We start from the raw sequence: 57,025 nt of genomic DNA, 5'->3' as shown, positions 1-57,025 counted from the left end.
CACACGGCTGCGACACACTGTCGTCGATGACTCCTGACCATCCCGTCCCGATCGAGGACTACGCCGTCGTCGGCGACGGCTCGACCGTCGCCCTGATCTCCCGCCACGGTTCCGTCGACTGGCTGTGCATGCCACGCTTCGACTCCCCTGCGTGCTTCGCAGCGCTGCTCGGCGACTCGCGGCACGGACGCTGGCTCCTGACCGTGCCCGACGCCACCCGGGTCGAGAGGCGCTACCGCGGCGACGACGTCGAGCTCGTCACGACCTACACGTCGCCGACGGGAGTCGCGCAGGTCACCGACGTCATGCCGGTGCGCGACGGTGCGGCAGATCTCGTCCGTACCGTCGAGGTCCTCGAGGGAGAGGTCACGGTCGAGCACGAGTGGATCGTCCGCTTCGGCTACGGCAAGATCCTGCCCTGGGTGAGGCGGATCAGGGACGAGACCGGAGCGACGGGTGACGAAGCCCTTCGCGCGATCGCCGGCAGCGAGGCGCTGCTTCTCCGCGGTGCACGGATCCCGCCGGCCGACGACCACCGCCACCGCGAGACGTTCACGATGTCCACCGGTGAGTCGCTGGAGCTCACGTCGACCTGGACAGCGTCCTGGGAACCTCCACCCCCGTGCCGTCCCGTGATGAAACGCATCGACGACACACGTCGGTACTGGGAGTCCTGGGTGCGGACGTGCACGTACGACGGGCCGTACCGGGACGCGCTCGTCCGGTCGCTGATCACGCTCCGCCTCCTGACTCACGTCCAGACCGGTGGGATCGTCGCAGCCGCCACGACCTCGTTGCCCGAGGACGTGGGTGGCGAGCGAAACTGGGACTACCGGTACTGCTGGCTGCGGGACGCCGCGCTCACCCTGGAGGCGCTCGTGGAGTCGGGCTATCAGGACGAGGTCGCGGCGTGGCGCGACTGGCTCCTGCGCGCCGTCGCGGGCGACCCCGAGGACATGCAGATCATGTACGCCGTGGACGGCTCCCGAGAGCTGCCCGAGCGCATCCTCGACCATCTGCCCGGGTATGCCGGCTCGCGTCCGGTGCGGGTCGGGAACGCAGCCGTCGGCCAGCGCCAGAACGACGTCCTCGGGGAGGTGATGAGCGCGCTCGCCATGGCGCGGGACTTCGGGCTCCACGAATCGCCCGACGCCTGGTCGCTGCAGCAGCACCTCGTCGATGCGCAGATCGAGCGGTGGCGGGAGAAGGACAGCGGCCTCTGGGAGATCCGTGGCCCGTCCCAGCACTTCGTGCACTCGAAGGTCATGTCGTGGGCCGCCGTGGACGCCGCCGTCCGCGGCGCAGAGGCGCACGGTCTGACCGGGCCGGTCGAGAGGTGGCGTCACGTCCGCGACGAGATCCACGCCGATGTGCTCGCCCACGGCTGGAACGAGGAGGTCGGGTCTTTCGTCCAGTACTACGGGGCAACACATACCGATGCGGCACTGCTCCAGATGCTCCAGGTCGGGTTCCTCCCACCCGACGACCCGCGCATGGTCGCGACCGTGCGAACGATCCGGGACGAGCTCGAGCGCGACGACGGATTCGTCCTGCGCTACGCCACCGAGACAGGAGTCGACGGCCTCGGGGGCGACGAGCACCCGTTCCTCGTCTGCTCGTTCTGGCTCGTCGACGCCCTTGCCCGGATCGGCGAGCCCGACGAGGCACGACGGCTCCTCGACGTCATCCTCGAGGCGAGCAACGACGTCGGACTGCTGGCCGAGGAGTACGACCCGGTCGACGACCGCTCGATCGGCAACTTCCCCCAGGCGTTCTCACACCTCGGCCTCGTCCGCGCCATCCACAGTCTGGCCCGAGCGGAGGAACACCGATGACCGACGCCACCGTCACCATCGAGCCCGTCCACGTCGGTCCGATGGACAACGTCGCCTACGTGGTGACGTGCGGACGAACGCAGCGTGTCCTCGTCGTCGACGCCGCGGACGAGCCCCGCAAGATCCTTGCCACGGTCGGGGACGACACGTCGCGCGTCGACGCCGTCGTGACCACCCATCAGCACCGGGACCACGTCCAGGCTCTCGGAGCCGTGGTCGAGGAGACCGGCGCGACGACCTACGCCGGTGAACCCGACGCATCTGCCGTCACGGCGGCCACGGGAGTGCCGATCGACGTCGGGCTCCGCCACGGGAGCGTCGTCGACGTCGGTGAACTCCGGTTCACCGTCGTGGCGCTGCGGGGTCACACGCCCGGTTCCGTCGCGCTCGCGCTGGCGACGACGGACGGAACCCACCTGTTCACCGGGGACTCGTTGTTCCCCGGTGGCGTCGGCGCGACGGGGGGCGACCCCGATCGCTTCGAGGCACTGATCTCGGACGTCGAGAACCGGATCTTCGCCCGCTACGGCGACGACGTGGTGGTCCACCCCGGGCACGGCGCGCCGACCACGCTGGGACGCGAACGACCCGCGCTCGCGTCCTGGCGCGAGCGCGGGTGGTGAGGCCTCAGGCCTCGGTGTCGTCCGACGAGCTCTGGGCAGCGGCGAACTTCTTCTTGTCCCGGCTGTCCTTCCAGAGGCTGAGCACGGTCGTGATCAGCAGCACGACCCCGATGTAGGTCAAGGAGAACGCGGTCGAGATCTCCGGGACGTCGAAGTGCTCACCACCGTTGATGAACGGGAGCTCGTTGGTGTGCAGGGCGTGCAGGATGAGCTTGAGCCCGATGAACGCCAGGATCGCGGCCAGACCGTAGGCAAGGTAGACCAGGCGGTCCAGCAGGCCGTCGATGAGGAAGAAGAGCTGACGAAGGCCGAGGAGCGAGAAGGCGTTTGCGGTGAAGACGAGGTAGGTCTCCTGCGTCAGACCGAAGATCGCCGGGATGGAGTCGACGGCGAAGAGGACGTCGGCGCTGCCGATCGCGAGCATCACGATCAGCATCGGCGTGATGTAGCGCTTGCCGTCGATCTTCGTCGTGAGCTTGTCGCCGACGTAGTCGTCGGTCGTCGGGAAGACGCGGCGAACCCACCTCAGGACGGCGTTCTCCTTGTACTCACCGTCGTGGTCGGCGCCCGACCGGATCTGGGCCCAGGCTGTGTAGAGGAGGAAGGCACCGAAGATGTAGAAGATCCAGCTGAAGTTCTCGATCAGCGCGGCACCGGCGAAGATGAAGATCGTCCGCAGGATCAGCGCGACGGTGATACCGACCAGCAGCACCTTCTGCTGGTACTTCCGTGGCACGTTGAACGACGCCATGATCAGGACGAACACGAAGAGGTTGTCGATCGACAGGCTCTTCTCGGTCACGTACCCGGCGAAGTACTCACCGCCGTAGGTCGGACCCCAGACGGCCCAGACGATGCCGCCGAAGACGAGGGCGACCGCCACGTAGCCGGCCGACCACCAGGCTGACTCGCGCAGGGTGGGGGCGTGCGGCGTCTTGACGTGGCCGATGTAGTCGACCGCGAGCATCGCGACGATGATGCCGACGGTGACGATCCAGACCCAGACGGGTACGTCCATGACTTCCTCCGGTACATAGGGGTGAGCACCGGAGGTCTCTTCCGCCCACACCGTCGACGCGCTGCGTCACCCGTGCGGACCGACGGTGCCGGGCCCCGAGAGGTCCGTGATGACGACACCGCCGCGTAGGAATACTCCCCTCCACGACGCGCCGATACTACCTGAATCTGCACGACAGAGGAACCGGCCCTCCACCTACCGGGTCGCCTCCTGCATCTGGCGCAGCTCCTTCTTCAGGCCCGAGATCTCGTCGCGAAGACGCGCCGCGAGCTCGAACTGCAGCTCTTCCGCGGCAGCGTGCATCTGCTGGCTCAGCTCCTGGACGAGCTCGGCAAGGTCGCTCGCCGCGGCTCCGGCGAGCCGGTTCCCGGACGTCGCGCCCTCCTTGGTCCCGCCAGGCACGGGCGCCGTCGACTTCCCGCCCTTGCTCGACTTGCGGTACCCACCCTGCAGGAGCTCGGCCGTGTCGATGTCCTCGCGCGCGAGCATGTCCGTGACGTCCGAGATGCGCTTGCGCAGCGGTGTCGGATCGACGCCGTGCTCGGTGTTGTACGCGACCTGCTTCTCGCGTCGGCGTCCGGTCTCGTCGATCGCCTGCGCCATCGCCGCGGTGATCTTGTCCGCGTACATGTGAACCTGGCCGGAGACGTTGCGTGCGGCACGACCGATCGTCTGGATCAGGGACGTCCCCGAACGCAGGAACCCCTCCTTGTCGGCGTCGAGGATCGCGACGAGCGAGACCTCGGGGAGGTCGAGCCCCTCCCGGAGCAGGTTGATGCCGACGAGAACGTCGTACTCGCCCATCCGCAGCTCGCGCAACAGCTCGACACGGCGCAGCGTGTCGACCTCGGAGTGCAGATACCGGACGCGGACGCCGCGATCGAGCAGGTAGTCCGTCAGGTCCTCGGACATCTTCTTGGTGAGCGTCGTCACGAGGACGCGCTCGTTGCGCTCGACGCGTTCGCGGATCTCCCCGAGAAGGTCGTCGATCTGGCCCGTCGTCGGCTTGACGACGATCTCCGGGTCCACGAGGCCCGTGGGCCGGATGATCTGCTCGACGACGCCGTCCGACATCGAGAGCTCGTACTTGCCGGGGGTCGCCGAGAGATACACCGTCTGTCCGATGCGCTCGACGAACTCCTCCCAGCGCAGAGGACGGTTGTCGGTCGCCGACGGGAGACGGAAGCCGTGCTCGACGAGGGAACGCTTGCGGGACATGTCCCCCTCGAACATCGCCCCGATCTGGGGGACCGTCACGTGCGACTCGTCCACGACCAGGAGGAAGTCCTCGGGAAAGTAGTCGAGGAGCGTGTTCGGCGCAGTCCCCCGCTCACGACCGTCGATGTGGCGGGAGTAGTTCTCGATACCGGCGCAGGAGCCGACCTGTCGCATCATCTCGATGTCGTAGGTCGTCCGCATGCGGAGGCGCTGTGCCTCGAGGAGCTTGTTCTGGGACTCGAGCTCTGCCAACCGTTCCGTGAGCTCGGCCTCGATCGAGGAGATCGCCCGCTCCATGCGCTCCGGCCCTGCGACGTAGTGCGTCGCGGGGAACACGTGGATGCTCTGCTCCGACCTGACGACGTCTCCCGTGAGCGGGTGGAGCGTCTGGATCGACTCGATCTCGTCCCCGAAGAACTCGATGCGGATCGCCAGCTCTTCGTACACGGGAATGATCTCGACCGTGTCCCCGCGGACGCGGAACGTGCCGCGCGTGAACGCCATGTCGTTGCGCGAGTACTGCATCGTCACGAACTGCCGCAACAGGTCGTCCCGCTCGACCTGGTCCCCGACGTCGAGCCGGACCATCCGGTCGACGTACTCCTGCGGGGTGCCCAGACCGTAGATGCACGAGACCGACGCCACGACGACGACGTCCCGCCGAGTCAGGAGCGACGAGGTCGCCGAGTGGCGGAGACGTTCGACCTCGTCGTTGATCGACGAGTCCTTCTCGATGAAGGTGTCCGTCTGCGCGATGTACGCCTCGGGCTGGTAGTAGTCGTAGTAGGAGACGAAGTACTCGACGGCGTTGTTCGGGAGCAGCTCCCGGAACTCGGTCGCCAGTTGCGCCGCGAGCGTCTTGTTCGGCGCCATCACGAGTGTGGGACGCTGCAGCTCCTCGATCATCCACGCGGTCGTCGCCGACTTCCCGGTACCCGTGGCACCCAGCAGGGTGACGTCCTTCTCCCCCGCGCGGATCCTGCGGGCAAGGTCGGCGATCGCGGTCGGCTGGTCCCCGGACGGCGAGTACTCAGAAACGACCTCGAACGGGGCGACGGTTCGCTGCAGATCGGTCACTGGACGCATGCCTCGACTCTACGTCTAGCCCCGGACATCCCACCCTCCGGACGAGATGTCACGGTTTCGCATCAGAACGTTGGTTCACCCTCTCCGCCCCTGTTTATCCGCACACCCATACTGCTAACTTTCAAGCACGTTCGGTCCGCTAACTTACTTCCACACGGAGCATCGATGCCTCGCCCTGTCTCACGTCGCCTCAGCAGCACAGCCGCGCTGACGGCCGCCGGAACCCTCGCCCTCGTCTCCCTCGCGGCGCCGATGGCACACGCGACGCCCACGGGCGCACCGGCCTGCACCAACGAACTCCTCCCGGGCATCACTCAGGACGACCCTCAGTTCACCGACAACGGCGTCGCCGTCTTCGTCGGGGGCGACTACGTCGCACTCAAGTCCGCCGCCGAGTCGGAGGGCCAGCTCTTCGTCGGAGGAACCACGACCGTCGACGCGGGCTTGTTCAACATCGGCCGTGCCGGTGGCGGATCCCAGATCACCCCCGCCGGCGGCAGCGACGTCCTCGTGTCAGCCGGCGCGGTCACGGTGATGGACGGCTCCACCGTCGACGTCAACCACGGCGTGACCGGCGGCGGGAACGTCGTCTCCCGCACGTCGATCACGGGGAACCTCCAGCTCAACGGTGGGATCAGCTCCGAGAAGGACAACACGGCCGCGGCGACCGTCGCCACCACCGAGGCGACCTTGACCGACGTCTCCGCACGGCTGAGTGCACTGTCGGCCAACGGGGAACTCGGAACGGCAGGCGGATTCCCCGCACTGATGGGGGATGGCACGGGCGACACGCAGGTCTTTGACCTGACCGCAGAGCAGGCAGCCGGTCTCGACGCTGTCACGTTCGTCGACGTCGGCCGGTCCGCCCCGATCGTCATCAACGTCTCGGGTACCGACGCGACCCTCGATTCCGTGCACACCGCCGCAGGATCGGTTGCAGACCGGATAGACACCTGGACCGAGCTTGGTGCGTGGGCGCCGCGGATCATCTGGAACTTCCCGGACGCCACGTCCCTCGAGCTCAGCGGCGGCAGTCAGCTCGTCGGCAGCATCCTCGCCCCACATGCGGACACGACGCAGACGACCAACACCAACGGGCGCCTCTGGATCGGTGGCGACCTCGAGTTCGGGGCGTCGGGGAGCGGGCTCGAGCACCACAACTACCCGTGGATCGGCGCCGGCGAGCTCGGGTGCGAGCCGGTGACGCCGCAGATCCCTGAGACGGACCCGGAGAAGCCCGGGCCGACCGTCCCGACCGACGCGCCGTCGAGCACGCCCACCGACGCGCCCAGCGAGGAGCCGGCGGCTCCGGCGACCGAGGAGCCCGCGACGGAGGAACCCGGGGACGAGCCGACCGACGGGACCGTCGTCCCGGAGGCCACCGAGACCCCGACGACCGAGGTGCTCGGCACGTCGATCCCCTCCCCGGCAGAGGCTGCGGTCGCCGAGACGGACGAGGACACCCTGGCGGTCACCGGCGCCACCGTCGGGTGGATGGCATCGGTCGCCGCACTGCTGACGGCGGCCGGCGTGACGCTCCTGATCCTCCGCCGTCGTCAGGCATAGCAGACGGCACACTCGCCACACGCATGAGGGCGGCACCCGCGACGGGTGCCGCCCTCGTGTGTTCTGGCATCGTCAGGCGCTCGGCTGCTCCTCGCGCGCCTCGTCCATCAGCCGGCCCCAGAGCCGGTCCACCTGACGGTCCAGATCGTTCGTCGTAGACGAGCCGTCGAGCACGACGTCAGCGATGCTCCGGCGTTCGACGTCGCTCGCCTGGGCGCGAAGTCGCGCCTCGGCACCCTCGACCGACAGGCCCCGCTCCTCGACGAGCCGCGCCAGGCGAACGTCCTCGGGCGCGTCGACCACCACGACGAGATGGTACTGATCGGTCCGCCCGGACTCCGCGAGAAGCGGGACGTCGTGGACGACGACCGCATTCTCCGCGGCGGCTCCGGCCTCCGCGTCACGCTCTGCGGCGAGCCTGTGGACCTCCGGATGGACGATGGAGTCAAGCGTCGCCCGGGCCGAGGGATCGTCGAAGACGAGATCGGCGAGCACAGGTCGGTCGAGCTCTCCGTCTGTGCCCAGCACACCCTCGCCGAAAGCCTCCACGATGGAACCGAGACCGACGGAACCAGGACGAACCGCCTCCCGCGCGAGCAGGTCGTAGTCGATCACGGTCGCACCGAGCGACGCGAGCCGGCGCGACGCCGTCGACTTCCCCGCCGCGATTCCCCCGGTCAGTCCTATACGAATCATCCACCCATGGTGCCACCCGAGCCCCGACCACACCGCGTGAGAGTAGACGGGGCTCGTCGATGCGGGCCTGTCGCGGACGACTGCGGCCCACGACTCCCGTAGGAGTCGTGGGCCGCAGTTCAGGCGGGAACTAGATCCTCAGATCAGTTGCCCGTGAGCTTCTCGCGCAGAGCAGCCAGAGCCTCGTCCGAGGCGAGCGTGCCGCCCGCGTCCTCGGCCGGGGCCGTCGAGGAGTACGACGAACCCGAAGCAGCCGGAGCGTTGGAACTACTGCTCGCGCTCGGCGTCTCGCTGGTCGAGGCCTCGATGTCCGCCTTGATGGCGTCGGCGACCTGCTTGCGGTGAGCCTCCCAGCGCTCGTGGGCCTTGGCGTACTCGCCCTCCCACGCCTCGCGCTGCGTCTCGTAGCCCTCGAGCCACTCGTTCGACTCGGGGTCGAAGCCCTCGGGGTACTTGTAGTTGCCCTGCTCGTCGTACTCGGCAGCCATGCCGTAGAGCGCGGGGTCGAAGTCGTCCGACTCCGGGTCCACGCCCTCGTTCGCCTGCTTCAGCGAGAGCGAGATACGACGACGCTCGAGGTCGATGTCGATGACCTTGACGAACACCTCTTCGCCGACCGTGACGACCTGCTCAGGCAGATCGACGTGACGCACGGCGAGCTCGGAGATGTGCACGAGACCCTCGATGCCGTCCTCGACGCGAACGAACGCACCGAACGGAACGAGCTTGGTGACCTTGCCGGGCACAACCTGTCCGATGGCGTGCGTACGGGCGAAGGTCTGCCACGGGTCCTCCTGCGTCGCCTTGAGCGACAGCGAGACGCGCTCGCGGTCGAAGTCGACGTCGAGCACCTCGACCGTGACCTCCTGGCCGACCTCGACGACCTCGGAGGGGTGGTCGATGTGCTTCCAGGAGAGCTCGGAGACGTGGACGAGTCCGTCGACGCCACCGAGGTCCACGAACGCACCGAAGTTGACGATCGAGGAGACGACGCCCGGGCGCACCTGGCCCTTCTGCAGGGTCTGCAGGAAGGTGGAACGAACCTCGGACTGCGTCTGCTCGAGCCAGGCACGGCGCGAGAGGACGACGTTGTTGCGGTTCTTGTCGAGCTCGATGATCTTCGCCTCGATCTCCTTGCCGACGTACGGCTGGAGGTCGCGGACACGACGCATCTCCACGAGCGACGCGGGGAGGAAGCCACGCAGACCGATGTCGAGGATGAGGCCGCCCTTGACGACCTCGATGACCGTGCCGGTGACGACACCGTCCTCTTCCTTGATCTTCTCGATCGTGCCCCAGGCGCGCTCGTACTGTGCGCGCTTCTTGGACAGGATCAGACGACCCTCCTTGTCCTCCTTCTGGAGAACGAGCGCCTCGACGGCGTCGCCGACCTCGACGACCTCACCGGGGTCGACGTCGTGCTTGATGGAGAGCTCGCGCGAGGGGATGACACCCTCGGTCTTGTAGCCGATGTCGAGAAGGACCTCGTCACGGTCAACCTTGACGATGGTGCCCTCGACGATGTCGCCATCGTTGAAGTACTTGATGGTGGCGTCGACGGCGGCGAGGAAGTCCTCTTCGGTACCGATGTCGTTGATGGCGACCTGGGGTACGGACTTCGCGGGGGTAGAGATGGTCATTGAGTTCGATGCTCCGATGCGGACAGGACGTAGTACGGACAGGTATGGAACGGGCCGGGACAGAAACTCGACGAAGGACTCCGGTGCTGCCGATCCGGCAGGTCAGGGTCCGACGCAAGGCGCACGGCACCGTTCTCTATCGTAACTGGGCGGGCGGATCTGTACAACGCTGCTGGACACCGCCGGACAAATCAGGTCATGCAAGCACCTGTGCGACACGGAGCAGCTCCGACGGCACGGTCTTGAGGCGGCCGGCGACCTCCGCGAGGGGCACGGTGACGACCTGCTCACCACGGAGCGCGGTCATGACCTGCGACTCCCCGCGCATCGCCGCGTCGACGGCCGCGACACCGAACCGGCTGCCGAGGATCCGGTCGGTCGGCGTCGGCGAACCACCGCGCTGGACGTGCCCGAGGACGGTCAGACGCGTGTCGAACCCCGTGCGCTCCGCGATCTCCTTCGAGACCCTCTCGCCGATCGACCCGGCGATGATCTCGCCGAACCTGCCGAGCTCCTGGGTGTAGTCCATCGAGGACCCCTCGGCAGGGATCGCACCCTCGGCGACGACCACGATCGAGAAGTTCGCGTGAGCGCGGTGCCGGTGCTTGAGGAACTTGACGAGCCGCTCGATCTCGAACGGCTCCTCGGGAGCGAGGACGACCTCGGCGCCGCCGGCGATGCCCGCGTTGACCGCGATCCACCCGGCGTGCCGCCCCATGACCTCCACGACCATGACACGGTTGTGGCTCTCGGCCGTCGTGTGGACGCGGTCGATCGCCTCCGTCGCGATGTTCACCGCCGTGTGGAACCCGATCGAGAGGTCGGTCCCCTCGACGTCGTTGTCGATCGTCTTCGGGATGGCGATGACGTTCACGCCTGCGTCGGCGACCTGCTGCGCGGCATGCAGCGTGCCGTCGCCGCCGATGCAGATCAGGCTGTCGATCCGCTCGGCCTCGAGGGTCGCGAGAACGCCGTCGAGACCGCCGTGCTCCGCGTGCGGGTGAAAGCGGGCAGTACCGAGGAGCGTGCCGCCGACCGGCAGGACGTTGCGGATGTCCGCGCGCCCCAGGGGCACGACGTCCCCGTCGACGACGCCGCGCCATCCGTTCCGAAAGCCGGTGACAGTCGCTCCGTACTCGCCCGTCGCCTGCTTCACGACAGCGCGAATCGCTGCGTTCAAACCGGGACAGTCGCCGCCACCTGTGAGCAGACCGATGCGCACTGATTCTCCTCGTCGTCCGGCGGCCACCCGCGAGCAGCCGCGACCTCGGTCGCATCATCCAGTGCGACCATGCTCACGCTATCGCGCGGCCACCTCCAGACGTCCCCATGTCCACCTTTTGACCCTCAGAATGGACAGATGGAGAATCTGGGTGTGGATCGGGTCGAATACCGCTCGGTGGACGACGAGCAAGGCGGCTCCGTTGCCCGTCGTTGGTGGGACGAAAACGCAACCGAGTACGCCGTCGAGCACGGTGAGTTCCTCGGGGACGCCGACTTCTGCTGGGGTCCGGAGGGGCTCCGCGAGGCCGACCTGGCGCTGCTGGGCGACGTCGCCGGCCAGGACGTCCTCGAGGTCGGTGCCGGAGCCGCGCAGTGCTCACGCTGGCTCGCCGCGCAGGGTGCGCGAGTCGTCGCCAGCGACGTGTCGCTCGAGATGCTGCGGCACGCCGCGGTGCTCGACGCGCGGGTCGGCGTCTCGGTGCCCACCGTCCAGGCCGACGCGCGGGCGCTGCCGTTCCCGCCCGCGACGTTCGACGCCGTGTTCACGTCGTTCGGTGCCATCCCCTTCGTCCCGGACCCGCTGCGGATCCACCGGGAGGCTCGACGGGTCCTGCGCCCGGGCGGACGCTGGGTCTTCTCCACGACCCACCCACTCCGGTGGGCCTTCCCGGACGACCCGACGGAGCACGGACTGACGGCGCACCGGTCGTACTTCGACCGTCGCCCCTACGTCGAGTCCGCCGCGACCGGGCAGGTCATCTACACCGAGTACCACAGGACCCTCGGCGACCATGTCCGGGACGTCGTGGCGGCGGGCCTCGAGGTCGTCGACGTCGTCGAACCGGAATGGCCGACGGACAACGACGCCGTCTGGGGCGGTTGGGGGCCCGTTCGCGGCAGGTTCTTGCCCGGAACGCTGATCGTCGTCACCCGACGACCAGCCGCTCCCGAATGATCAGTGCCCGGCGTCGTGCCAGCTCTGCCCCGACCCCACCGACACGTCCAACGGCACGGAGAGCGATGCCGCGGCGCCCATCTGGTCCCGCAGGATCTCCTCGGCCGTGCCCCGCTCCCCCGGCGCGACCTCGAGCACCAGCTCGTCGTGGACCTGCAGGAGCACGCGCGACGAGAGCTCCTGCTCCCGCAGTGCCGCGTCGACACCGAGCATCGCGACCTTGATGATGTCCGCTGCACTTCCCTGGATCGGTGCGTTGAGAGCCATCCGCTCAGCCATCTCGCGTCGCTGGCGGTTGTCGCTCGTGAGGTCCGGCAGGTAGCGGCGCCGTCCCATGATCGTCGCGGTGAATCCGGTCGCACGCGCCTCGGAGACGACGCTCGTCAGATAGTCCCGAACTCCCCCGAAGCGCTCGAAGTAGTCGTCCATCAGTCCGCTCGCCTCGCCCACCGAGATCCCGAGCTGCTTCGAGAGACCGAACGACGAGAGCCCGTACGCGAGACCGTATGACATCGCCTTGATCTTGGACCGCATCTGCGGCGTCACGTCGGCAGGGTCGACGTCGAACACTCGAGAACCGACGTAACGGTGCAGGTCTTCTCCGGTACGGAAGGCCTCGATCAGTCCTTCGTCGCCCGACAGGTGGGCCATGATGCGCATCTCGATCTGGCTGTAGTCGGCGGTCAGCAGCGTCTCGTAGCCCTCCCCCACGACGAACGCCCGACGGATCTGCCGCCCTGCCTCCGTCCTGATCGGGATGTTCTGGAGGTTCGGGTCGGTGGAGCTCAGTCGGCCCGTCGCCGCGATCGTCTGCTGGAACGAGGTGTGGATGCGTCCGTCGTCGGCGACGGACTTCAGCAGGCCGTCGGCCGTCTGGCGCAGGCGCGTCGCGTCGCGGTGCGCCAGGAGGTGCTCGAGGAACGGGTGGTTCGTCTTGACGTAGAGGTCCGCCAGGGCGGCCGCGTCGGTCGTGTAGCCAGTCTTGATCTTCTTGGTCTTGGGCATGCCGAGGTCCTCGAACAGCACCTCCTGAAGCTGCTTCGGGGAGCCGAGGTTGACCTCACGGTCGATGACGCCGTACGCGGCGTCGGCGGCGTCGGTCACCTGCGAGGCGAACTGGTCCGACAGACGCTGCAGACCGTCGACGTCGACGGCGATCCCCGTGCTCTCCATCTGTCCGAGGACCACCGCGAGCGGCATCTCCAGGTCGGTCAGGAGCGTCGTCGCGCTCCGGTCGTCGAGCTCACGCCCGAGGACGTCGACGAGGTCTCGCACGGCCGCAGCCCGCGCAGCGTGGATCGGGTCGGGGCCGCCGTCGTCGTCGAGCGACAGGTCGAGGGCTCCCTGAGCGCCTCCGCCCTCCTCCGCCCGCAGCTCGCGCTGCAGGTGGCGGAGGGTGAGGTCCGCGAGGTCGTAACCACGATGGTCGGGAAAGCACAGGTACGCGGCCAGCTCGGTGTCGAACACGACGCCTTCGAGCGGCAGACCTCGACCCGCCAGCGCGTGAGCCGCGCCCTTGGCGCCGTGCGCAGCCTTGGGTGCCTCGCGATCACCCAGCCATGCCTCGAGAGCCTGCTCGTCCTCCGCGGCGATGTCGGCCAGGTCGAGCACCACCGCGACGTCGGCAGCCAGCGCCAGCGTCCAGGCGTCTCCGCGCACGGCACCGCGGTTCCCGTCGACGTCGAGACCGACGACCTGCGTCGAGCGCGCCGTGAGCCACTGCTCCAGCTCGCCGGCCTCGAGCGAGGCGGTCTCGACCGTCAGCTCCGGAGCCGGCTCCTCGTCGCCGGGGTCCAGGGCCATCAGACGGTCCCGGAGCGCCGTGAACTCCAACGGTCCGAAGACGGCGTCAACCGCAGATCTGTCCCACCCCCGCATCTCCAGGTCGGAGATCTCGACGGGGAGATCAAGATCGCGCACCAGAGCGTTGAGCTCGCGGTTGGAGCGGACCTGATCGAGGTGCGCGCGCAGGTTCTCCCCGGCCTTGCCCTTGATCTCCTCCGCCGACCCAAGAACTCCGTCCAGATCGCCGTACGCGCCGATCCACTTGGCCGCGGTCTTCGCCCCGACCCCGGGGACCCCCGGCAGGTTGTCGGCCTTCTCGCCGACGAGAGCAGCCAGGTCCGGGTAGTGCTCGGGGTCGACGCCGTACTTCTCGCTGACGGCGTCCGGGGTCATCCGCGCGAGGTCCGAGACGCCCCGCTTGGGGTACAGAACCGTGACCTCGGAGCTCGCGAGCTGGAAGGCGTCCCTGTCCCCGGAGCAGACGAGGACCTCCATGCCCGCAGCGACGCCGCGGGTCGACAGCGTTGCGAAGATGTCGTCCGCCTCGAAGTTCTCCTTCTGCAGCTGGACGATCCCGATCGCGTCCAGCACCTCCTTGATGAGCGGCACCTGGCCCTTGAACGGCTCGGGCGTCGCGGCGCGTCCGGCCTTGTAGCTCGGGAGCCGTTCGGTCCGGAACGTCGAGCTCCCCGCGTCGAACGCCACGGCGACGTGCGTCGGCTGCTCGTCACGGATGAGGTTGATCAGCATCGACGTGAACCCGAAGACGGCGTTCGTGGACTGGCCCGTCGTCGTCGAGAAGTTCTCAACGGGCAGGGCGTAGTACGCCCGGTAGGCCATCGAGTGGCCGTCGATGAGAAGGAGCCTGGGTCGCGCGTCGGTGGTCACAGGTGCCAACCTATCCGCTATGACCGACACACAGTCACCCGAACACGTCCTCGCCGACCTCCGTGCCTCGACCCGCGGCACACTGATCGAGAGGATGGGCATCGAGCTCCTCGAGGTCAGCGCCGCGCGGGCCGTCGCGGTCATGCCGGTGGCCGGGAACACCCAGCCTGCCGGCCTCCTCCACGGTGGCGCCTCGGCCGCGCTGGCCGAGACGGTCGGGTCGTTCGCCGCGCAGGTCCACGCCGGGCCCGGCCGCGCGAGCGTCGGCACGGAGCTGAACGCGACTCATCATCGCGGGGCGCGCGAGGGATCAGTCCGTGCGGTCGCCGAGGCGGTGCACCTCGGCAGGACGACCGCAAGCTACGCGATCACGATCACCGACGAGTCCGGACGTCGCGTCTGCTCCGCGCGTCTGAGCTGCTTCCTCCTGGACCGCTGAGACTCAGCGGGCGACGCGGTCAGAGTCCTCGCGCCGAGCGCGCTGGAACTCCCGCAGGTCGACGGGACCGCTGGTCAGTTCAGCGCGGGCACGGCGCCGACGGGCGATGAGGTCCTCGATGCCCTGACGGGCGACGGCGCGCTTGTTGGGGCCGGCCTCGGCGGCGAGGCGGCGCTGGAGAGTGGCGGTCGTGACGACCCGGTGCGCGACCGCGGGGGCGAACCCCATCCGGGCGAAGAAGCGCTGGATGCCCCGTGCGCCCGGGATCGGGACCGCGTAGACGTCGACGCACCCGGTGCTGACGGCGATCTCGGCCGCCATCGCCAGGAGCGCGTGGCCGACACCTCGGCGTCGCGCAGCCGAGCTGACGTAGACGGCCTCGATGTAGAGGCTCGGCTCGTCGTTCAGTGCACCCGGGCTCACCACGCGGGCGAGGAGGAACCCGACCGGCTCGTCGCCGTCGTACGCCCCGAGAACGACCCCTCCGGGCACCGCGAGCAGGACCGAGAGGTGTCGGACGATCCGGTCGGTGTCGGGCGTGCACACCTGGACTCCCGCCGAGGACTCACCCCGCGCCTCGGCGCAGAGCACGGCCAGCGCAGCAAGCTCACGGTGAGCCGCACCGCGGACGTCAACAGCGATTCGCATCCGTGAGGCCTCCGGTCGGGGTCGCGGTCCGTGCGGACGGGGCGCGACGGGTTGGTACAGGATCTGGCAGAACCATAGTCCGCGCTACGAGGCGTCCGCCAGAGGGAGATCGACGCGACCGTCAGGCGCCGACCTGGTCGATCACGGCGTCGGCGACCTCGCGCATGGTGAGGCGACGATCCATCGAGGTCTTCTGGATCCAACGGAACGACTCGGGCTCGGAGAGACCCATCTTCGTCATCAGCAGGCCCTTGGCACGGTCGACGCGCTTGCGCGTCTCGAAGCGCTCAGCCAGGTCGGCGACCTCGGACTCGAGCGCCGCGATCTGCGAGTACCGCGAGATCGCGATCTCGACCGCCGGCAGCAGGTCCGCGGGCGTGAACGGCTTGACGACGTACGCCATCGCACCCGCGTCACGGGCGCGCTCGACGAGCTCGGTCTGCGAGAAGGCCGTCAGCAGCACGACGGGCGCGACATGCGCCTTCCCGATGCGCTCGGCGGCAGAGATACCGTCGAGCTCCGGCATCTTGACGTCCATCACGACGACGTCCGGCTTCAGCTCGATCGCGAGCTTCACGGCCGTCTCACCGTCACCGGCCTCGCCGACGACCTCGATCCCCGCCTCGCGGAGCGTCTCGACGACATCCATGCGGATCAACGCCTCGTCCTCGGCGACGACCGCCCGTCGCACCGGACGTGCGTTCGTCGGAGCCTCCGGCTCCGGCTCGTCGATCATCGGAGGGAGGTCAAGGGGCTCGTCTGCTTGCGTGTTGTCGTCACTCACGGTTCCATCCTAGTGCCCCGCCCACGGTGGTGCCTGCACGCACCGATTCGGCCTCCGCGCACCGATTCCGAAGTCGCGCGTTTCTGTGGTTCGATGGGCACACGCTGCCCGCCCCGGTAGCCCAACCGGCAGAGGCATCCGGCTCAAACCCGGTCCAGTGCGGGTTCGAATCCCGCCCGGGGCACCACACACGAACGGCCCGGCACTCCTCGGAGTGCCGGGCCGTTCGCCGTCCATACGTCAGCGCTGCTCGCGCACGTCCGACTGCGATCCGATCTTGTGCACCAGGATCGAGTTCGTCGTCCCCGCGACACCGACCGGTGCGCCCGAGACGACGACCACGAGGTCACCGATCTCGCCGAGTCCGTTCGCCTGGAACATCGTGTCGACCTGCTCGATCATGGCCTCGGTCGAGTCGACCTCGGGCACCTCGTACGCCTGCGTGCCCCAGGTCAGGGACAGCGTGTTGCGCACGTGCTGCTTCGGCGTGAAGGCGAGCAGCGGGATCGACGAGCGCAGGCGGGACATCCGGCGCGCGGAGTCGCCCGACTGCGTGAACGTCACCAGGTGCTTCACACCCAGCGTCTCGCCGATCTCGGCCGCGGCGCGGGTGATCGCACCGCCGCGCGTGTGCGGCGTCGACCCGAGGGGCGCGATCCGCTCGCGCCCGAGCTGCTCGGTGCTCTCGATGATGCGGGCCATCGTCTCCACGGCTCCGATGGGGTACTCCCCCACGGACGTCTCGCCGGAGAGCATGACGGCGTCCGCGCCGTCGAGAACGGCGTTGGCGCAGTCGGACGCCTCCGCGCGCGTCGGCCGCGGGGCCGAGATCATCGACTCGAGCACCTGGGTGGCCACGATCACCGGCTTGGCGGCACGTCGAGCGAGCTCGACGGCGCGCTTCTGGACGAGCGGGACCTGCTCGAGCGGGAGCTCGACGCCGAGGTCGCCACGCGCGACCATGATGCCGTCGAACGCATCCACGATCTCGACGAGGTTCTCGACCGCCTGAGGCTTCTCGACCTTGGCGACGACCGGGATCACGCGTCCCTCTTCGTCCATGATGCGGCGCACGTCGTCGTAGTCGGCGGCGTTCCGGACGAACGAGAGCGCGATGATGTCCGCGCCCAGGCGCAGAGCCCAGCGCAGGTCCGCCTCGTCCTTGTCGCTCATCGCGGGCACAGAGACCGCGACGCCGGGCAGGTTGAGCCCCTTGTTGTTGGAGACCGGACCGGCCACCTCGACACGGGTGACGACGCGGGGGCCCTCCACCGCCGTCACGCGGACGAGAACACGGCCGTCGTCGATCAGGATCGGGTCACCGACGCGGGCGTCACCCGGCAGTCCCTTGTGCGTCGTGGAGACGAGCTCCTTCGTCCCCACCACGTCCTCGGTCGTGATCGTGAAGACGTCGCCCTCGTTGAGCCACTGCTTCTCGTCGTTCGCGAAGCGCCCGAGGCGGATCTTCGGGCCCTGCAGGTCGACGAGGACGGCGACCGAGCGCCCCGACTTCTTGGAAGCCGCACGGACGTTGTTGTACACCGCCTCGTGGACCTCGGGGTCGCCGTGGCTACGGTTCAGCCGGGCGACGTCCATGCCTGCGTCGACCAGCGCCTGGATCTGCTCCGGGGACTCGGTCACCGGACCGATGGTGCATACGATCTTTGCTCTGCGCATTTCTCCAGCCTCGTAGTTCTCGCTGCCCGGAATCCGGGCTCCGGCTCCCGTCACGCGGGAGCCCGTGGATGCCCGGAGTCCCCGGGCACGATGTCAGGGCTTCAACGAGACCGTGCTCGCCCGCACGGGCGACGGCAGCTCGGTCTCTCCTTGAAGGTACGCGTCCGCCGCTGCTGCGGCAGCCCGACCCTCGGCGATGGCCCAGACGATGAGCGACTGACCGCGCCCGGCGTCGCCCGCGACAAACATGCCCGGTACCGAGCCCGCGAAGTCGTCGTCGCGTGCGACGAGACCCCGGGCGGTGAGCTCCGCGCCGCTCTGTGCGGTCAGCAGCTCCGTCTCCGGCCCGGTGAAGCCCATCGCGATGAGCACGAGGTCCGCAGGGATCTCGTGCTCCGACCCGGCGCGCGGGACGCGGCGTCCGTCCGGGAGGTACTCGGTCTCGGCGACGCGGAGAGCACGGACGTTCCCGTCCTCGTCCGCGACGAAGTCGACGGTCGAGGCCAGGTAACGACGCTCACCGCCCTCTTCGTGGGAGGACGAGACGTCGAAGACGATCGGGTCGGTCGGCCAGGGCTGGTCGACCGCACGATCGAGCGGTGGCTGCTTCCCGATGGCCAGGGTCGTGACGCTCGCCGCCCCTTGACGCAGGGACGTGCCGAGGCAGTCCGAGCCGGTGTCACCGCCACCGATGATCACCACGTGCTTGCCCGTCGCCACGATCTGGTCCTCGACCTCGTGGCCTGCGACCACGTCGTTGGCCTGGTGCAGGAACTCCATCGCGTAGTGGATGCCCGCACTCTCGCGCCCCGGGATCGTCAGGTCGCGCGGCACGGTCGCACCCGTCGAGACGATCACGGCGTCGAAACGCCGTCGCAGCTCGTCCCAGGCGATGTCCTTGCCGACCTCCACGCCGGTCCGGAAGCGCGTGCCCTCGGCACGCATCTGCTCCAGTCGGCGCTCGACGTGAACCTTCTCGAGCTTGAAGTCGGGGATCCCGTACTGCAGGAGCCCGCCCGCGGCGCGGTCCCGCTCGTAGACCACGACGGTGTGCCCGGCGCGGGTCATCTGCTGCGCCGCGGCGAGTCCGGCCGGACCGGACCCGACGACGGCGACGGTCTTGCCCGTCAGGCGATGAGGGATCTCCGGGACGACGAGGCCCCGGGCGAACGCCTCGTCGATGATCGAGACCTCGATGTTCTTGATCGTGACGGGCGGCTGGTTGATGCCGAGGACACAGCTCGACTCGCACGGCGCGGGGCAGACACGCCCCGTGAACTCCGGGAAGTTGTTCGTCTCGTGGAGTCGCTCGATGGCGTCGGCCCACTGGTCCTGGCGAACGAGGTCGTTCCACTCGGGGATGAGGTTCCCGAGCGGGCATCCCTGATGGCAGAACGGGACGCCGCAGTCCATGCAGCGGCTCGCCTGGGTCGCGAGGAAGGGCTGGCCGTCCACACGGTGCTCGTGGACGTCCTTCCAGTCCTGCAGCCGCACCTCGACGGGTCGGTTCCGCGGGAGCTCTCGCTCTCGGGTCTTCAGAAATCCGCGGGGGTCAGCCACGTGCCACCTCCAAAAGGTTCTCCCAGGCGCCGGGCGCCTCAAGGTCGGTACCGTCCTGCGACGCCTGCTCCAGGACCGCGCGGACACGGGCAAACTCCGCCGGCAGGACGCGCGTGATGCGACTCTTCGTGGTCTCGAAGTCCTCCAGGAGCTCGGCCGCGCGCGGCGATCCGGTCTCCTCGAGGTGGCGCTGCAGCAACGACTCGACGAGCACAGCGTCCGCGTCGTCGAGCGGTTCGATCCGCAGGTCGCCCGAGCTGACGGCGGTGGTGTTGACCGCCTCCTCACGCAGGTCGAGCACGTAGGCCGTACCGCCTGACATCCCGGCCCCGAAGTTGCGTCCGGTCCGCCCGAGGACGAGCACGGTCCCACCGGTCATGTACTCGCAGCCGTGGTCGCCCACGCCCTCGACGACCAGCGTCGCACCGGAGTTGCGTACGCCGAAGCGCTCGCCGACGAGACCGCGAAGGAAGATCTCCCCCGACGTCGCGCCGTACCCGATGACGTTCCCGGCGATGACGTCCTCGGCCCCGTGCAGGACCGAGGCCAGGTCGGGTCGGACGACGATGCGTCCGCCCGACAGGCCCTTGCCGACGTAGTCGTTCGCGTCGCCGAAGAGACGGAGCGAGATGCCCCGGGGCAGGAACGCCCCGAGGGACTGTCCGGCCGAACCGGTCAGCCGCACGTCGATCGTGTCGTCCGGGAGGCCCTCCCCGCGGTACCGCTTGGTCACCTCGTGCCCGAGCATCGTCCCGACCGTGCGGTTCACGTTGCGGACCGAGAGGTCGATCCGCACCGGTGTGCCGTGGGCCAGTGCATCGGCAGACTGCGCGATGAGCTGGTTGTCGAGAGCACGCTCCAGGCCGTGATCCTGCGTCGTCGTGTTCCGGAGCGAGGAGCCCTCGACCGGTACCGGACGCTCGAGCACGGGACCCAGGTCGAGCCCCGAGGCCTTCCAGTGGTCGACGGCCTTGCGTGCGTCGAGCGCCTGGACCTGGCCGATGGCCTCCTCGACGGTCCGGTAGCCGAGCTCCGCGAGGTACTCACGCACCTCCTCGGCGATGAACTCGAAGAAGTTGACGACGAACTCAGGCTTACCCGTGAACCGCGACCGCAACTCCGGGTCCTGCGTCGCGACGCCGACGGGGCACGTGTTCAGGTGGCAGACGCGCATCATGATGCAGCCCTCGACGACCATCGGTGCGGTGGCGAAGCCGAACTCCTCCGCGCCGAGCAGCGCCGCCACGACGACGTCGCGGCCCGTCTTCATCTGGCCGTCGACCTGGACGACGATCCGGTCACGCAGGTTGTTCAGCACGAGCGTCTGCTGCGTCTCGGCGAGCCCGATCTCCCACGGCGTCCCGGCATGCTTCAGGGAGGTCAGCGGGCTGGCTCCCGTCCCACCGTCGTGCCCAGAGATCAGGACGACGTCGGCGTGGGCCTTCGAGACGCCCGTCGCCACCGTCCCGACGCCGAACTCCGACACCAGCTTGACGTGGACGCGCGCCGACGGGTTGGCGTTCTTCGCGTCGTGGATCAGCTGGGCGAGATCCTCGATCGAGTAGATGTCGTGGTGCGGGGGCGGCGAGATCAGGCCGACGCCCGGCGTCGAGTGACGCGTCCGCGCGACCCACGGGTAGACCTTGTGCCCCGGCAGCTGACCACCCTCGCCGGGCTTGGCGCCCTGGGCGAGCTTGATCTGGATGTCGTCGGCGTTCGTCAGGTACTCGGAGGTGACTCCGAACCGGCCCGACGCAATCTGCTTGACCTTCGAACGACGCTCCGGGTCGTACAGCCGATCCGGGTCCTCGCCCCCCTCGCCGGTGTTCGAGCGCGCACCGAGCCTGTTCATCGCGATGGCGAGCGTCTCGTGCGCCTCCTTGGAGATCGACCCGTAGGACATCGCACCGGTGTTGAACCGCTTGACGATCTCGCTGACCGGCTCGACCTCGTCGAGCGGGACGGACGGTCGCTCCGGACGCAGCTCGAGCAGGCCGCGCAGCGTCATGAGCCGCTCCGACTGCTCGTTGATCCGGCCGGTGTACTCGCGGAAGATGTCGAAGCGACGTGTCCGCGTGGCGTGCTGGAGGCGGAAGACGGTGTCCGGGTTGAAGAGGTGCTCCTCCCCGTCCCGACGCCACTGGTACTCGCCACCCGTCGTCAGACGCTGGTGCGCCTGGTGGTTCCCCGACGCCGGGTATGCCTCCGCGTGCCGCGCGGCCGTCTCGGCGGCGAGGATGTCGAGGCCGACGCCACCCAGTCGGGTCGTCGTCTCCGTGAAGTAGTCGTCGACGAGCTCGTGGGACAGGCCCACGGCCTCGAACGCCTGCGCTCCGCGGTACGAGGAGATCGTCGAGATCCCCATCTTGCTCATCACCTTCAGGACACCCTTGCCGAGAGCCTTGATGAGGTTGCGCACGGCGTCGTCGGGCTTGACGTCCAGGTATCCACGCAGTGCCAGGTCCTCGACCGTCTCCATGGCGAGGTACGGGTTCACCGCGGCGGCGCCGTAGCCGATCAGCAGCGCGACGTGGTGCGTCTCGCGCACGTCGGCGGCCTCGACGACCAGGGACACCTGCGTGCGTGAGTGCTGGCGCAGCAGGTGGTGGTGGACGGCACTCAGGAGAAGGAGCGACGGGATCGGCGCCCGTGAGGCGTCCCCGTTGCGGTCCGACAGGACGATGAAGCTGGCCCCGGCGGCGACGTGCGCGTCGACCTCCTCGAAGATCTCCTCGAGGCGCATGTAGAGCGCCCTGCCACCGCCGTGGACCGGATAGAGCCCCTCGACCGTCACCGAGCGGAACGTCCCCGCGACGCCGGCGGCGTGGTGGACGTTGCTGATCTTGGCCAGCTGGTCGTTGTCGATCACGGGGAACGGCAGGACCAGCTTGCGCGCGTGCGCGGACGAGTCCTCGAGCAGGTTGGGCTCTGGGCCGATGACACCGCCGATGGACGTCACGAGCTCCTCGCGGATGGCATCCAGCGGGGGGTTCGTGACCTGGGCGAACATCTGCGTGAAGTAGTCGAAGAGCAGGCGCGGCCGGTTGGACAGCACGGCGATCGGCGTGTCGGTGCCCATCGCGCCGAGCGGCTCGGCCCCCGTGTTGGCCATCGGCGTGAGGATGACCTTGAGCTCTTCCTCGGTGTACCCGAACGCGCGCTGACGGCGCTGGACCGACGCGGGAGAGTGGGCCACGTGCTCACGCTCGACGAGCTGGTCGAGCGTGACCGTGTTCTGGGCGATCCAGTCGCCGTAGGGACGCTGCGACGCGAGCTGGGACTTGATCTCGTCGTCCGCGACGATCCGACCCTGACGGGTGTCGACGAGGAACATCTTCCCCGGCTCGAGGCGGCCCTTGCGCACGATCGACGCCGGGTCGAGGTCCAGCACCCCGGCCTCCGACGCGAGCACGACGAGGCCGTCCTCGGTCACCCAGTACCGTCCGGGCCGCAGTCCGTTGCGGTCCAGGACGGCGCCGATGAGGCTGCCGTCGGTGAACGTGAGGCAGGCAGGGCCGTCCCACGGCTCGATGAGGTTGGAGTTGTACTCGTAGAACGCGCGCCGCTGGGCGTCCATCGTCGTGTGGTTCTCCCACGCCTCGGGCACCATCATGAGGACGGCGTGCGGCAGCGGACGACCCGACAGGTGCAGCAGCTCGAGCACCTCGTCGAACGAGGCCGAGTCGCTCGAGCCCTCCGAGCACACCGGAAGCAGGGGCTCCAGATCGCCGAGGGTCTCGCTCTCGAGCATGCCCTCGCGCGCGGCCATCCAGTTGCGGTTGCCGCGAACCGTGTTGATCTCGCCGTTGTGCGCGATCAGCCGGAACGGCTGGGCCAGCGGCCACGAGGGGAACGTGTTGGTCGAGAACCGCGAGTGGACGAGCGCGATCTCCGAGGCGTACCGCGGGTCCGAGAGGTCGGGGAAGAACGGCTCGAGCTGCGACGTCGTCAGCATGCCCTTGTAGGTCAGGGTCCGCGCCGACAGGGACGCGAAGAAGAGGCGGAGCTCGTTCTCGGCGCGCTTGCGGGCACGGTAGGTGCGGCGGTCGAGCTCGAGGCCGGACCGCGCCCGGTCCGGGTCGGCGAGGACGACCTGCCTGAAGAGCGGCATCGTCGCCCGAGCGGCGGGGCCGACCAGGTCCGCGGTGACGGGCACGTCGCGCCAGGCGAGGACCTCGAGGCCCTCCTCGGCGGCGATCGCGTCGAACCGTGCGGCCGCGGCGTCCGCCTCGCCCGGGTCGCCGGGGAGGAAGGCCATGCCGATGGCGTAGAAGCCCGCCGGAGGGAGGTCCGCGTCGACGACGTCACGAACGAAGGCGTCCGGGATCTGGGTGAGGATGCCAGCACCGTCGCCGCTGTTCTCCTCCGCCCCGACCGCGCCTCGGTGGTCGAGATTCAGCAGCGCGGTCAGACCGGCGTCGACGATGTCGCGCCCCGGGGTCCCGCGAAGAGTCGCCACGAAGGCGACACCACATGCGTCATGCTCGGCCGCAGGGTCGTACAGACCCTGCGCCACTGGCGCGCCTGCCCTGTGCATCGGCGTGCTCATTAACACCGTCCTCCCATGCCTCCGACAGTGCCGGATGCACAGCTAGTACCAAGTTCTGGGGCATCCTCGACCCATCGGACACGTTGGTCCGTCGGAGGTTGACCGACGAGACCGACGAGAGACGAACGTGCCTAGCTGCCCTGGTCGGGCTGCTCCTCATCGTCCGCTTCACCTTCCGGCGCGTCAGGTGTGCGTGACACCGCCGGCTCGTCGCCCGCGGGATAGCGGCGCGCGACGATCACGAACGCTACCAAGGCGATCGCGAATACCACGATTGACGTCCATACGTTCAGACGGAGACCGAAGATCACCTCGGCCGTGTCAATACGCAGCATCTCGATCCACACCCTGCCCGAGGTGTAGATCATGGCATAGAGCCAGAATACCTGACCATGACCAAGCTTGAACCGCTTCGCGAGGTACATGAGAAGAAACGCCCCCGCGATGTTCCAGATCATCTCGTAGAGGAATGTCGGGTGGAACAGAGTTCCCGGGGCGCACTCGATCCCCCACTCGGCGCACGTCCGCGCCGCGACGTCCGCGTCGACCTCGAGCCCCCAGGGCAGTGTCGTCGGCGCACCGAAGAGCTCCTGGTTGAACCAGTTGCCCAGACGGCCGATGCCCTGCGCGATCAGGAGCCCAGGGGCAAGTGCGTCGGCGAACTCGACGAAGCTGACGTTGAGCCGACGGCATCCGATGTACGCCCCGACGGCGCCGAGCGCGACGGCACCCCAGATCCCGAGGCCCCCGTCCCAGATCCTCAGGGCCTTCCAGGGGTCACCGTCTGGCCCCCAGTAGGGCTCCGGGGTCGTGATGACGTGATAGATCCGCCCACCGACGATCCCGAACGGGACGGCCCAGAAGGCGATCTCCAGCACGTCGTCGGGGTTGTTGCCCCGAGCGGCCCAACGCTTGGTGGTCAGCCAGACCGCGACCGCGATCCCTGCGAGGATCGCCATCGCATACGCACGGATCGGGAACGGCCCGACGTACCAGGTGTCCTCGGCAGGGCTCGGGATAGAGGTGACGAGGGCTGCGAGGCTCATGCGCTCACCTCGCGCGCGCCGTGCACTCCGTCGGCGATGCCTCGCACAACCGCCTGCAGAGCCTCGAGCCGTTCGGCCCAGGGAGCGTCTCCCAGCAGCGGGCGGACGAAGGCCGAGCCGACGATGACGCCGTCGGCGTAGCGCGCGACGTCGGCGGCCTGCTGCGGCGTCGAGACGCCGAGACCGACACACACCAGGTCTGCCCCTGCCGCGCGCGTGTCCGCGACGAGCGCCTCCGCGCGCGAGCCGACGGTCGCCCGCTCCCCCGTCACGCCCATCGTCGAGGCTGCGTAGACGAAACCACGCGACGCCGCCACCGTCGAGGCAAGGCGCTCCGTGGTCGAGCTGGGGGCGACGAGGAATACCTTGTCGAGATCGTGCTCGTCGGCCGCGGCGATCCAGTCCGCGCCCTCGTCCGGGATCAGGTCCGGGGTGATCAGCCCGGCTCCACCGGCAGCCGCGAGGTCCCGGGCGAACGCGCCCACGCCGTAGCGGAGCACCGGGTTCCAGTACGTCATCACGAGCGTCGGGGCGCCCGCCGCACTCACGCGCTCGACGACGCCGAACACGTCCCGGACCCGGGTTCCCGCATTCAGCGAGACGTCCACCGCGGCCTGGATCGTCGGTCCGTCCATCACGGGATCGGTGTAGGGCAGACCGAGCTCGACGACGTCGACCCCCGCCTCGACCATCGCGAGAGCCGCCTCGGCGGAGCGCTCCACGTCCGGGAAGCCCAGCGGGAGGTAGCCGATCAGCGCCGCACGGCCTTCGTCACGCATCGCGCGAAGTCGCACGCCGGTCGTGCCCGCACCCGGGCTGCCGCCCGGTCCCGCCACGGCGCTCACAGGCTGCTCCCCTCGGTCGTCGCTGCGTTCTTGATGTCCTCGGCGTCGACCACGTCGAACCACCGCGCAGCCGTCGCGACGTCCTTGTCGCCACGCCCGGAGAGGTTCACGAGGACGACGGCGTCGTCCCGACCGTCCGCAGCGAGCTCCCGGCCCACGCGCAGCGCACCGGCGAGAGCATGCGCAGACTCGATCGCGGGAATGATCCCCTCGGTGAGGCAGAGGAGACGGAACGCGTCCATCGCCTCCGCGTCCGTGACCGGCCGGTACTCGGCACGTCCGGTGTCGTGCAACCACGAGTGGATGGGACTCACGCTCGGGTAGTCGAGCCCGGCAGAGACCGAGTGGCTCGGCAGGGTCTGGCCGTCCTCGTCCTGCAGCAGGTACGACCTGGCGCCGTGCAGCACGCCCGGCGCTCCTCCGCTGAACCGCGCGGAGTGCCGACCGGTGTCGACGCCGTCGCCCCCCGCCTCGAGCCCGAGGAGTCGGACGTCCGCGTCGTCGAGGAACGCGTTGAAGAGCCCGAGCGCGTTGGAACCACCGCCCACGCACGCGGCGACCACGTCCGGGAGAGTGCCCGTGCGCTCCAGGATCTGCTCCCGCGCCTCGTCGCCGATGACCTTGTGGAACTCGCGGACCATCTCGGGGAACGGGTGCGGCCCGGTCACGGTGCCGAGCAGGTAGTGGGTGTCGTCGACGTTCGCGACCCAGTCGCGCAGCGCCTCGTTGATCGCGTCCTTGAGGGTCCGCGACCCGATCGTCACGGGAACGACGGTCGCGCCGAGGAGGCGCATGCGGGCGACGTTGAGCGCCTGGCGCTGCGTGTCCTCCTCACCCATGTAGACCACGCACTCGAGGTCGAGGAGCGCAGCCGCCGTCGCCGTGGCGACCCCGTGCTGCCCCGCCCCGGTCTCGGCGATGACGCGAGACTTGCCCATGCGCTTGACCAGGAGCGCCTGGCCGAGCACGTTGTTGATCTTGTGCGACCCCGTGTGGTTGAGGTCCTCGCGCTTGAGGAACATCCGTACGCCACCGGCGTGCGCCGCGAACCGAGGCACCTCGGTCAACGGGCTCGGCCGCCCCGTGTACTCGCGCTGGAGGCGCTCGAGCTCCTCCATGAACGCAGGGTCCGCGATCGCGGAGCGGTACTCGCGCTCGAGCTCCTCGAGAGCCGCGATCAAGGCCTCGGGGACGTAGCGGCCGCCGAAGTCACCGTAATAGGGGCCCTGCGTGTTCTGCAGGGATGGGATGTCAGGCACGGGGCCAGGCCTCCTGTCGATGGTGCGGGTCGCCTCAGTGGCGGATGGCGCGGAGCGAGGGGTGGGAGCCGGCGGCGACGAGGTCGGCGACCGACGACCGCGGGGCGTCACCGGTGACGAGAGCCTCGCCCACGAGGACGGCGTGGGCACCCGACCGTGCGTAGTCGACGACGTCGTGCGGCCCACGGACGCCGGACTCCGCGATGCGGCAGATCTCGTCGGGGATCGCCGGCGCGAGCCGCGCGAACGTCGTCCGGTCGACCTCGAGGGTCTTCAGGTTCCGCGAGTTCACCCCGATGATCTGGGCCCCGGCGTCCAGCGCACGGGAGACCTCGTCCGCCGTGTGGACCTCGACGATGGCCGTCATCCCCAGGGACTGGACGCGCTCGACGAGGGAGGTCAGGACGGTCTGCTCGAGCGCTGCGACGATGAGCAGGATGATGTCGGCCCCGTGTGCCCGGGCCTCCCACACCTGGTACGGCGTGACGACGAAGTCCTTGCGGAGGACGGGGACGTCGACCTTGGCACGCACCGCGTCGAGGTCGTCCAGGCTGCCGCCGAACCGACGCTCCTCGGTGAGCACCGAGATCGCGGCCGCACCCCCGTGCGCGTACTCGACCGCCAGGGCGGCGGGGTCGGAGATCGGCGCCAGGGCACCCTTGCTGGGACTGGACCGCTTCACCTCGGCGATCACCGCGACCTGCCCGTCGACCTTCAGCCGGTCGGCGGCGTTCAGCGCCCCGGGGGTCCTCGCCGCGCGCTCCTTGAGCGCGTCCAGGGAGGTCGACGCCTGGCGGCGCGACAGGTCCTCGCGGACACCCGCGATGATGTCGTCTAGAACGGTCATAGTTTCGCTCCCGTGCTCGTGCTTGTCCCCCGGCTGGCCCCGCCCTCGCGGCCGACCGCCTCGCATGGCGACGTCTTCTGCAGGCCATCGTAGGTGCGCCAGGCCGTTCTCCGGACCACGCACCGAGGGGCGAGACGGTCAGGCAGGCCCGAGGAAGTCCCCTGCGCCGGGAATGTTGCGCACGACGCCGAAGATCACGGCGATCGCGCCGACGGTGATCCAGACGACGCGCGGCACGGTCGGCATCGTCCTCCGGGGCGACCACCGTGCCGCGAGCCAGAGGGACCACAGGCCGACCACGGCCGGGAGAAGGACGACCACGAGAGGGTTCGACGCCCAGGCTCCGACGAGGTCGAGGTGCGCCAGGTCGTGCGTGGCACGCAGGCCACCGCATCCCGGGCACGCCAGGCCGAAGATCATCAGGCTCGGGCAGACGCCGTAGCTCCCGGGGACGTGCGGGTCACGCAGGGCGACGAGGAGAGTCGCCGCGCCCACGAGGGCGGCGACCACGAGCGGTTCGAGCAGGGCAAGGCCCCGCCGCTCCGTCGTGGTCGCCACGACGGTCAGCTCTTGCGTGCCGGTGCCTGCCCGTAGCCCATCGCGCGCATGACGCCACCGACGACGACGGCGATCAGGACCACGGCGAGACCGACCCAGGACAGCCACGGCGTCGCGACGACGAGCCCCACGGCGGTGATGAGCGAACCGAGCATGATGCCGATCATCGACGTCCAGGAGGCCGTGGTGTGCCCGTGGTTGTCGGGCGGGACCGTCGGTGGGAGGTAGTCCGCGACGGGCTGCGTGGACGTGGAATCAACCATGAGTGTGTGCGCCTTTCGTGAAGATGTCGACCAATCCTATCGTTCGTCGGGTCGACCGGCGGGCGGGCCGTCCGACTCCGCCGAACGCGTCAGCTCGTCCCACAGTGCCGCGGGATCGTCGTCGGGAACGTCCTGACGAGGCGCTCCCCGTTCGTGGCGAGCTCCTGACGTCGTCCATCCTCGCGCCGACCAGGCGGCGGCCAGGACGACCACGAGGACGATCGCGCCGAGCACGACGACCACCCACGGGAACGGCGTCAGATCCACGGCCGTCGTGACCTCACCGACCCCCGTCGCACGCGCTGCCTCGGCGGTCATCGCGGGCAGCGGGTCGAGCGCCACGTTCAGAGCACCGACCAGGATCGTCAGCCCGCTTCCCGCGGCCACGACCAGGACGACCCACCGGCCGACCCGACCGACAAGTCCCAGTGCGAGCGCCGAGGCCACGAGGACGAGCGCGCCGGCGCTCACGGCCGGGGCGGCCGTCGTCCCGGCCACGCCGAGGTCGACGACGTCCTCCAGCGCACTGCTGCCCTGCGCCGTCATCCACACCGGCATCGAGAGCAGCAGCGCGGACGCGCCGAGAAGCAGGAGAGCGACCACGGCGTTGCGCCGGCTCAGGCTCGCACGCATCAGCGGAGGGGGCGCAGACGTGCCGCGAGCTGGATCGCCCGCACCGCGGCCGCCGCCTTGTTGCGGGACTCGGCGTACTCGAGCGCAGGGACGGAGTCCGCGACGACGCCGCCGCCGGCCTGCACGCTCGCCCGCCCCGCGCGCAGGAGCGCGGTGCGGATGGCGATGGCCATGTCCATGTTGCCGGCGAAGTCGAAGTACCCGACCGTTCCGCCGTAGATCCCTCGCGAGGCCGGCTCAAGCTCGTCGATCAGCGCGATCGCGCGAGGTTTCGGCGCCCCGGAGAGCGTGCCCGCCGGGAACGTCGCCCGGAGCGCGTCGAGCGCCGTCGCGCCGTCGCGCAGATGCCCGACCACCGTCGAGCTCAGGTGCATGATGTGGCTGTACCGCTTGGTGACCATGAACTCGACCACCTCGACGGACAGGGGCTCGCACACCTTGACCAGGTCGTTGCGGGACAGGTCGACGAGCATGAGGTGCTCGGCGAGCTCCTTCGGGTCCTCCCGCAGCTCGTCACCGAGCGCGACGTCCTCCGCCGGGGTCCCGCCCCGTGGTCGCGATCCGGCGATGGGGAACGTCACGGCCCGCCCGTCGGTGACCTTCACGAGCGTCTCGGGGCTGGACCCGACGACGGAGAACTCCTGCCCGTCGGAGTCGGCCAGGCTGAAGCAGTACATGTACGGGCTCGGGTTGATCGTGCGCAACGCCCGGTACACGTCGATCGGGGCCGCGGGGCAGTCGAGGTCGAGGCGCTGGGAGAGCACGACCTGGAAGACGTCGCCCTCACGGATGGCATCCTTGCCGGCCAGGACTGCCTGCTCGAACTCGTCCCGGGTCGAGCGGAACTCCAGCTCGGGCTCCGGCAGGTCGTGGTCCACGACCACGGCAGGTATTCGTCCGCCCGACCGCAGCGCGGCCTGCATCGCGTCGAGCCGCGCGACGGCGTCGGCGTACGCCTCGTCGACCCGCTCGTCCGTGCCGTCGAAGTTGATCGCGTTGGCGACGAGCCACACGGAGGACTCCCGGTGGTCGACCGCCGCCAGGTCCGTGGCCAGGCAGAGCGTCAGCTCCGGGACACCGAGCTCGTCGGGTGCGTTCGCGGGCAGGGTCGGTTCCCAGTGCCGGACGACGTCCCAGCCGAGTGCGCCGGCGAGGCCACCGGTGAACGGGGGAAGGCCGGGGATCTCCGGTGTGCGCAACGCGTCGAGCGTCTTCTCGAGGACCTCGACGACGTCGCCGGACGTCGGCACGCCGGCCGGCACGTCGCCGGACCAGACCGCCGACCCGTCGCGCGCGGTGAGGGTCGCCCGCGACGCGGCACCGACGAAGGACCAGCGCGACCATCCGCCGTCCGACTCCGCGGACTCCATGAGGAAGGTCCCCGGGCGTCCGCCCGCGAGCGTCTGGTAGAGGCCGACCGGCGTGATGTCGTCGGCCAGGAGACGCCGCACCACCGGGACGACGCGACGCGAGGCCGCGAGGTCGCGGAAGCCCTGCACGGACGGCCAGGTCGCACCCCAGGGGACGTCTGCCGCCGTGACGGTCGTCGGCCCGGTCATGCGCCCACCTTCCCGACGACGGCACCGAGATCGCCGCCCGCGTCGAAGCAGCTCCGCGCACCCGTGTGGCACGCCGCTCCGACCTGGTCGACCCGCACGAGGAGCGCGTCGCCGTCGCAGTCGAGCGCCACGGACCGCACGTGCTGGACATGGCCGGACGTGTCGCCCTTGCGCCAGTACTCCTGACGGGACCGGGACCAGAAGGTCACGCGGCCGCTCGTGAGGGTGCGGTGCAACGCCTCGTCGTCCATCCATCCCAGCATGAGCACCTCTCCGGTGTCGTGCTGCTGGACGATGGCGGCGACCAGGCCGTCGTCGCGCTTGAGCCGCGCGGCGAGGTCAGGGGTCAGTGGTGAGTCGGACACGCCTGAATCCTGCCACGCGCGGAGCGGCCGCGGGAACCGCGTCCGCTCAGTGGGTCTGGCTCCGCCAGGCCCCGTGCATGGCCGCGTAGGTCCCGTCCCGCTCCAGGAGTGCTGCATGGGTGCCGACCTCGACGACGTCGCCCTCGTCGACCACCACGACGAGATCCGCCGCTTCAGCCGTCGAGAGCCGGTGGGCGATCGTCACGGTCGTCCGGCCCGTCGTCAGTGCGGACAGTGCGCGGGCGATCCGGACCTCGGCGGCGGGGTCGACCGCCGACGTCGCCTCGTCGAGCACGAGCAGGTCGGCCTCGGCGACCGCCGCCCGCAGCAGGGCGACGAGCTGCCGCTCCCCCGCCGAGAGGTGCTCCCCGCGCTGTCCCACCTGTGTCGCGAGACCGTCGGCCAGACCGTCGACCCAGTCGTCCAGCCCGAGCATCGACACCGCGTCCTGCGCGACGGCGACCACGGCGTCCCGGTCCGCACGGACCGCGTCGTCCCGCACGCCCCACTCGATGTTCTCGAGCAGGGTCCCCGAGAAGAGAAAGCCCTCCTGCGGGACGAGCACCACGCGTTCGCGGAGCCGCGCCACGGGGATGTCACGGAGATCGGTGCCGTCGAGGCGGATCACCCCGGCGGTCGGGTCCATCAGACGCGTGACCAGCTTGGCGATCGTCGACTTCCCCGACCCGGTCTTGCCGACGACGGCGACGGAGCGCGCCGCCGGGAAGGCGACGGTGACACCGTGCAGCACCTCGGGTCCACCCGGGTAGGAGAAGCGCACGTCGTCCATCTCGACCGACGCGGGCCCGGACGGACTGTCGGCCGTCCCGTCGTCTCGCACGTCGATCGGGGTCTCGAGCACGGCGAGCACCCGACGCCATCCGGAGACGGCGTTCTGGAGCTCGTTGAGGATCTCCGTGGCCTGCTGGACAGGCCCGGTGAAGAGCTGGACGAGGAAGAGAAAGGCCAGGAGCTCGCCGGTGGTGACCTCTCCCGCGACACCGAGCCACGTCCCGGCGACGACGACGACCGCGAGGACGAGGTTCGCGACCAGCACGCCGGAGGAGAAGACGAGACCCACGAGCCGAGACGCACGCACCATCGCGACACGAGCTCGCTCGACCGCGGCCTCGACCCGTCGGCCCGTCCGCGCCTGGACACCGTAGGCACGCACCGTCTGCGCGCCGACCACGGCCTCCGACACGGCCCCGAGGAGCTCACCCGTGCGCTGCCGCACGAGACCGAACGCCGCGCTGACCCGCTTCTGCGCCGGGTTGAGGATCATCACGAGCGGGACGAAGCAGAGCCAGACGAGAACCGTGAGCTGCCACGAGTAGATCGCCATGAGCACGGTCGCGACCGCGATCTGCAGCACGGACACGAGGAGCTGGATGCCGCCGCGCTGCACGAACTGCGAGATCGTGTCGACGTCGGAGGTCACCCGTGAGACCAACGAGCCTCGTCGTTCGGTCCCCTGGGTCAGGACGGGCAGGTCGTGGACGTGCCGGAACGTCCGGATCCGCAGGTTCGCGAGCCCCTCCTCGCTCGACCTGAAGAGCCGGACGTTGACGAGCGCCGTGCAGACACCGGCGACGACGAGCACCACCGCGGCGACCGCGACCAACGTCGACACCCGGGCGACGTCGGGGCCGCCGTCGGCCATGATGCCGGTGTCGACCGTCTGCTGGACGGTCATCGGGACGACGACGCGCCCCGCCGCCGCGACCACGGCGAGCACGAGCGTCACGCCGATGCCGGTGACCATCTCCGGGGACGTCCGCAGGCCCTGCCGGACGGTCGCGAGGACCCCGAGCGAGCTGGTCGTCTCGATCCGTGAGTAGCTCATGCGAGTGCCTCCTCGTCGGCCCGACGGGCCGCCTCACGGGCGTACGCCGTGGCGATGTCGCGATAGCCCGCGTCCCGGCGCACGAGCTCCTCGTGCGTGCCGACGTCCACGACCCGCCCGCGGTCGAGATGGACGACGGTGTCCGCGAGCGCCACCGACGCCATGCGGTAGGCGACCATGACGACGGTGGGCCGCTCGCCGTCGTCGGTCCCGAGGCCGTGGAGGATCTCCTGCTCGACGCGCGGGTCGACGGCCGACGTGGCGTCGTCGAGGACGAGCACCCGTGGGCGGCGCACGAGGGCACGCGCGACGGCGAGTCGTTGACGCTGTCCGCCGGAGAGGTTGGCACCGCGCTCGCCGAGCGGCGCGTCGAGCCCGTCGGGCAGCGCCCGGACCACGTCGTCGACACGTGCCGCGCGGAGCGCGTCCCAGACGGCGTCGTCGTCAGGGGCCGCGGGGTCGTCCACGTCGGCGAGCGTGACGTTCGCGCGCACCGTGTCCTCGAAGACGAAGGTCTGCTGCTCGACGAGCGCGACGTGCGCGGGCGCGTCGGCGATCTCGCGCAGGTCCTGCCCGTCGAGCAGCACCCGCCCCGTGTCGGGGTCGGAGACCCGCGCCAGGAGAGTGACGAGCGTCGTCTTCCCTGCTCCCGTCGGTCCGACGAACGCGGTCGTCGACCCGGCCGCGAGCGTCAGCGTGACGTCCTCGAGGATGGGACGGTCGGCCTGCACGCCGACCCCGTCGAGCCGCACCTCGGCGGACGCCCCGCGCCCGTGCGCGGGCACCGTCCCGGGCACGTCGCGTCCGGAGGCGTCCAGCACCTGGGTGATGCGCTCGTAGCCCACGAGGGCGCGCGGGATCTCCCCGAGCACCCAGCCGAACGCACGGACGGGCACCGCCATGACGGTGAGCAGGTACGCGGCGGTCACCACGTCCCCGGTGCCGACGTCCCCGCTCGCGACGCGCGCGGCACCCACCGCGAGGACGACGAGGGTGCCGAGCGACGGCAGCAGCTCGATGACCGGGTCGAAGACGGCGCGGACGCGGCCGACCTCGACGTTGGCGTCGCGCAGGGCGTACGCGCGACCCGCGATCCTGGCCTCCTCCCGGTCGTGCGCCCCGAGGGACTTGACGACGAGCGCCCCGTCGAAGCTCTCGTGCGCGACGTCGGCCACCTCGGCGCGCAGCTGCTGCGCCCGGATCGCGATCGGGGTCATCTTGCGCTGGAACACGAGGTTCGCGGCGATGGCCAGCGGGATCACGACGAACGCGGCGGCGGCCAGCCACGGGTCGATCGCGACGAGCATCACGCCGGCGACCAGGATCATGACGACCACGCCGAGGGCGAAGGGCATGGGGTTGAAGACCCCGGTCGCGGCCTCGACGTCGGCGCTCGCGTTCGCGAGCAGCCGTCCGGTGGGGTGGGCCCGGTGCCAGGACATCGGCAGGCGCAGGTACTGGCGGGTGACCGCGTTGCGGTGCCCCGCCTGGAGGTCGGCCACGCCTGCCCCGGCGAAGATCCTCCGTCCGGCGACGCTCACCGCCAGCGTCAGCGCGACGGCGGCGAGCGCGAGTCCGGCGAGCCAGACCTGGCCGCGGGCCACGTCGTCGCCGTCCAGCGCCGGGACCACGACCTCGTCGGTGACGGTGCCGATCACCCGGCTGACGGCGACGGTGGCGGCTCCGAACAGTGCCGAGGTGCCGATGGCGAGGGTGTAGGTCCACGGCTCGGAGCGGATGCCCCGGCCCATGAGTGCCAGGGACCGACGCAAGCGCGAGCCGCGGAGCGTCGTCGTGCCGTCGGCGGCACGGAACGTGGACCGGTCCCGCGGACGCGGGCGGGCGGCTCGGGGCATGGGTTGTCCTCGCAGGATGTCGGGCAGCGGTGGACGCATCGTCTCACGCGCCCCGCCCCCGACGTCAGAATCGCGTGGTGACCCATCCCACGAGGTCGTCGAGCACCTCGTCCCGGTTGATCTCGTTGTACACCTCGTGGCGCGCCTCGGGGTACAGCATCACCGTCACGTCGGAGAGTCCCGTCCAGCGTTCGTAGGCACGTCCGAGCAGGCGGGGGCCGCGGCTCCCGCCGACCGCGTCGTGCTCGCCGCCCTGGATCAGGACCGGCAGGTCGTGCCCGGTGCTCCGAGGGACGAAGCCCGCGATCGCGGTGCTCTCCGCAAACGTCCACACCGGGTGCTCCGCGACGTCGAAGCACCAGGGGTCGTCCTCGAAGGCCTGCTGGACGGACTCGTCGCGGCTGAGCCACTCGAGCCCGCCGGCCCCGTCGGCGTCCCAGCGCTCGTTGAAGTTCCCCTGGCGCGTCAGGCCCGGCAGGGCGAGCGAGGTTCCGCTGAGGACGAGACCCGCGTAGTGGCGTCCCGACCGGGCGACGATCTTCTGCGCCATGAAGGAGCCCCAGCTGTGCCCGAGGAGGACGATCGGCAGCTCGGGGTAGGCGGCGTGGGCCGCCCGGCTCACGGTCTCGGCGGCGTCGATCGCGCCGCGGATCGACCGGGGGCCGAGCTCTCCGAGGCCGAGATGTCCGACACCGGTCGCGCCGTGCCCCCGGTGGTCGTCCGCGACGACCGTGAACCCGGCGTCCTGCAGTCGCCGGGCCAGCGGCGCGTAGCGCTGGGCGTGCTCACCGACACCGTGCAGGACGTGCACGAGCGCGCGAGGCTGCTCGGCCTCCCAGGTATAGGTGTGGATGCGCACGCCGTCCGCGTCGAGCACCGTCCGGTGCAGCGGGTTCTCGCTCATCGATTCCTCCCGGTCTGGGCGTTCCGATCGTCCGGCGAGGACGACGTCGTCATGAAAGCATGCACTATGCCCTGGCACCCCTGGCTCCGCGAACAGCTCGTCGACTCGCTCCGTTCCGTCCCGCCGAACGCCCCCACCCTGTGCGAGGGGTGGCAGGCGCGCCACCTGGCGGCACACCTCGTGCTGCGCGAGCACGCGCCGTGGCGACTTCTCGGCGGAGGGCTGGACACCCTCGCCGACGAGGCTCGCGACGACGCTGCATACCGAGACCTGATCGACCGGGTCTCGCAGCCACCACGGGCGTGGAGCCCGCACTCCTGGGCGGGCGACGCGATGAACGTCGCCGAGTTCTACGTGCATTCCGAGGACGTGCGCCGTGGTGGCGGTGTCGAACCGGCACCACGCGACCTGCCGCCCGACCTCATCGAGGCGCTGCGGGGAGCACTGACCACCTTCGCGCGCCTGCGCCTCGGCCGCTGCCCCGTCGGTGTCACGCTGGTCGACGACGAGGGCCGCCGTCTCGTGGTGCGCGACCGCGAACCTGTCGTCGAGATCCACGGGCCGGTGACGGAGCTCGTGCTGCACGTCTTCGGACGGGTCGAGGCCGCGGACACCGAGGTCCGCGGCCGCGAGGACGCCGTCTCACAGGTCGCGGAGGTTCTCGGCGGGCCTGACGCATGAGCACCGGGGAGGCCTCGGGCACGACGCCGGAGCAGCGCCCGCGACCGACGCCGTTCGGGCCGCGGTGGCTCTTCTGGCTCACGACCGGCGTCGTCGGGGTCGGGGCGGCTGCCGTCGCCGTCCTCGTGGCCGTCGAGGTGACCGACCAGCCTCCCGCCGAGCCTGCCCCCCTCGCGGCGATCGACGGGTCGGACGGCGACGTCTCCGTGTTCCCGGTCCCCGGGACCCAGGTCGTCAACCCGCAGACGCAGGTGACGCTCCGGGGGCCCGGGACCACCGGCCTGGCCGCGGAGGACGTGACCGTCACGGGCTCGGACACCGAGGAGCACTCCGGGACGCTTCTGCCGCACTCGGACGGAGACGGGGTCAGCTACGTCCCCGACGCCCCGTTCGAGCCGGGCGAGATCGTCTCCGTGACCGTCGAGGGCATCGAGGTCCGCGGCGCCGACGACGGTCGCTGGACCTGGCGGGTGGCCGACGCGCTGGACGAGGCGGCGACCGAGGTGCCGGAGAACGGCACGGCGACCGAGGACGACGAGGTCAGCCGCTACGTCTCGGCACCCGACGTCGAGCCACCGGTCGTCACGGTCGAGCCCGCGGAGCCCACCGACGCCGCGGGCTACGTCGCGCTGGGGATCAAGAACGGCGTCGTGCAGAAGGGACCGATGCTCGTCGACGAGGACGGCGAGCCCGTCTGGTTCTCCCCGATGGCCGAGAACGACGCGCGGGACGTGACGGGCGCGACCCTCGACGGCGAACCCGTCCTGACGTGGTGGGAGGGACAGATCGGCCCCGGCTACGGGTACGGCGAGGCGGTCGTCGTGGACGAGACCTATGCCGAGGTGGCACGGTTCAACGCGGGCAACGGCTACCGGGCGGACCCGCACGAGCTCCTCCTCACGGACGACGGCACCGCATGGCTCGTCGCCTACGCACCGATCGGCATGGACCTGAGCGAGGCGGGCGGGCCCCGGAACGGGGTGGCCGTGGACAACATCGTCCAGCAGGTCGACCTGGAGACGGGCGCGGTCCTCTTCGAGTGGCACGGCATCGGGGACGTCGCGCTGGACGAGAGCTATCTCCCGGTCGAGGGTGACCAGGACGGTACGTCCTCCGACACCGGGTACGACTACCTGCACGTGAACTCGATCGACGTCCGCGACGACGGGGACGTCCTGATCTCCGCACGGCACACGTGCGCGGTCTACCAGCTGGACGGCGACACGGGCAGCCTCGACTGGCGTCTGGGCGGGCGCGAGTCCGACTTCACGGTCGACGACGACGCCGTCTTCCTCAAGCAGCACGACGCCCGGTGGGCCGACGACGGGACGATGACGCTCTTCGACAACGGTGGCACCTGCGGATCGACGACTCGCGAGTCCTCTCGGGGCCTCGTCCTCGACGTCGACGAGAGTGCGTCCACGGCGTCCGTCGTGACGGACTACCCCCACCCCGATGGGGCATGGTCGCAGAGCCAGGGGTCGTTCCAGCAGCTCGACGGCGGTGACGTGCTCCTCGGGTGGGGAAGCCTGCCGCAGTGGACCCGGATGTCGGCCACGGGCGACGTCCTCGTGGACTCGTCGCTGCCCGAGGACCTGACCGTCGGCTCGTACCGTGCCCGGCAGGTCGAGTGGGAGGCGCGGCCGACGACGGACCCGGCAGCGGCCGTGCAGGTCGACTCGGGCACCACGTCGGTCTACATGAGCTGGAACGGGGCGACGGCCGTCCAGACGTGGCGGGTGTCGACGTCCGACGGCGAGACCGAGGTGGCCCGGTCGGGCTTCGAGACGTCCGTCGAGCTGGAGGAGGCTGCCACGGCCGACGAGATCACGGTCGAGGCCCTCGACGCCGACGGAAGGGTGCTCGGCTCCGTCCCGACCGTGATCGACGCGGAGTAGGCGCTATCGCACCTCGATACCGGCTTCCCGCATGACGTCCTTCACCTCGGCGACCGTCATGGCACCGAAGTGGAACACGCTGGCCGCGAGGACGGCGTCTGCCCCGGCGCGCGCGGCCGCGACGAAGTCCTCGGGCCGCCCGGCGCCACCGCTGGCGATCAGCGGGACCCTGACCTCCGACCGCACGGCCGCGAGCATCTCCAGGTCGAAGCCTGCGTTCGTCCCGTCCGCGTCCATCGAGTTGAGCAGGATCTCCCCCGCACCCAGCTGCTCCGCCTCGGCGGCCCACCGGACGGCGTCGATCCCGGTTCCCCGGCGGCCGCCGTGGGTCGTGACCTCGTAGCCGGACTCCGTCCGCACGTCCCCGGTGACACGGCGCGCGTCGACGGAGAGGACGAGCACCTGCGAACCGAACCGGTCGGCGACGTCGGCGATGAGCTCGGGCCGGGCGATCGCCGCGGTGTTCACGCCGACCTTGTCCGCGCCCGCGCGCAGCAGGCGGTCGACGTCGTCGGGCGTCCGCACTCCCCCACCCACCGTGAGGGGGACAAAGACCTGCTCGGCCGTCCGCCGCACGACGTCGTACGTCGTCTCCCGGTTGCCCGAGGACGCGCTGACGTCGAGGAAGGTCAGCTCGTCGGCGCCCTCCGCGTCGTAGCGGTGCGAGAGCTCAACCGGGTCGCCCGCGTCTCGCAGGTTCTCGAAGTTGACGCCCTTGACGACGCGCCCCGCGTCGACGTCGAGGCAGGGGATCACGCGCACGGAGACTGTCATGTCATCCTTCTTCGGTTTCTGAGAGATCCCCCGACGACGTGTCGTAGGCGACCTGGGAACGGGAGTCGAGAATGTCGATCACGAACACGAGCGTCTCCTCGGCCAGCGGAGAGTCGGTCCCGGCATAGGCGAGCGAGGGTGGCACGACGAGCAGGACCCGGCTCCCGACCGGCTGCTCGAGGAGCCCCTGCTCCCAGCCGTCGATCACCGTCCCCACGCCGAACATCGCCGTGAGCACGGTCCCGGTGGTCCAGTTGGAGTCGAACTCGTCCCCGTTCGACCACTGCACCCCGGAGTAGCGGACCGTCACCATGTCGCCGGGCTCGACCTGTCGCCCGTGCCCGCGGACGAGCGGTTGGACCTCGAGGTCGTCCGGCGCGGCGGAGTCGGCCGGGATCTCGATCGACGGAGCGCCGTCGTCGAGGCTCACCGACGGCAGCCCCTCGGCGGGCGCGATCTCTTCGCCGTCCGCCCGGGCGGGCAGGACGTCGACCGCGAGCGCGAGCGGCACCTCGCCGTCCTCCTCGGTCACCAGGACGCGCGCACCGACGCGCTCGCCCTTCAGTGCCTGGTACAGGGTCGGGCCGAGCGAGGCGGGGTCCATCCGCATCAGACGGGGGCTTGCGACGTAGGTGTCCTGAAGGATCTGACCGGTCGAGCCGTCCTCGGCGTACATGTTGAGCAGGACCTCGTCCCCGTCCTCCAGCAACCGACCCGCGCCAGGCCAGACGGTGCTGTTGGTGGTCTCGGTCACGACCAGGGGTGTCTCGTACTCGAGCACGGGCGGCTCGTCGGCGGCCCCGGTGACGGCGATCTCGGACGCGGCCTGCTCGGGCTCGACCGGATCCGTGAAGTCCATCCCGCAACCACCGAGCAGCAGCGCGGCGACGAGGGACGACACCAGTGCAGAAGGACGGCGCACGGAACTCCAAGCTCGGGACGGGTCGACGGTCGCGACGAAGGACGGCCCACCTTAGCGGGCGCCCCGGCCTCACATCGACTCGATCAGCCTCTCGACGCGCTCGTCGACGCTCTGGAACGGGTCCTTGCACAGCACGGTGCGCTGAGCCTGGTCGTTCAGCTTCAGGTGGACCCAGTCGACGGTGTAGTCGCGCCGGGCGTCCTGGGCCGCGGCGACGAACTCCCCGCGCAACCTCGCCCGGGTCGTCTGCGGCGGAACGGACATCGACTCGAACGACTCGAGGTCGGTGACGAGCCGGTCGACCATCCCGCGTGCGGCCAGGAGGTTGTAGAGACCGTCGGTCCGCGAGATGTCGTGGTAGGCGAGGTCCAGACGGGCGACCCTCGGGTCGTGCAGCTCGAGGCCGTGCTTGGCCCGGTACCGCTCGATGAGCCGCAGCTTGATGACCCAGTCGATCTCACGCTCGACGAGGGCGAGGTTGTCCGTCTCGAGGGCCTCGAGGCCGCGCGACCAGAGGTCGACGACCCGCTTGTCGGTCGGGCTCGCCTCCGTCTCCGCGAGATACGTCTCAACCCGGCCGAGGTACTCGCGCTGGAGCTCGACGGCGGTGACCGTACGACCGGTGGCCAGGCGCACGGGCGCACGACCGGTGCGGTCGTGGCTGATCTCACGGATCGCACGGATCGGGTTCTCGAGAGTGAGGTCGCGCATCGGAAGACCCGCCTCGATCATCCGCAGGATGAGATCCGTCGACCCGACCTTGAGCATGGTGGTCGGCTCTGCCATCGACGAGTCTCCCACGATGACGTGCAGCCGCCGGTAGTGCTCGGCGTCCGCGTGCGGCTCGTCGCGGGTGTTGATGATCGGCCGCGAGCGCGTGGTCGCGCTCGAGACGGCCTCCCACATGTGGTCGGCCCGCTGCGACAGGCAGTAGGTGGCACCGCCCGACGTCGAGAGCACCTTGCCCGCCCCCGTCACCACCTGGCGGGTGATGAGGAAGGGGACGAGGATCTCGGACAGCCGGGTGAAGTCTCCCTTGCGCCGGACCAGGTAGTTCTCGTGGCACCCGTAGGAGTTCCCGGCCGAGTCGGTGTTGTTCTTGAACAGGTGGATCTTGCCCGGGATCCCCTCCTCGACGAGCCGCTCCTGGGCGTCGGCGACGAGCCCCTCGCAGATTCGCTCGCCGCCACGGTCGTACGCGATGAGCTGCGTGATGTCGTCGCACTCGGCGGTCGCGTACTCGGGGTGCGACCCGACGTCGAGGTACAGCCGCGACCCGTTGCGCAGGAACACGTTCGAGGAACGGCCCCAGGCCACGACCTTGCGGAAGAGGTACCGCGCGACCTCGTCGGCCGAGAGCCCGCGCCCCTCGTCGGTCGCGCACGTCACGCCGTACTCGGTCTCCAGACCGAAGATCCTCCGGTTCATGCCCCGTCTCCTCGTCCGTCGTGGTGCTGCTCTGCGGTCCCGCCGTCGAGCGCACGTGCCAGCGCGGGCCCGGCGATCCGCCGGAACGCCCGGCGAGGTCGCGTACGGTCCAGGACGGCCACCTCGAGGTCCGCCGCCCCCAGCTCACGACCGGGTCCCTCGGCGCCGTCCGACCCGAGCGCCCGGACGGCGAGTCCCAGCACGTCGTGCAGACCCATGCCAGGAACCCAGCCCGACGCCACGATCTCCGAGAGCTCCTCCGCGCGGCCGCCCATGACGACGTACTGTCGCTCGTCGGTGACCGACCCGTCGTACGTGAGCCGGTAGATCTGGTCCTGGTCCTGCCCGGCACCGACCTGCGCGACGACCAGCTCGACCTCCAGGGGCTTGGACTCGGTGGTGAAGACCGTCCCGAGCGTCTGCGCGTAGGCGTTCGCCAGTCCCCGGGCGTCGACGTCGGACCGGTCGTAGGAGTACCCGCGCAGGTCGGCGTAGCGGATGCCGGCGACGCGGAGGTTCTCGAACTCGTTGTACTTGCCCACCGCGGCGAACCCGATGCGGTCGTAGATCTCCGAGATCTTGTGCAGGGCACGGGAGGGGTTGTGCGTCGCGAACGCGATCCCGCCGTCGTATCCGACGACCACCACCGACCGTCCACGGGCGATGCCCTTGCGCGCGAAGTCCGCCCGGTCCTTCATGAGCTGTTCGGGCGAGACGTAGAACGGCATGTTCATCGCCGTGCCTCCTCTGCTCGACGGTCGACGACGGCGGCGACCGTCGCCGCGAGCACGTCGTCGCCGACGCGCCGGTACCCGGTCTCCGTCACCGTGGCGACGACCGGCCAGATGCGCCGGACCGTGTCGGGGCCGGCCGTGGCGGAGTCGTCGTCCGCTGCGTCGAACAGCGCCTCGACGGCCACCCGGACGCCCTCGTCCGCCGTCAGCCCCGGCCGCCAGAGCTTCTTCAGCGCGCCGCGGGCGAAGACCGCCCCGGAGCCGACGCAGTGGTGCTCCCGCTCGTCGTACCGTCCTCCGGTGACGTCGTAGGAGCAGATCCGCCCCCGGTCCTCGTCCACGTCGTACCCCGCCAGGAGGGGCACCACCGCCAGGCCCTGCATCGCCAGTCCGAGCTGGCTGCGGACGAGGGTGGCGAGCCGGTTCGCCTTGCCGTCGAAGGACAGCAGCGTGCCCTCGATCTTCTCGTAGTGCTCGAGCTCGAGCTGAAAGAGCCGGACGAGCTCGATCGCCAGGCCGGCCGTGCCGGCGATCCCCACGGCGCTGAACTCGTCCGCGTCGAAGACCTTCTGCATCTCACGGTGCGCGATCGCCGCGCCGGCGGTGGCCCGCCGGTCCCCCGCCATGACCACGCCGCCGTCCACCTCGAGGGCGACGATCGTGGTGGCGTGGGCCAGCTGCGGCAAGGCGCCGGAGGTCGGCGCCCCCGGTAGCGCGTGCGGTGCGTGTGCGGCGAGGAAGTCCACGAACGACGACGACCCCGGTGTCCGGAACGCGTCGGGCAGACCACCCGTGCTGTCGAGGCTCATCGAGACCTACTGGCCGCCCTTCTGGACGAAGCCGCGGACGAACGACTCAGCGTTCGACTCCAGCACCGCGTCGATGTCGTCGAGCAACGAGTCGACCTCGGCGTCGTCCTTGCGGACGACGGGTGCGGCCACCTCGGCGGCGTCGTCGTCGGGACGTCCGCCCGGGTTCGAGATGCGTTCCTGACCAGCCATGGCGTCTCCTCGGTCGATGTGCTCCAGGCAGGTCCCACACTAGGCCCTTCTGCCTACGCCGTGCCGGAAAGGCCCGCCAGGAGAGACCGCGCGTCGGGGCTCGCGTCGAGCAGGGCGCCGAGGTCCTCACGCGTACCGCGGTGCGGGTCGAGCATCGGCACCCGCTGCAACGACTGCGCTCCCGGCACGTCGAAGATCACCGAGTCCCAGCTCGCGGCCGACACCTGCCCCCCGTAGCGCGCGACGACCTCGCCGCGGAAGTACGCACGCGTGTCCGTCGGCGCATGGTGGACGGCGCGGGCCACCTCACCCTCGTCGACGAGCCGGTCGACCGCGTCCGCGGCGACGAGCCGGTGGTACACACCCCGCTCGGGACGGACGTCCGACCACTGGAGATCCAGCGCGGCGAGGCGCGGGTGGTCCCACGCCAGCCCGTCACGGCGACGCATCCGGTCGAGCAGGCGCAGCTTGGCCACCCACTCCACGTCTCGGGTGCACTCGCCGAGGTCACGGCCGAGACGGTCGAGCACCGAGGTCCAGCGGTCGAGAACCTCGGCGGTGATCTCGTCCGGCCCGCCGAGAGCGTCCTGCGCCTCGCGGACGACCGCGAGGTAGCGCTTCTGGATCTCCAGGGCGGTCGCCGTCTCTCCCGACGCCAGCCGCAGCGGGGTGGAGAGGTCCAGGTCCCGGCTGACGAGCTGTGTGTCGGCCACGGGATCAGCCAGACGCAGCTCCCTGAGCCGCGCGGCGGTGTCCAGGCCGCGCTCCGCGAGCGCGCCCAGGTTCTCGAGGAGCCACAGGACGAGCGACGTCGTCCCGAGCTTGAGGTAGGTCGCGGTCTCGAAGAGGTTCGCGTCCCCGATGATCAGGTGGAGCCGCCGCCACCGCGAGCGCTCGGCGTGCGGCTCGTCCCGTGTGTTGACGATCGGCCGACGAAGCGTCGTCTCGAGCCCCACCTCGGCCTCGACGTAGTCGGCCCGCTGGGAGATCTGGAAGCCGGCGTGCTGACCGGTCTGACCGAGCCCGACACGTCCCGACCCGGCGAAGACCTGCCGCGTCACGAGGAACGGCGTCAGACCGTCGACGAGCGTGTCGAAGGGCAGGTCGCGGTCGACGAGGAAGTTCTCGTGCGTCCCGTAGCTCGCGCCCTTGCCGTCGACGTTGTTCTTGTACGGCACGACGTCGATCCCGACCTGGGCGAGCGAGCGCGACGCGGCGAGGACCACTCGCTCACCGGCGACGTCCCAGCGCACGGCGTCCAACGGGTTCGTCACCTCGGGCGACGAGTACTCGGGGTGTGCGTGGTCGACGTAGAGGCGCGCGCCGTTGGTCAGGATGGCGTTCGCGGCGCTCGGGTCGTCGTACGCCTCGACGCTCGGACGCTCGATCCGCTGGAACGCCTCCGTCTCGCCCGACGGTGCCGGTCTCGTCGGGTCGTCCGTCAGCAGCGACGGGTGCGCGGAGGCCCGGTCCAGCCGGAATCCCCGGGCGTCGGCGAGCGGGTCCTCGTCGTCGTAGTCCCAGCGTGCACGGGCCAGCTGGCCGGCAGGACTCTGCGCGAGCGCACGGTACGTGGTCACGATCTGGCTGGACATCAGCATCGGGTTGGCCAGGGGCCGCCCCGACTGCAGCACTCCGTACTCGGTCTCGATCCCCATCACTCTGCGCGCAGTCACAGGACCACTGTAGGGCTCGGTGCTAGAGGTACTGACCCGTGCTCGAGACCGTGTCGATCGTGCGCGGGACCGCGCCGTCGCCCTCCTTCTGCACGATCGTGCGGATGAAGACGATCCGTTCGCCCTTCTTCCCCGAGATCCGTGCCCAGTCGTCCGGGTTGGTCGTGTTGGGCAGGTCCTCGTTCTCCCGGAACTCGTCGACGCACGCCGAGAGCAGGTGGTCGACACGGATTCCCCGCTGGCCCGTCGACAGGAGGTCCTTGATCGCCGCCTTCTTGGCCCGGTCGACGATGTTCTGGATCATGGCGCCGGAGTTGAAGTCCTTGAAGTACAGGATCTCCTTGTCTCCGCTCGCGTAGGTGACCTCGAGGAACTTGTTCTCGTCCGCCTCGGAGTACATCCGCTCGACGACGGACCGGATCATCGCGTCCACCGCGGCAGCCCGGGAGCCGCCGTTCACCGCGAGGTCGTCCTCGTGGATGGGAAGGTCGTCCGTGAGGTACTTGCCGAAGATCTCGCGCGAGCCCTCGGCGTCCGGACGCTCCACCTTGATCTTGACGTCGAGGCGACCCGGTCGCAGGATCGCGGGGTCGATCATGTCCTCGCGGTTCGACGCACCGATCACGATGACGTTGTCGAGGCGCTCGACACCGTCGATCTCGCTGAGGAGCTGCGGGACGATCGTCGTCTCCACGTCGGACGACTTCCCGGTGCCGCGGGTGCGGAAGAGCGACTCCATCTCGTCGAAGAACACCACCACGGGCGTGCCCTGGGACGCCTTCTCGCGTGCACGGGCGAAGATCAGCCGGATGTGGCGCTCCGTCTCCCCGACGTACTTGTTCAGGAGCTCGGGGCCCTTGACGTTCAGGAAGAAGCTGCGCACGTTCTCGGCCCCGTCGACTCCTCGTGCCCGTGCGACCGTCTGCGCGAGCGAGTTGGCGACGGCCTTCGCGATCAGCGTCTTGCCGCACCCGGGAGGCCCGTAGAGCAGGATTCCCTTGGGCGGCCGGAGCCCGTGCTCGCGGAAGAGGTCCGGGTGCGTGAACGGCAGCTCGACGGCGTCGCGGATCTGCTCGATCTGCGGCCCCAGCCCACCGATCGCGGAGTAGTCGACGTCCGGCACCTCCTCGAGGATCAGCTCCTCGACCTCCGACTTCGGCACCACCTCGAAGACGAAGCCGCTGCGTGTGTCGATCGTCAGGCTGTCGCCCGTGCGCAGCGTGGTCGCGGCGAGGGAGCCGGCGAGACGCACGACGCGCTCGTCGTCGGTGCGTCCGACGACGACGGCCCGGCCGTCGCCCAGCATCTCCTTGACCGTCACGAGCTCGCCGGTGCTCTCGTACCCGCCGGCGGCGACGACCGTCATCGCCTCGTTGAGCTTGACCTCCTGGCCAGGCTGCAGCGTCGTGACGTCGAGCGCGGGACTCGAGCCGACGTGCATCTTGCGTCCGGAGGCCGAGATGTCGACGCTTCCGTCGTCGTGAGACCCGAGAAAGACGGCGTACGTCCCCGGCGGCTTCGCGAGCTCGTCGATCTGGGTGCGCAGGTCGACGATCTGGTCACGGGCCGCGCGCAGCGCCTCGGCGAGACGCTCGTTCTTGGCGGAGAGGATCGTGACCTGGCGTTCGAGGTCCGGTGCGGGGGTCGTGGGCATCGGGCTTCCCCTTTCGACGGAACAGGCGGGCGACGGCCCGTCTGGAATACGTCGACCCTATACACACCGCCGCCGTCCGCGTCGTGCACTCACCTGTCGGGCAGGGCTCAGACCTCGGGCGCCTGCCCCACGTCGCGACGGACCCGGCGCAGCTTCTTGTCCGAGACGGCACGCTCGCCGAGCTCCTCCGGCGACCAGGTCCCCTCGTCGCCGGTCGGGTAGGCACCCTTGGCGGGACGGCGGCGGCGCTCCGGCGCCTCCTCGCCGTCGGCCATGCGACGGGCCGAGAGAAGGAACCCTGTGTGCCCGATCATCCGGTGCTCCGGACGGACCGCGAGACCCTCCAGGTGCCAACCACGGTTCATCGACTCCCACGCGGAAGGCTCGGTGAAACGGCCGTCCGCACGCAGGTCCTCGGCCGTCCGGGAGAGCTGCGTCGCGGTGGCGACATAACAGATCAGCACGCCTCCGGGCACGAGCGCGGTCGCGGCCGCGTCGATGTTCTCCCACGGGGCGAGCATGTCGAGCACGATGCGGTCGACGGCCCCGGGCTCGGCGATCTGCGGGAGGACGTCCGCGAAGTCCCCGACGGACAGCTGCCAGGCTGGGTGCGGTCCGCCGAAGAAGTTCTCGACGTTGCCGCGGGCGATCGCCGCGAAGTCCTCACGACGCTCGATCGAGTGCAGGGAGCCGTCGTCGCCGACGGCCCGCAGGAGCGACATCGAGAGGGCGCCGGAGCCGACGCCTGCCTCGACGACACGCGCACCCGGGTAGATGTCGGCCATCTGCACGATCTGCCCCGCGTCCTTGGGGTAGATCACCGCGGCGCCGCGCGGCATCGAGAGCACGTAGTCGGACAGCAACGGGCGCAGCGCCACGTACTCGATCCCCGCGGTGTTCGCGACGACGGAGCCTTCCGGACGTCCGATCAGGTCGTCGTGGCGGAAGTAGCCCTTGTGCGTGTGGAACGTCCCCTCGGGCGCCAGCACGATCGTGTGCAGCCGTCCCTTCGGGTCGGTCAGCTGGACGCGGTCGCCGACGCGCAGAGGTCCGCGTCGCTCGGCCGCGCCGGTGGCTCGGGTGGTCGGTGCGTCTGCGCTGGTGGTCACGACGGACCATCCTACGGGGGGTCGGGTCAGGCCGACGTCCCGCGGACCGCCGCGAGCACCTCCCGGACGAGCACGACGCCGACGACGGTGCCGGTCTCGTCGACCACCGGCACGACGCTCGTGCCCGGCGCGGCGGCGACGACGCCGGCGACGAGGTCCGGTCCTGCACTGGTGGAACGGAGCAGCGCCTCGAGCGGCAGCCGGTGCGCGACGGCCCAGACGCTGGTCGTGGTCAGACGGTCGGCGGGGACCTGCGCCGCGTTGGCGGGGTCGACGACCCCGACCGGCCGACCGGTCCCGTCCAGGATCACGACGGCCCAGGCGCCGGCACCGCGACCCGCGGCCGCGGTGTCCGCGACCGTACCGTCGGCGGGGACCGTCGCCGCCGGGTGCATGAACGTGCTCACGTCGAGATGTGCCAGACGTGCCCGCGCCCGACCGCTGCGGATCGCCCCGGAGGCACCGGACCAGAGGAACATGCCGATGAACACGGCCCAGATGACCAGGAACGGCTCGACGGTCCCGCCCTGGGCGAGCGGGACCGCGATCACGGCGAGCACCGAGCCGACGGCGACCACGCGGCCGACGTACCCGGCCACGACCGTCCCCCGGTCCTGCGAGCCCGTCGCCGCCCAGACGGCGGCCGCCAGCATCTGTCCCCCGTCCAGCGGGAGCCCGGGGATGAGGTTGAACAGTCCGACGAAGGCGTTCGACACGGCCGCCGCATAGCACAGGAGCCAGACGAGCACGGTGCCGGTGCGCAGCTCGAACAGGAACCAGAACCCCCCGGCGAGCACCAGGTTGGTGAGCGGGCCGACGACCGCCACCCAGAAGGCGTCGCGCGGACGCCTCAACGACCCGGTGAACGCCGTGTGCCCGCCCCAGACCGTGATCGCGAGCTCGGTCACGTGCTGCCCGCGAGCGCGCGCGACGAGCGCGTGCGAGACCTCGTGGAGAAAGACGGAGCCGAACAGGAGCACGACAAACGCGAACGAGACCCCGTAGATCACACCGGTCTGGCCGGGTGCGTAGAACCGGACCGTCGGGGCGAAGACGATCGTCAGGACGACCGCGGCGATGGCCCAGCTCGGCGTGAGGACCACCGGCGCGTCGGCGATCCGGCCGAGGACGAGTCCTCGGCTGCGCGGGGGGTCGGTGCGGGGCGGCATGCTCGGCGATGTCACCGCACCAGCGTAGTCGCCGCGCCGACACGCCCCGTCGGGAGCGTCACCGGTCCGCCGTACGCTGGGCGGCATGACGGCGACGAGCAGCACGGCGGACGGCGACCCGGCCTACGTTCCCGGGCTCTCGCCGTCGCGCGCGAACGACTTCATGCAGTGCCCCCTGCTGTTCCGGTTCCGCGTGGTCGACCGGCTCCCCGAGCCGCCGAGCGAGGCGGCGGCGCGGGGCACTCTTGTGCACAGCGTCCTGGAAGAGCTCTACGACCTCCCGCTCGGTGGCCGGACGCCGGAGGCCGCGCAGGGGCTCCTCCCGGCAGCGTGGGAGTCGCTGCGGTCGACGAACCCGCAGTACGCCGAGCTCGTGACCGGCGCGGAGGAGCTCGACCGATGGCTCGCCGATGCCGGCCGCCTCGTCTCGACCTACTTCACGCTCGAAGACCCCAACCGGCTCGAGCCCGCGGGGCGCGAGCTGCGCGTGAGCAGCGACCTGCCCGACGGACCACGGCTGCGCGGTGTGATCGACCGGCTCGACGTGGCGCCCGACGGCGCGCTCCGGGTCGTCGACTACAAGTCCGGGAAGTCGCCCCGGCCTGCGTACCAGGGTTCGGCCCTGTTCCAGATGCGCTTCTACGGCCTCGTCCTCTGGCGTGAGCGTGGCGAGGTCCCGCGCATGCTTCAGCTCGTCTACCTCGGCGACGGACGGATCCTGCGCGCGGAGCCCACGCGCGCCGATCTGGAGGCGACCGAGGCGAAGGTCCGCGCCCTCTGGGAGGCGATCCGGACCGCGGGCCGGACGGGCGGGTGGACGCCGCGCCGGAGCGCTCTGTGCGGCTGGTGCGCCCACCAGGCGATCTGCCCGGAGTTCGGCGGAACCCCGCCACCCGTCCCCGAGGGGCGCGTCGAGGTCGCTCTCGGCGTTCGTCCCGACCGGGCCTAGTGTCCCGACGACGCCACGAGGTCGACGAGTTCGCCACCGACGACGCGCGACAGCATGGCGGTGTCGAGGTCCTCGAGCGACGCGAGCCGGTTCAGGCCCGCACGGGGCGGGACCGGGACGATCGCCGCGACGCCCACGGTCGCGGCGCCCGAGGCCAGGGCCGAGGCGATGCCCGGCGGCGAGTCCTCGACCGCCACGCAGTCACGCACGTCGACCCCGAGCAGCTCCGCGGCGCGCAGGTAGGGCTCCGGGTCGGGCTTTCCGTGCCGGACGTCGTCCCCGCAGACGGCCACCGTGAACGCACCCGAGGGCGCCGCGTCGAGCAGGCTCGTGGCGAGCACGCGGTAGGACATCGTGACCAGTGCGCACGGGATGCCCGCGCTCCGGGCGGTCTCCAGCAGCCGGTGCGCCCCTGGACGCCAGGGGACGTGCTCGCGGACCTGCTCGGCCACCCGGGACAGGAGGAACTCGACGATCTCGTCGACCTCGAGCCGGACGCCGGCCTGCTGCAGGGTCCGTGCCGAGAGGCCGAGGGGGTTGCCGACCAGGCCGAGCGCGTCCTCGTGGGTCCACACCCCGCCGTGCCGGGCGATGAGCTCCTGCTCCACCGCCATCCAGTACGGCTCGCTGTCGATCAGGGTGCCGTCCATGTCGAGCAGCAGGGCTGCGGGCAGCGGGCGGTCGGGCTCGGCGAGATCGGGCATGGCCCCATCGTAGGTTGCGTCGGCAAGCCATAGGGTGGACGGATGAACGATTCGACGACGAGCCCCGGCGACCGCGAGCAGCTCCGCACCGTCCTCGTCGCGGCCTTCGAGGGCTGGAACGACGCCGGCGGAGCCGCGAGCGCCGTCGTGAAGCACCTGCACGACGTGTGGGACGCGCAGCAGATCGCCGAGATCGACCCGGAGGACTACCACGACTTCCAGGTGACCCGACCGGAGGTGTCCACCACGGAGACGGGTGAGCGCGTCCTGAGCTGGCCCGCCACCCGGGTCTCGACGGCGCGGGTCCCCGAGTCCGGGCGCCAGGTCGTCCTGGTCCACGGCATCGAGCCGAGCATGCGCTGGCGGACCTTCTGCGGCGAGCTGCTCGACATCGCCGAGGCGCACGACGTCGACACGGTGGTCACGCTGGGTGCGCTCCTGGCCGACGTGCCGCACACGCGACCGATCCCACTGACCATCACGTCGGAGAGCGTCGGCCTCCGCGCGGTGCTCGACGTCGAGTCGAGCACCTACGACGGCCCGGTCGGGATCGTCGGGGTGCTGGAGCACACCGCGACGGCGCGCGGGTTGCAGGCCGCGTCCCTGTGGGCGGCTGTTCCGCACTACGTCGCGCACCCGCCGTCGCCGAAGGCCGCCCTGACGATCCTCACCCGCCTCGAGGAGCTGCTCGGGGAGCCGATCCCGCTCGGCGAGCTGCCGGTGGACGCGGAGGCGTGGCAGCACGGCGTGGACGAGCTGGCGGCGGAGGACGGCGAGATCGCCGAGTACGTCCGCGAGCTGGAGAAGGCGAAGGACACGGCGGACCTCCCCGAGGCGAGCGGCGAGGCGATCGCCCGCGAGTTCGAGCGGTTCCTGCGTCGTCGCGGCGACGGAGCGACGGGCCGCTAGCGGGGTCGACCGCCCGTCAGAGACGGATGCCGAGCAGCGCGTCGACCGCGCGGGCGAGAACGCCCGGTGCCCCGTCCGTGTCCTGCGTGGTGTCGCGCCCCTCGGTCAGCGCCACGTCCGCCCAGGCGTCGACCGCCCCGAGCGCGGTCGGCGCGTCCAGGTCGTCCGCCATCGCCGCACGGACCCGGCGGATCGTGCCCTCGGGGGACGGACCGCCGTTGCCCGACATCGCGGAGCGCCAGCGTTCCCACCGCGTGACCGCCTCGGCGAGGCCCTCGTCCGTCCACTCCCAGTCGGACCGGTAGTGGTGCGCGAGCACGGCGAGGCGGATCGCCATCGGGTCGACACCGTCCCGTCGAAGCCCCGACACGAGCACGAGGTTCCCGAGGGACTTGCTCATCTTCTCGCCCTGGTAGGCGACGAGTCCCGCGTGGACGTGCGTGCGCGCACCGGCAGACTCGGCGACTCGCGCGTGCGACGTCGACATCTCGTGGTGCGGGAAGAGCAGGTCGGCGCCGCCGCCCTGGACGTCGAACGGAACTCCGAGACCGTCCGAGGCGATCACGGCGCACTCCACGTGCCAGCCGGGCCGTCCGCTGCCGAGCACCCCGCCGGTCCAGGCCGGCTCGCCGACGCGCTCGCGGCGCCAGAGGAGCGGGTCGAGGGCGTTGCGCTTGCCCGGCCGTTCCGGGTCGCCGCCCCGCTCGGCGAACAGCGCCCGCATCGTGGCGTCGTCGAAGCCCGAGACCTCGCCGAAGTGACGGTCCGCCGCGAGATCGGCGTACACGTCCCCCAGCTCCGGGTGGTCTCCGCCGGCACCGTCCTCGAGCGGGACACGGTAGGCCGCGCCCTCCTCCAGGAGCTTCTCGACGATGGTCTGGACACGCGGCACGGTGTCGACGACGGACTCGTACACGTCGGGCGGGATGACGCCGAGGGCGGTCATGTCCTCCGAGAAGAGAGCGACCTGGTCGGCCGCGAGGTCCTGCCAGCGGACCCCCGTGGCCAGCGCGCGCTCGAGCAGGGGGTCGTCGACGTCCGTGACGTTCGACGCCAGGCGCACCGCGTGCCCCGCGTCCAGCCACGCGCGGACCAGGAGGTCGAAGGCGACATAGGTGGCCGCGTGGCCGATGTGCGTCGCGTCGTACGGGGTGATCCCGCAGACGTAGAGGGTCGCCAGATCCGACTCGGACGCGACGACCAGCTCACCGGTGGAGCTGTCGTGGACCCGGACGGTGTCGCCGGTGCCGGGGATCTGCGGGACATGAGGAGAGGGCCAGGTACGCACGCGCCCACTCTATCCGCCGCCCACCTGACGATGGTCCGGCCGACGGCGGAGACCTGGCCGCCGAGGTGCCCCTACGGCGACCCCAGCGGGACGAGGACGCCCGTCCCCAGAAGGATCACCACGACGATCGCCAGGCCGATACGGTAGTAGACGAACGGCATGTAGCTGAACGTGGAGATGATCTTCAGGAACACGATGATGACGAAGTACCCGACGACGAAGGCGACGAGGGTCGCGACGAGCGTCGCGGCGGCACCGGGTGCCCCGGCCTGGGCCGGCTCGGCGATCGACTTCACGAGCTGGAAGAGTCCCGACGCGAGCACGGCGGGTATCGCGAGCAGGAACGAGTAGCGAGCGGCAGCCTCGCGCGTGAATCCCATCAGGAGCCCGGCGGTGATCGTCCCGCCCGAGCGGGAGACACCGGGGATGAGCGCGAGGGCCTGGGCGAAGCCGTACGCGATCGCGCGTCCGACGGTGAGGTCCTCGAGCGGTCGGGTCTTGCGGCCGATGCGGTCCGCCCACCCGAGGAGGATGCCGAAGAACGCGAGGGTGAACGCCGTGATGTAGAGGTTGCGGAGCGACGTCTCGATCGCGTCCTGGAAGAGCAGACCGAGCACACCGATCGGGACGGACCCGATCGTGATGAACCAGGCCATCCGGGCGTGCGGGTCGTGCGCACCGAACCGCGACCGCAGGTCGGTCCCGTCCTTGCCCGAGACGGCGCGCCACCAGGCGCGGCAGATCGTCGCGATGTCGTGACGGAAGTACAGCAGCACGGCGGCCTCCGTGCCGATCTGGGTGATCGCGGTGAACGCGGCCCCGGGGTCGGACTCCCCGATCAGCTCACCGACGATGCGCAGGTGCGCACTCGACGAGATCGGGAGAAATTCGGTCAGGCCCTGGACGAGCCCCAGCAGTACTGCTTCCCAGGCGTTCACGAGCGGTCACCCTACCGTTCTTCGCGCGGTGGTCCACGCGCCGTGCACCAGGTGTCGATAGTCTGCAGCCCATGGAACTGAGGCAGCTGGGCAGCACGGGCCTGCACGTGTCCGCACTGGGGCTCGGCACCCTCACCTGGGGCCGTGACACGGACGAGCTGGACGCCGCCGAGCAGATCAAGAGCTTCGTCGAGGCCGGAGGGTCTCTGGTCGACACCGCGGCCCACTACGCGGACGGTGACAGCGAGTCCGTGCTCGGGCACGTCCTGGCGAACGACGTCGACCGGTCCGACGTCGTCGTCTGCACCAAGGCGGGACTACGGCGCACCCGTGCCGGGACCGTCGTGGACGCGTCCCGTGCGTCGCTCCTCGACTCGCTCGACGAGTCGCTGCGCCGGCTCGGCACCGACCACGTCGATCTGTTCCTCGTCCAGGCGCCCGACCCGCGAACTCCTGCCGCCGAGACGGTCTCCGCCCTGCGCCGGGCCGTCGACTCCGGCCGTGCCCGCTACGTCGGCCTGTCGAACCATCCCGGGTGGCGCACGGCGCAGGTCGGGACGCTGCTCGCGGCGTCCGGGGACGCCGAGCTCGCCGCCGTCGAGGTCGAGTACTCGCTCCTCGAGCGCGGGGTGGAACGCGAGGTCCTGGACTGCGCCGACGGCCTCGGCGCCGGAGTGCTCGCATGGTCGCCGCTGGGGCGCGGCGTGCTGACGGGCAAGTACCGCGACTCCCTTCCGGCCGACTCCCGAGGCGCGAGCCCGCACCTCGCCGGCTTCGTCGAGCCCTATCTCGACCGACGCTCGTCGAGCATCGTCCAGGCCGTCGCGACCGCTGCCGACGGTCTGGGCCGCGAACCGCTCGAGGTGGCCCTGGCCTGGCTGGGCACGCGCGGGGTCGCGAGCGCGATCGTCGGAGCACGGACTCCAGGTCAGCTCCGGGCGTCGCTCGCCGCCGCCGACCTGGTGCTGCCGCACGCCGTCGTCGGAGCTCTCGACGAGGTCAGCGCACCCTCGCTCGGCTACCCCGAGTACCGCTAGGTCGTCGCCGGCCGTGGCACGGTGCCACCGATGTCCACGACAGGCCGGACCGAACGCGTCTCGCGCCGCCGGTCAACCGCCTGACGTGTCAACGACCTGACGCGGAGTCGTCGTGCAGGTCGACGTCCTCGTAGTCGTCGTCGTCATCGTCGTCCGAGTCATCGTCTTCGTCGTCGTCCGAGTCGTCGTCCGAGTCGTCGTCGAGGACGAACGGCGTCGCCTCGCCGTACCGCTCCCCCAGCGACTCGTCGTAGACCTCGAAGGCGTCGGCGAGCACGTAGTACGCGTCGTCGACACGCGGGTCTTCGTCACCGATACGTGAACGCACGGCATCATGGTGCGCCTCAAACGCGGCGATGAGGCGGTCGAGCGCGGCACGCGGATCTACGGTCATACCCTGACCGTATCCCCGCCCGGTGCACAATGGCATCCAGAATCCGTCCGGCGCGGGCGGAGACGACGTGGAGAGGACTTGCGATGCGACCAACGGCATACCGATCGGCGTTCTCGACCCATGGCCACTACGAGTACCGGGTCCTGACGTTCTCACGCGACGTCCCGGGCGGAGACGCCCGCCAGGTCCTGACCGACGAGGCCGAGTACGGGCGTTGGGAGCTGGCGCGCACGCGCATCGCGATGGGTGGTGAGCGTCGCGTCACGCTGCGCCGGAAGGTGATCCGGGCACGCAGCACGCTATGACCGACGAGCGCGGCAGCACCTTTCGCAAGTCACGCGCCGGTGCACCCGCGGGCTTGTTCGAACGTGAGGCCGCGGGACTGGCGTGGATCGACGTGCCTGCCGGCCCTCGGGTCGTGGGGGTGCGGGACGTGGGCCCCGATCACCTCGACCTGGAGCGCATCGACCCGGCGACCCCCGACGCCCGCGCAGCCCGGTCGTTCGGGGTAAAGCTCGCACGGCTCCACGAGACCGCGGCCCCGGGCTTCGGCGCGCCCCCGGCCGGCACGACCGGGGACGGGTTCTTCGGTCCGACCGACGACCCCCTCCCCCTCGCCGCCGGCACGTGGTCGACCTGGCCCGAGTTCTACGCCGAGGCACGGCTACGACCTGTGGCCGACCAGGCGGTCGAGCGGGGCGCACTGACGGGCCCGGAGGCCGACCGGCTCCGGCGTGCCGCCGACGCCGTCGGCCGATGGGGTGGCGGTCCGTGCCGCGACGCGGACCCCGCGCGCGTGCACGGCGACCTCTGGTCCGGCAACCTGCTCTGGACCCCCGGCATCCACGGTACGGAGGCGGTCCTCGTCGATCCTGCCGCACACGGTGGCCACCGCGAGAGCGACCTCGCGATGCTCGCCCTGTTCGGCGCACCGCACCTCGACGAGATCTTCGCCGGGTACGGCTCCGTGTCCGCGATCCCGCCCGGCTGGGAGCGGCGCGCGACCCTGCACCAGCTCTACCCCGTGGCCGTGCACGCCGTGCTGTTCGGCGGTGGCTACCGCGCCAGGCTCGCGGGGATGCTCGACGCACTCGGCGGCTAGGTCCATGTCCGCCGAGACCGGGCGATCAGCAGGTGCGCAGAAGCCGGTCGAGCACCCTGCACCCGAACCTGAGCGCGTCGGTCGGCACTCGCTCGTCGATGCCGTGGAACATCCCCGAGAAGTCGAGCTCGGCCGGAAGCCTCAGCGGGGCGAACCCGTAGCCCGTGATTCCGAGGCGTGAGAGGGACTTGTTGTCCGTCCCGCCCGAGAGCGTGTATGGCAGCACCGTCGCGCCGGGGTCCTCGGAGGTGACGGCGTCGACCATCCGGTCCACGAGCGCCCCGGAGAAGGGCACCTCGAGCGAGATGTCCTGATGGATCGGCTCGAAGGAGATACCTGGCCCCGCAAGCTCGCGGATCGTCGCCATCCCCTCGTCCTCGAGGCCGGGCAGGAACCGTGCGTCGAGCGCTGCGGTCGCGCGCCCGGGAATCACGTTCGCCTTGTACCCGGCGTCGAGCTGCGTCGGGTTCGAGGTGTGCTGCACCG

The 57,025-nt window shown here is 70.4% G+C and carries 50 protein-coding genes and 1 tRNA gene (1 of these 51 cut by a window edge); 13 read left to right on the top strand and 38 right to left on the bottom strand.

Annotation, left to right across the window (positions count from 1 at the left end; genetic code table 11):
- Positions 1–26: 26 nt before the first annotated feature.
- Complete coding sequence (locus Q343_RS0109475; RefSeq protein WP_029253348.1) at positions 27–1,835, top strand: glycoside hydrolase family 15 protein; 1,809 nt, start codon at positions 27–29, stop codon at positions 1,833–1,835.
- Entirely contained in the window at positions 1,832–2,458 is a 627-nt protein-coding gene (locus Q343_RS0109470) for an MBL fold metallo-hydrolase (RefSeq protein ID WP_029253347.1), read from the top strand. The genes Q343_RS0109475 and Q343_RS0109470 overlap by 4 nt, the downstream gene beginning before the upstream one ends.
- A gap of 4 nt (positions 2,459–2,462) precedes the next feature.
- On the opposite strand, the gene Q343_RS0109465 is transcribed toward Q343_RS0109470, so the two are convergent.
- On the bottom strand, positions 2,463–3,476 hold the full coding sequence (locus Q343_RS0109465) for a TerC family protein (protein WP_043109943.1): 1,014 nt from the start codon (positions 3,474–3,476) through the stop codon (positions 2,463–2,465).
- 195 nt (positions 3,477–3,671) lie between these two features.
- Positions 3,672–5,780, bottom strand: coding sequence for an excinuclease ABC subunit UvrB (gene uvrB / locus Q343_RS0109460; RefSeq protein ID WP_029253345.1), 2,109 nt, complete (start codon positions 5,778–5,780; stop codon positions 3,672–3,674).
- Positions 5,781–5,945: 165 nt separating this feature from the next.
- On the opposite strand from uvrB, the gene Q343_RS0109455 reads away from it, so the two are divergent.
- Positions 5,946–7,346 (top strand): choice-of-anchor A family protein, encoded by a 1,401-nt coding sequence (locus Q343_RS0109455; RefSeq protein ID WP_029253344.1) that lies wholly within the window; start codon positions 5,946–5,948, stop codon positions 7,344–7,346.
- A 72-nt stretch (positions 7,347–7,418) separates the two neighbouring features.
- Here the strand turns inward: Q343_RS0109455 and coaE are convergent, their stop codons facing one another.
- The 3 genes from coaE to Q343_RS0109440 all read right to left on the bottom strand — a co-directional run bounded on the left by coaE (position 7,419) and on the right by Q343_RS0109440 (position 10,904).
- Positions 7,419–8,042: a dephospho-CoA kinase gene (coaE, locus tag Q343_RS0109450; protein ID WP_029253343.1), complete on the bottom strand. Its 624-nt coding sequence runs from the start codon at positions 8,040–8,042 to the stop codon at positions 7,419–7,421.
- Between the two features lie 143 nt (positions 8,043–8,185).
- Positions 8,186–9,682: a 30S ribosomal protein S1 gene (gene rpsA / locus Q343_RS0109445; RefSeq protein ID WP_029253342.1), complete on the bottom strand. Its 1,497-nt coding sequence runs from the start codon at positions 9,680–9,682 to the stop codon at positions 8,186–8,188.
- A gap of 196 nt (positions 9,683–9,878) precedes the next feature.
- The gene (locus Q343_RS0109440) at positions 9,879–10,904 is read right to left on the bottom strand and encodes a 6-phosphofructokinase (RefSeq protein ID WP_029253341.1); all 1,026 of its coding nucleotides are present in this window, start codon (positions 10,902–10,904) and stop codon (positions 9,879–9,881) included.
- Positions 10,905–11,042: 138 nt separating this feature from the next.
- Between Q343_RS0109440 and Q343_RS0109435 the strand changes: the two genes are divergently transcribed.
- The gene (locus Q343_RS0109435; RefSeq protein WP_029253340.1) at positions 11,043–11,861 is read left to right on the top strand and encodes a class I SAM-dependent methyltransferase; all 819 of its coding nucleotides are present in this window, start codon (positions 11,043–11,045) and stop codon (positions 11,859–11,861) included.
- Here Q343_RS0109435 and polA read toward each other — a convergent pair whose 3' ends face one another.
- Entirely contained in the window at positions 11,862–14,486 is a 2,625-nt protein-coding gene (gene polA / locus Q343_RS0109430) for a DNA polymerase I (protein WP_052367113.1), read from the bottom strand.
- Between the two features lie 67 nt (positions 14,487–14,553).
- Here polA and Q343_RS0109425 point away from each other — a divergent pair, with 67 nt between their 5' ends.
- Entirely contained in the window at positions 14,554–14,973 is a 420-nt protein-coding gene (locus Q343_RS0109425) for a hotdog fold thioesterase (protein WP_029253338.1), read from the top strand.
- Positions 14,974–14,976: 3 nt separating this feature from the next.
- Here Q343_RS0109425 and Q343_RS0109420 read toward each other — a convergent pair whose 3' ends face one another.
- Both Q343_RS0109420 and Q343_RS0109415 read right to left on the bottom strand, forming a co-directional pair.
- Entirely contained in the window at positions 14,977–15,621 is a 645-nt protein-coding gene (locus Q343_RS0109420) for a GNAT family N-acetyltransferase (protein ID WP_052367078.1), read from the bottom strand.
- Positions 15,622–15,742: 121 nt separating this feature from the next.
- Positions 15,743–16,357, bottom strand: coding sequence for an ANTAR domain-containing response regulator (locus tag Q343_RS0109415; RefSeq protein WP_052367077.1), 615 nt, complete (start codon positions 16,355–16,357; stop codon positions 15,743–15,745).
- A gap of 158 nt (positions 16,358–16,515) precedes the next feature.
- On the opposite strand from Q343_RS0109415, the gene Q343_RS0109410 reads away from it, so the two are divergent.
- A tRNA-Leu gene (locus Q343_RS0109410) sits at positions 16,516–16,592 on the top strand.
- 53 nt (positions 16,593–16,645) lie between these two features.
- Here the strand turns inward: Q343_RS0109410 and pyk are convergent.
- The 15 genes from pyk to Q343_RS0109335 all read right to left on the bottom strand — a co-directional run bounded on the left by pyk (position 16,646) and on the right by Q343_RS0109335 (position 36,172).
- Positions 16,646–18,082 carry a pyruvate kinase gene (pyk, locus tag Q343_RS0109405; RefSeq protein WP_029253335.1) on the bottom strand — a complete coding sequence of 479 codons (1,437 nt, stop codon included), beginning with the start codon at positions 18,080–18,082 and terminating at the stop codon, positions 16,646–16,648.
- 93 nt (positions 18,083–18,175) lie between these two features.
- A complete protein-coding gene (locus Q343_RS0109400; protein WP_029253334.1) occupies positions 18,176–19,642 on the bottom strand; it encodes a glutamate synthase subunit beta in 1,467 nt (488 codons plus the stop codon).
- The gene (gene gltB / locus Q343_RS0109395) at positions 19,635–24,191 is read right to left on the bottom strand and encodes a glutamate synthase large subunit (RefSeq protein WP_029253333.1); all 4,557 of its coding nucleotides are present in this window, start codon (positions 24,189–24,191) and stop codon (positions 19,635–19,637) included. The genes Q343_RS0109400 and gltB overlap by 8 nt, the downstream gene beginning before the upstream one ends.
- Positions 24,192–24,322: 131 nt before the next feature.
- Entirely contained in the window at positions 24,323–25,237 is a 915-nt protein-coding gene (gene lgt / locus Q343_RS0109390) for a prolipoprotein diacylglyceryl transferase (protein WP_043109942.1), read from the bottom strand.
- The gene (trpA, locus tag Q343_RS0109385; RefSeq protein ID WP_052367112.1) at positions 25,234–26,016 is read right to left on the bottom strand and encodes a tryptophan synthase subunit alpha; all 783 of its coding nucleotides are present in this window, start codon (positions 26,014–26,016) and stop codon (positions 25,234–25,236) included. Before trpA ends, lgt begins: the two co-directional genes overlap by 4 nt.
- Before the next feature lie 62 nt (positions 26,017–26,078).
- On the bottom strand, positions 26,079–27,341 hold the full coding sequence (gene trpB / locus Q343_RS0109380) for a tryptophan synthase subunit beta (protein ID WP_043109941.1): 1,263 nt from the start codon (positions 27,339–27,341) through the stop codon (positions 26,079–26,081).
- Positions 27,342–27,375: 34 nt separating this feature from the next.
- Positions 27,376–28,188 carry an indole-3-glycerol phosphate synthase TrpC gene (gene trpC / locus Q343_RS0109375; protein WP_029253329.1) on the bottom strand — a complete coding sequence of 271 codons (813 nt, stop codon included), beginning with the start codon at positions 28,186–28,188 and terminating at the stop codon, positions 27,376–27,378.
- 138 nt (positions 28,189–28,326) lie between these two features.
- Positions 28,327–28,746 (bottom strand): DUF2752 domain-containing protein, encoded by a 420-nt coding sequence (locus Q343_RS0109370; protein WP_029253328.1) that lies wholly within the window; start codon positions 28,744–28,746, stop codon positions 28,327–28,329.
- Positions 28,747–28,751: 5 nt separating this feature from the next.
- Positions 28,752–29,009: an HGxxPAAW family protein gene (locus Q343_RS0109365; protein ID WP_029253327.1), complete on the bottom strand. Its 258-nt coding sequence runs from the start codon at positions 29,007–29,009 to the stop codon at positions 28,752–28,754.
- 36 nt (positions 29,010–29,045) lie between these two features.
- Positions 29,046–29,642, bottom strand: a complete 597-nt coding sequence (locus Q343_RS0109360; protein WP_043109940.1) for a Trp biosynthesis-associated membrane protein — start codon at positions 29,640–29,642, stop codon at positions 29,046–29,048.
- Positions 29,642–31,201, bottom strand: coding sequence for an anthranilate synthase component I (locus tag Q343_RS0109355; protein WP_029253325.1), 1,560 nt, complete (start codon positions 31,199–31,201; stop codon positions 29,642–29,644). Before Q343_RS0109355 ends, Q343_RS0109360 begins: the two co-directional genes overlap by 1 nt.
- Entirely contained in the window at positions 31,198–31,566 is a 369-nt protein-coding gene (gene hisI, locus Q343_RS0109350) for a phosphoribosyl-AMP cyclohydrolase (RefSeq protein ID WP_029253324.1), read from the bottom strand. The genes Q343_RS0109355 and hisI overlap by 4 nt, the downstream gene beginning before the upstream one ends.
- 46 nt (positions 31,567–31,612) lie before the next feature.
- Positions 31,613–33,412 (bottom strand): ABC transporter ATP-binding protein, encoded by a 1,800-nt coding sequence (locus Q343_RS0109345; protein WP_029253323.1) that lies wholly within the window; start codon positions 33,410–33,412, stop codon positions 31,613–31,615.
- Entirely contained in the window at positions 33,409–35,268 is a 1,860-nt protein-coding gene (locus Q343_RS0109340; RefSeq protein ID WP_428829346.1) for an ABC transporter ATP-binding protein, read from the bottom strand. The genes Q343_RS0109345 and Q343_RS0109340 overlap by 4 nt, the downstream gene beginning before the upstream one ends.
- Before the next feature lie 64 nt (positions 35,269–35,332).
- The gene (locus Q343_RS0109335; RefSeq protein ID WP_029253321.1) at positions 35,333–36,172 is read right to left on the bottom strand and encodes an alpha/beta hydrolase; all 840 of its coding nucleotides are present in this window, start codon (positions 36,170–36,172) and stop codon (positions 35,333–35,335) included.
- Between the two features lie 66 nt (positions 36,173–36,238).
- On the opposite strand from Q343_RS0109335, the gene Q343_RS0109330 reads away from it, so the two are divergent.
- Positions 36,239–36,853, top strand: coding sequence for a TIGR03085 family metal-binding protein (locus Q343_RS0109330; protein ID WP_029253320.1), 615 nt, complete (start codon positions 36,239–36,241; stop codon positions 36,851–36,853).
- A complete protein-coding gene (locus Q343_RS0109325; protein WP_052367076.1) occupies positions 36,850–38,751 on the top strand; it encodes an arylsulfotransferase family protein in 1,902 nt (633 codons plus the stop codon). Before Q343_RS0109330 ends, Q343_RS0109325 begins: the two co-directional genes overlap by 4 nt.
- Before the next feature lie 3 nt (positions 38,752–38,754).
- Here Q343_RS0109325 and hisF read toward each other — a convergent pair whose 3' ends face one another.
- The 10 genes from hisF to Q343_RS0109275 all read right to left on the bottom strand — a co-directional run bounded on the left by hisF (position 38,755) and on the right by Q343_RS0109275 (position 49,233).
- Positions 38,755–39,525, bottom strand: coding sequence for an imidazole glycerol phosphate synthase subunit HisF (hisF, locus tag Q343_RS0109320; protein ID WP_029253318.1), 771 nt, complete (start codon positions 39,523–39,525; stop codon positions 38,755–38,757).
- Position 39,526: 1 nt separating this feature from the next.
- Positions 39,527–40,447 carry an FKBP-type peptidyl-prolyl cis-trans isomerase gene (locus Q343_RS0109315; protein ID WP_052367075.1) on the bottom strand — a complete coding sequence of 307 codons (921 nt, stop codon included), beginning with the start codon at positions 40,445–40,447 and terminating at the stop codon, positions 39,527–39,529.
- Between the two features lie 69 nt (positions 40,448–40,516).
- Positions 40,517–41,875: a Pup--protein ligase gene (pafA, locus tag Q343_RS0109310; RefSeq protein ID WP_029253316.1), complete on the bottom strand. Its 1,359-nt coding sequence runs from the start codon at positions 41,873–41,875 to the stop codon at positions 40,517–40,519.
- Positions 41,872–42,609, bottom strand: a complete 738-nt coding sequence (prcA, locus tag Q343_RS0109305) for a proteasome subunit alpha (RefSeq protein WP_052367074.1) — start codon at positions 42,607–42,609, stop codon at positions 41,872–41,874. The genes pafA and prcA overlap by 4 nt, the downstream gene beginning before the upstream one ends.
- Positions 42,606–43,418 carry a proteasome subunit beta gene (gene prcB / locus Q343_RS0109300; protein ID WP_029253314.1) on the bottom strand — a complete coding sequence of 271 codons (813 nt, stop codon included), beginning with the start codon at positions 43,416–43,418 and terminating at the stop codon, positions 42,606–42,608. Before prcB ends, prcA begins: the two co-directional genes overlap by 4 nt.
- 6 nt (positions 43,419–43,424) lie before the next feature.
- Entirely contained in the window at positions 43,425–43,610 is a 186-nt protein-coding gene (locus tag Q343_RS0109295) for a ubiquitin-like protein Pup (RefSeq protein WP_029253313.1), read from the bottom strand.
- A gap of 53 nt (positions 43,611–43,663) precedes the next feature.
- Positions 43,664–45,268, bottom strand: coding sequence for a depupylase/deamidase Dop (gene dop, locus Q343_RS0109290; protein ID WP_043109939.1), 1,605 nt, complete (start codon positions 45,266–45,268; stop codon positions 43,664–43,666).
- Between the two features lie 40 nt (positions 45,269–45,308).
- Complete coding sequence (arc, locus tag Q343_RS0109285; protein WP_029253311.1) at positions 45,309–46,940, bottom strand: proteasome ATPase; 1,632 nt, start codon at positions 46,938–46,940, stop codon at positions 45,309–45,311.
- Positions 46,941–47,047: 107 nt separating this feature from the next.
- A complete protein-coding gene (locus Q343_RS0109280) occupies positions 47,048–48,049 on the bottom strand; it encodes a tRNA (adenine-N1)-methyltransferase (RefSeq protein ID WP_029253310.1) in 1,002 nt (333 codons plus the stop codon).
- A 26-nt stretch (positions 48,050–48,075) separates the two neighbouring features.
- Entirely contained in the window at positions 48,076–49,233 is a 1,158-nt protein-coding gene (locus Q343_RS0109275; RefSeq protein ID WP_155990702.1) for a site-2 protease family protein, read from the bottom strand.
- A gap of 70 nt (positions 49,234–49,303) precedes the next feature.
- Here Q343_RS0109275 and Q343_RS0109270 point away from each other — a divergent pair, with 70 nt between their 5' ends.
- Entirely contained in the window at positions 49,304–50,167 is an 864-nt protein-coding gene (locus Q343_RS0109270; protein ID WP_029253308.1) for a RecB family exonuclease, read from the top strand.
- On the opposite strand, the gene Q343_RS0109265 is transcribed toward Q343_RS0109270, so the two are convergent.
- Positions 50,164–50,871: an HAD family hydrolase gene (locus Q343_RS0109265; RefSeq protein WP_043109938.1), complete on the bottom strand. Its 708-nt coding sequence runs from the start codon at positions 50,869–50,871 to the stop codon at positions 50,164–50,166. The genes Q343_RS0109270 and Q343_RS0109265 overlap by 4 nt on opposite strands.
- Positions 50,872–50,913: 42 nt before the next feature.
- Between Q343_RS0109265 and Q343_RS0109260 the strand changes: the two genes are divergently transcribed.
- Complete coding sequence (locus Q343_RS0109260) at positions 50,914–51,780, top strand: PAC2 family protein (protein ID WP_029253306.1); 867 nt, start codon at positions 50,914–50,916, stop codon at positions 51,778–51,780.
- Between the two features lie 16 nt (positions 51,781–51,796).
- Here Q343_RS0109260 and mshC read toward each other — a convergent pair whose 3' ends face one another.
- On the bottom strand, positions 51,797–53,068 hold the full coding sequence (mshC, locus tag Q343_RS0109255) for a cysteine--1-D-myo-inosityl 2-amino-2-deoxy-alpha-D-glucopyranoside ligase (protein WP_029253305.1): 1,272 nt from the start codon (positions 53,066–53,068) through the stop codon (positions 51,797–51,799).
- A gap of 71 nt (positions 53,069–53,139) precedes the next feature.
- A complete protein-coding gene (locus tag Q343_RS0109250; protein ID WP_029253304.1) occupies positions 53,140–54,006 on the bottom strand; it encodes an undecaprenyl-diphosphate phosphatase in 867 nt (288 codons plus the stop codon).
- Between the two features lie 71 nt (positions 54,007–54,077).
- On the opposite strand from Q343_RS0109250, the gene Q343_RS0109245 reads away from it, so the two are divergent.
- Positions 54,078–55,043 carry an aldo/keto reductase gene (locus tag Q343_RS0109245; RefSeq protein WP_029253303.1) on the top strand — a complete coding sequence of 322 codons (966 nt, stop codon included), beginning with the start codon at positions 54,078–54,080 and terminating at the stop codon, positions 55,041–55,043.
- A gap of 88 nt (positions 55,044–55,131) precedes the next feature.
- On the opposite strand, the gene Q343_RS0109240 is transcribed toward Q343_RS0109245, so the two are convergent.
- Positions 55,132–55,437 carry a hypothetical protein gene (locus Q343_RS0109240; RefSeq protein ID WP_029253302.1) on the bottom strand — a complete coding sequence of 102 codons (306 nt, stop codon included), beginning with the start codon at positions 55,435–55,437 and terminating at the stop codon, positions 55,132–55,134.
- An 83-nt stretch (positions 55,438–55,520) separates the two neighbouring features.
- Between Q343_RS0109240 and Q343_RS0109235 the strand changes: the two genes are divergently transcribed.
- Together Q343_RS0109235 and Q343_RS0109230 are read left to right on the top strand one after the other, a co-directional pair.
- A complete protein-coding gene (locus Q343_RS0109235; protein ID WP_029253301.1) occupies positions 55,521–55,742 on the top strand; it encodes a DUF5703 family protein in 222 nt (73 codons plus the stop codon).
- The gene (locus tag Q343_RS0109230; RefSeq protein ID WP_029253300.1) at positions 55,739–56,539 is read left to right on the top strand and encodes a fructosamine kinase family protein; all 801 of its coding nucleotides are present in this window, start codon (positions 55,739–55,741) and stop codon (positions 56,537–56,539) included. Before Q343_RS0109235 ends, Q343_RS0109230 begins: the two co-directional genes overlap by 4 nt.
- 25 nt (positions 56,540–56,564) lie before the next feature.
- Here the strand turns inward: Q343_RS0109230 and Q343_RS0109225 are convergent, their stop codons facing one another.
- Positions 56,565–57,025, bottom strand: partial view of a M20/M25/M40 family metallo-hydrolase gene (locus Q343_RS0109225; RefSeq protein ID WP_029253299.1) — the final stretch only. The gene runs 871 nt beyond the window's last position; only the last 461 of its 1,332 coding nucleotides appear in the window; its start codon lies off the right edge, out of view — the gene reads right to left on this strand; the stop codon is at positions 56,565–56,567.

This window comes from Paraoerskovia marina DSM 21750 (genome assembly GCF_000701465.1).
GTDB classification, from domain to species: Bacteria; Actinomycetota; Actinomycetes; order Actinomycetales; family Cellulomonadaceae; genus Paraoerskovia; species Paraoerskovia marina.
This window is presented reverse-complemented; position numbering and strand designations above follow the sequence as displayed.

What these genes read in the sequence shown, in the direction of transcription:
- arc (WP_029253311.1), bottom strand. Translation starts at nt 46,940, where the DNA reads ATGCCCACGACCCCCGCACCGGACCTCGAACGCCAGGTCACGATCCTC.
- Q343_RS0109465 (WP_043109943.1), bottom strand. Translation starts at nt 3,476, where the DNA reads ATGGACGTACCCGTCTGGGTCTGGATCGTCACCGTCGGCATCATCGTC.
- Q343_RS0109345 (WP_029253323.1), bottom strand. Translation starts at nt 33,412, where the DNA reads ATGAGCTACTCACGGATCGAGACGACCAGCTCGCTCGGGGTCCTCGCG.
- Q343_RS0109235 (WP_029253301.1), top strand. Translation starts at nt 55,521, where the DNA reads ATGCGACCAACGGCATACCGATCGGCGTTCTCGACCCATGGCCACTAC.
- Q343_RS0109260 (WP_029253306.1), top strand. Translation starts at nt 50,914, where the DNA reads ATGAACGATTCGACGACGAGCCCCGGCGACCGCGAGCAGCTCCGCACC.
- Q343_RS0109230 (WP_029253300.1), top strand. Translation starts at nt 55,739, where the DNA reads ATGACCGACGAGCGCGGCAGCACCTTTCGCAAGTCACGCGCCGGTGCA.
- prcB (WP_029253314.1), bottom strand. Translation starts at nt 43,418, where the DNA reads ATGAGCCTCGACAGCACGGGTGGTCTGCCCGACGCGTTCCGGACACCG.
- Q343_RS0109420 (WP_052367078.1), bottom strand. Translation starts at nt 15,621, where the DNA reads ATGCGAATCGCTGTTGACGTCCGCGGTGCGGCTCACCGTGAGCTTGCT.
- Q343_RS0109295 (WP_029253313.1), bottom strand. Translation starts at nt 43,610, where the DNA reads ATGGCTGGTCAGGAACGCATCTCGAACCCGGGCGGACGTCCCGACGAC.
- Q343_RS0109425 (WP_029253338.1), top strand. Translation starts at nt 14,554, where the DNA reads ATGACCGACACACAGTCACCCGAACACGTCCTCGCCGACCTCCGTGCC.
- Q343_RS0109265 (WP_043109938.1), bottom strand. Translation starts at nt 50,871, where the DNA reads ATGCCCGATCTCGCCGAGCCCGACCGCCCGCTGCCCGCAGCCCTGCTG.
- Q343_RS0109415 (WP_052367077.1), bottom strand. Translation starts at nt 16,357, where the DNA reads ATGATCGACGAGCCGGAGCCGGAGGCTCCGACGAACGCACGTCCGGTG.
- dop (WP_043109939.1), bottom strand. Translation starts at nt 45,268, where the DNA reads ATGGGGATCGAGACCGAGTACGGAGTGCTGCAGTCGGGGCGGCCCCTG.
- coaE (WP_029253343.1), bottom strand. Translation starts at nt 8,042, where the DNA reads ATGATTCGTATAGGACTGACCGGGGGAATCGCGGCGGGGAAGTCGACG.
- pafA (WP_029253316.1), bottom strand. Translation starts at nt 41,875, where the DNA reads ATGAACCGGAGGATCTTCGGTCTGGAGACCGAGTACGGCGTGACGTGC.
- uvrB (WP_029253345.1), bottom strand. Translation starts at nt 5,780, where the DNA reads ATGCGTCCAGTGACCGATCTGCAGCGAACCGTCGCCCCGTTCGAGGTC.
- Q343_RS0109455 (WP_029253344.1), top strand. Translation starts at nt 5,946, where the DNA reads ATGCCTCGCCCTGTCTCACGTCGCCTCAGCAGCACAGCCGCGCTGACG.
- Q343_RS0109245 (WP_029253303.1), top strand. Translation starts at nt 54,078, where the DNA reads ATGGAACTGAGGCAGCTGGGCAGCACGGGCCTGCACGTGTCCGCACTG.
- lgt (WP_043109942.1), bottom strand. Translation starts at nt 25,237, where the DNA reads ATGAGCCTCGCAGCCCTCGTCACCTCTATCCCGAGCCCTGCCGAGGAC.
- Q343_RS0109325 (WP_052367076.1), top strand. Translation starts at nt 36,850, where the DNA reads ATGAGCACCGGGGAGGCCTCGGGCACGACGCCGGAGCAGCGCCCGCGA.
- Q343_RS0109365 (WP_029253327.1), bottom strand. Translation starts at nt 29,009, where the DNA reads ATGGTTGATTCCACGTCCACGCAGCCCGTCGCGGACTACCTCCCACCG.
- Q343_RS0109330 (WP_029253320.1), top strand. Translation starts at nt 36,239, where the DNA reads ATGCCCTGGCACCCCTGGCTCCGCGAACAGCTCGTCGACTCGCTCCGT.
- prcA (WP_052367074.1), bottom strand. Translation starts at nt 42,609, where the DNA reads ATGAACATGCCGTTCTACGTCTCGCCCGAACAGCTCATGAAGGACCGG.
- Q343_RS0109435 (WP_029253340.1), top strand. Translation starts at nt 11,043, where the DNA reads ATGGAGAATCTGGGTGTGGATCGGGTCGAATACCGCTCGGTGGACGAC.
- rpsA (WP_029253342.1), bottom strand. Translation starts at nt 9,682, where the DNA reads ATGACCATCTCTACCCCCGCGAAGTCCGTACCCCAGGTCGCCATCAAC.
- pyk (WP_029253335.1), bottom strand. Translation starts at nt 18,082, where the DNA reads ATGCGCAGAGCAAAGATCGTATGCACCATCGGTCCGGTGACCGAGTCC.
- Q343_RS0109475 (WP_029253348.1), top strand. Translation starts at nt 27, where the DNA reads ATGACTCCTGACCATCCCGTCCCGATCGAGGACTACGCCGTCGTCGGC.
- Q343_RS0109240 (WP_029253302.1), bottom strand. Translation starts at nt 55,437, where the DNA reads ATGACCGTAGATCCGCGTGCCGCGCTCGACCGCCTCATCGCCGCGTTT.
- Q343_RS0109355 (WP_029253325.1), bottom strand. Translation starts at nt 31,201, where the DNA reads ATGACCGGGCCGACGACCGTCACGGCGGCAGACGTCCCCTGGGGTGCG.
- gltB (WP_029253333.1), bottom strand. Translation starts at nt 24,191, where the DNA reads ATGAGCACGCCGATGCACAGGGCAGGCGCGCCAGTGGCGCAGGGTCTG.
- Q343_RS0109270 (WP_029253308.1), top strand. Translation starts at nt 49,304, where the DNA reads ATGACGGCGACGAGCAGCACGGCGGACGGCGACCCGGCCTACGTTCCC.
- polA (WP_052367113.1), bottom strand. Translation starts at nt 14,486, where the DNA reads ATGGCCTACCGGGCGTACTACGCCCTGCCCGTTGAGAACTTCTCGACG.
- trpC (WP_029253329.1), bottom strand. Translation starts at nt 28,188, where the DNA reads ATGACCGTTCTAGACGACATCATCGCGGGTGTCCGCGAGGACCTGTCG.
- Q343_RS0109360 (WP_043109940.1), bottom strand. Translation starts at nt 29,642, where the DNA reads ATGCGTGCGAGCCTGAGCCGGCGCAACGCCGTGGTCGCTCTCCTGCTT.
- trpA (WP_052367112.1), bottom strand. Translation starts at nt 26,016, where the DNA reads ATGCGTGACGAAGGCCGTGCGGCGCTGATCGGCTACCTCCCGCTGGGC.
- Q343_RS0109470 (WP_029253347.1), top strand. Translation starts at nt 1,832, where the DNA reads ATGACCGACGCCACCGTCACCATCGAGCCCGTCCACGTCGGTCCGATG.
- Q343_RS0109340 (WP_428829346.1), bottom strand. Translation starts at nt 35,268, where the DNA reads ATGCCCCGAGCCGCCCGCCCGCGTCCGCGGGACCGGTCCACGTTCCGT.
- hisF (WP_029253318.1), bottom strand. Translation starts at nt 39,525, where the DNA reads ATGACAGTCTCCGTGCGCGTGATCCCCTGCCTCGACGTCGACGCGGGG.
- Q343_RS0109335 (WP_029253321.1), bottom strand. Translation starts at nt 36,172, where the DNA reads ATGAGCGAGAACCCGCTGCACCGGACGGTGCTCGACGCGGACGGCGTG.